Source organism: Rhizobium sp. BK181 (assembly GCF_014193305.1).
GTDB lineage: Bacteria > Pseudomonadota > Alphaproteobacteria > Rhizobiales > Rhizobiaceae > Rhizobium.
Map to the genome: position 1 here is coordinate 396,007 of NZ_JACHZA010000001.1, position 54,352 is coordinate 450,358.

Genomic DNA, 54,352 nt, shown 5'->3' on the forward strand with positions numbered 1-54,352 from the left:
CGCGGATCTTCGATAGACATAACAAAACAACCCCAATGAGAAACTGGGGCCAATCAATTACGCAGAAGAGCCAAAATCAATACTTGCAGCCGCTTAAGACATAGCCGGTTATGCATCCACCCAAAAATGTTTTAGGAAGAGTTAACGGTCGAGCCCCGAATATCGCTGGAACCGCTAAAATTCTAATAAAATTAATGAAATACAAACGCCCGGTCGGCGCTAACGCAGAATGTTCCAGCCTTCGATTCGACGCCTTATCTGCCTCCGTCACCTTCCGGCAGCGTACTTGGAGGCACCAAATGCGGCTCAGGGCGAGCCGATGTCGGTCGGCTCGCCCTGAGATCAAAAGCGGCATTGAACGCGCCTATCGGGCGGGCGCAACGAGGCAGAAGAATGCGCCCTGCGGATCAATCGCCTGGATGATCCAGCTGCCGCCGGGTACTTCCATCGGGCCGTTCACCACCGTTCCCCCACCTGCCTTGACGCGCTCTATGGCCGTATCGATGGCCGGCACGTTAAAGTAATACGCCCATGCCGGCATGGGGACATTCGGCGGCTTGGTCATCATTCCGCCGATCGGCGTGCCGCGTTCAGCGAAGATGGTGTAGGCGCCCATTTCGCCCATATCCATGTCGTGGTCTTTCGTCCAGCCGAACAGCTTCGAGTAGAAGGCGAAGGCTTCCGCACCGTTGCCGGCATAGAGTTCGTGCCAGCCGATATGGCCGGGTGTGCCCATCGGTGCCGGTGGAGGCTGATTGTCCATCGGCAGCGGCGTCATGATGCAGATCACCGCGCCATGCAGATCGGCGACGACGGCAAACCGTCCGACCGTCGGAATATCCTCCGGTTCACGACGGATCGAGCCACCATTGGCGGCAAAGTCCTTGGCGGACTTGTCGACGTCGTCGACCGCGACATAGCCTGTCCAATTCGGCGGAATACCCTTGCCTTCCAACTCTGCCGGAAAATCCATGAGGCCGGCAACGCCAGCGCCGTTGGCTTCGAAGACTGTATAAGGCGGCAGGTTCTCGATCTTCATGTCGTTTGTCGTCCAGCCGACGACCTTGCCGTAGAAATTGGCGGCCGCCTTGGGATCCGGCGTCATCAATTCGCACCAGATGAATTTTCCATGGGTGTCGGACATCGGGTTCTCCATTTGCGATGCTTCCGTTCGGTTGGGAACGGCCTCGTATCAAACGATGCCGTTCGATCCACCCGCAACTAAGGCTTGCGGATATAGTGCGCTTCCATGAATTGCTTCCAGGAGCCGTCTGGCTGCCTAGCGGCGGAGTTGAACGTGCGGTGGTCGCGATCATGGAAGATGATCTGCTCGCGGTAATCGGCGAGCTTGTTTGCGTCCGTGAAATCGGGACCCGTCGTGTATAGATTCAGGATCTTGCCGTCGTCGGAGACCTCACCCTCGTAAACCCAAATGTGGTCCATCATGGTGCCGATCCAGGTGCCAACGTATTTTCCCTTCTCGGCGCTATAGCCCAGGGTGAGCACCGTCGTTGCCGCGCCACCGCCGGGCATCTGGCCGGCGCCCTCGGCGACGAACCAAATGCCGTGAAGCGAGCGCACGATCTCGGTCCACGGCTCCTGCCCCGTCATCTCGGGCGCCGTCACCTCCCAGACACCGACGAGGTCTTCCAGGAACTCGTGCTCCTCCAGAACTTTCGCTTGCTGCATCGTCCTTCTCCCTTGGAGGATGGTTGCAGATCTCAGTGACAGCTGGATGGCGCAGTCTTCGCCGGTTCGTATTCGTCGTGACGCTTGACGAAATCCATCGTGCTGTCTTCGTTGCGGCCTTTCGGCGCGCGATCGAGGATCATCAAGGTGCCGACTGCTTCCTCAAGACCACGGGCATAGGTGGAATACGTATGGAAGATCTCACCGCTTTCGCTTTTGTAGAACGCGCTGAGACCGGGCAGCTCGTCATGGGCGTTGGCCGGATCGATTGCCTCGAAATTGTAGAAAACCTTGTCCTTCGCCAGATCTTCCGGGCTGAAGGAGACGTGGTAGTCAAAGTTGAAGCTGTTTTCGAAAGATGAAACCCAGGGGAATTTCCACCCCATGCGCTTCTTGTAAGCCTCTATCTTGGCAAGCGGCGCCCGCGAAACCGCGACCCAAGTGACATCGTGGTTGTTCAGATGCGGCAGTGTTCCATCGACATGATCGGATAGGAACGAGCATCCAGGGCAGCCGGCCTGCCAATCCGGGCCAAGCATGAAATGATAGATTAAAAGCTGGCTGCGGCCATCGAAGAGTTCGGCAAGGCTTTTCTTTCCCTGCAGCGTATCGAAGACGTAATTCTTATCAACCTTCACCCAGGGCAAGGCCATGCGTTCGGCATTGACCTTATCCCTCAGATGCGTTGCTTCCTTCTCCTTGAGAAGCAGCGAGCGGCGGGCTTCCAGCCATTCTTCACGGGAAACGACTTGGTTCTGCATCACGTGCGCCCTCCTCCGGCGCGATCGGACGTTGCGTTCCATGCTCCTTTTCCTTGACTAATTACATTGATATCAATAGAAATTGGGCATGTCAAACGCGGTAGAGATTCCTTTTTCAACGACGCTTCTGGTGCGCGACACGTGCCTCTGCCTGCATGTGCAACGGGCAGCGCGCGCACTGGCGCGGCTATTCGACGATGCCCTTCGCCCTGTCGGGCTCACCAACGGCCAGTTCTCGCTGATGATGTCGCTGAACCGCCCGGAGCCGCCGCCGATGGGACCGGTCGCGACCCTGCTCGCAATGGATCAGACGACATTGACGGCGGCGCTGAAACCATTGCAGCGCCGTGGTTGGGTAAATGTAACCCAGAACGCGAAAGACAAGCGCCGACGCCTGTTAAGCCTGACGCCGGAGGGAAAGGCGGTGCTTGCGGCCGCAGTGCCGATCTGGGAAAGCACTCATGCGAGCCTTGAAGATGCGCTCCCGGATGGCGACATGGGGCGGCTGCGACGCGACCTGCAGGCGCTCGCATGAAGAAATAGTTGGCGTCAGTCGCGCGCCATTCGCGGATCGCCGGCGAAATCCTCCATCGAGAATCCAACTCTGACTTTCGGGAAATCACAAAGCGCCTGGACGCCAATACCCGAAAGCCGGATCCTCCATGTCTGGCGCTCGACCGGCTCGCGAGCGACAAATGCCGCTGCCGTCAGAAGCGCGATGTTGCGGCCACGCTGCGGGTCGCGCACGGATTCATAGAGAATTGCCTGGCAACCGGCCTCGCGCGCAGCGTCGGCGAGAGCCTGGCACGGGCCATAATTCTGAGGATCCGTCCATATCGAACGATCGGCGTCGAGCGGCGGCCGCATGAGGTCGATGGCGGATGGCGTGGCTATCGCGGCGGCAAAGGCAGTGTATTCGGCGGCATTGGCGGGAAACTGCGTCGCCGGTGATTCAGAATAGAACAGCAGCCGATAGAAGGCCATTTCCGCAAGCGCGGTTTCCACCCGCTCAGACGCATAGAAGACACCAGCCGTGCGCCCTGCCCGGCGGAAACGCGATCCATGCGGGTAGACGGCACCATAACGGAAGGGCGTTGCAAGCAGGTAGTCGAGGCCGATGCATTCCGGCGGCAGCGCCGGTTTGCTTTCCTCGAGCAAGGTTTCGAGCAACGCCTGCTCGTCGAGCGTGTCGACGAGCTTCAGCGTCGAAATCTGGTGCTGCGCCTCGACCAGACGCCAGAACCTGCCCGAGATCGGCTGCGCCTCAGACGAGAGCGCGGCGGGCGTCCAGATAAGCAATGACATCGGTCAATCCGGAAATGCTGACGATCTTTTCGAGTGGCGTCGCGCCGAGCGCCGCGTTGGCGTTGCGCAGCCATTGCCGGGCAACGACTTCATCGCCGCCGACAATCGCGTCGAGCGAGCGAAACAAACGAACAAGCAGGATAGCGAGTTCAAAAGACTTTGAGCCGCGCTCGAGCAGATAGTCCTGCCGTTTCATGCGCGAGATGGTCGCCTCGGACACACCAAGCACAGCCGAAAGGGTTCGGGCGTTGAGGCCGAGATGGTCGGCTGCGTTGACGGCCGCTTTGGTGATGACGGCAGCCTCCGGAGACCTAATACCGGGGATGGTCTGTGCTATAGCCATGCCATATTCCTTTCACTGGAAAGAATATAGCATTTTATTTTCACACGAAAAGAGCGCCGCAAGGCACGGCGCTCTTTTTCGTCCTTGATCAGGCAACGGTAACCGGAACTTCGGTCGACGTGCGCATCGCGTGGCTATAGGGGCACACGATATGGGCCGCAGCAGCCAGCTTCTCAGCGGTCGGCTTGTCGAGGCCAGGAATGTTGACCGTCAGGGCGACTTCGATGCCGAAGCCGGTGCCATCCTCGCGCGGGCCGATGCCGACCTTGGCGCTGACCGTGGTGTCTTCCGGAATCTTGACCTTTTCCTTGCCGGCGACAAATTTCAAAGCGCCGAGGAAGCAGGCCGAATAGCCCGCAGCAAACAGCTGCTCAGGGTTGGTGCCGGTCGCGCCGTCGCCGCCGAGTTCCTTCGGAACGGTCAGCGTCACATCGAGGACGCCGTTGTCGGAAACGGCGCGGCCTGCGCGGCCACCGGTGGCGGAAGCCTTGGTCGTGTAGAGGATGGGCATGTCAGTCTCCTTTGCGTTGGGGTTGGATTTTGTATATCGCGCAATTAAATTGTACGCAAGTGAATTTTGCAAATTGCATTTAGAATTCGAAAAGAGGAGAATTGCCCCTTGGAAAGGACGACGATGAAAGCGCATTTGGCAAAGACGATGGAAATTCCGGAAGAGGAAAAGCGGCTGGAGAACCAGCTTTGTTTTGCGGTGTACTCGACAGCCCACGCCTTCACCCGCGCCTACAAGCCGATTCTCGACAAGGTCGGCCTCACCTACCCGCAATATCTCGTCATGCTGGCGCTGTGGGAAAAATCCGAGCAGGCGGTCAAGGCGATCGGCGAACAGCTCGATCTCGATTCGGGCACATTGTCGCCGTTGCTCAAACGGCTCGAACAAAATGGCCTGATCAAACGCACCCGCGATTCCCGCGACGAACGCCAGGTCATCGTTTCACTGACCGACAAAGGTCTGGCGATGCGGAGCGAGATCGACACGATCATGACCGCGATCGGTCAGGCGGCGGGCTGCACACTCGAAGAAATGAGGACGATCCGGGGCCTGTTGCGAGGCCTGCGTTCAAACCTTACGGCCGCGGTATAGCGGTTGCGGCCCGGCAATGGGATCGCCAGCACCTTACCGATCCCATAGCGCAGCTTGGTCGGCGTGGTTGCGCGGCAGGTCGAATTCTCTTTGGTTTTCGATGACGGCAGCGGCGCGGTTTTGCGGCAGAAGCTCGCTCTTCAGCCGCTCGACAACCGCCGCTGTTATTTCGTCCTGAACCGCGAAGATCTGCCCGAAATGACGATCGAAGCGGTCCGCCCAGACAATCCCACCGGTTTGCGCATCGACAAGCTCGGTCGTCAGACGCAATTCATGGCCGCTCACGCGAACACTTCCGCTGAGGACGTAGTGCACACCCAGCGCCCTGACCACATCCGGCAGACGGCCGGCCTTGTCGCGATAGGCGAAGCTCAAACTCTTCGACGTGACAAAGAGAGCGGGAATCTTCGCCAAGGCAGTGATGATGTCTTCGACAATGCCGTCGGCGATCCATGTGTGCCGCCCCCCGGGCACCGCGACGGTGAACGGAAGCACCGCGATCGAGAGCCGCCCCGACGGACCGAACGCTGCTGGCGCCAGCAGAGCCTCGCTGCGCCGCACAAGCTTCTCGTCCAACGCATAGCCGCGGCATGGAACAGTGCGGATGAGCTTTGCTGCGCCCTCACCCAAGGTCCTGCGGATGTCCGTCACGCACTGGCTGAGCGAGCCGTCCGTGACGGCCACATTGGGCCAGACGGCTGAAACCAATTCATCCTTAGTGACGACGCGTCCCGAATTTTCAAGCAGATAAGTCAGCAACGCCAATGATTTGGGGCGCAAACGGACATCCTGCCCGCCCTTGCGCAGCCGGCCCTGTTGCATATCGAGTTGGTGTCCCGCGAATTCGAACATCGACATTGGATGCTCCGAATGTTGGCGCGCAATCTAGCAAACGCTTCCCACCACGACAACGAACCGTATCCAAACGCGACATCGAAACGAAAGAATTTCAGAGAAATTTCAAAAGCGCTTCAGCGGGACTTCACGACAACCACACGGGTAAATGGGAGGCTTTGCCGGTGCAACTGCAACTTGGGGGGCCACCATGACGTTCCTGCACCTACATGGCGTGCGCAGTTTTTCGCCGACAGCCGCGTTTTCGGGAACATGGCACGCGCTCGCGCATCTGATCCCGCATGGGGAACACCATTCGCCAACAGATCACGCTGCGTGCCGGGCGCTGGATCAGCTTGACGACGAGCAGTTGGCCGATATCGGCATCGTCAGACACGACGAGTTTGCCGGTTGGCATGAGTCCGCGAGAGGCTCCGATCCTGACCCGATCGTGTCCCACAGCTATTCATGGCGTTAAATTTCGGCCGGCCAAATATGGGGTGGAGAGACAGCGCTGTCTCCCCCGGGGCGACGCTATTCCCGTGGAAAGATGCTGTCTCCCAGTGAAGGGAGACAGGGAAAACGCAAATCGATCACTGCAGAACAACGACCGGCGCCTTGTTCGGCACGCGGTCATAGAGGTCGATGATGTCCTGGTTCAGCAGGCGCACGCAGCCTGACGACACTGCCTTGCCGATCGAACGCCAATCCGGATTGCCGTGCAGGCGGTAGAGCGTGTCCTCGCCATTCGAGAAAATGTAGAGCGCACGTGCGCCGAGCGGGTTCTTCAGACCCGGCTCCATGCCGCCGTTTTCGATCGAATACTTGGCGAGTTCGGGCTGGCGCGCGACCATCTCGTTCGGCGGCTTCCAGCGCGGCCACCTTTGACGCCATTGGATGACGCCGGAGCCCTGCCAAGCGAAGCCTTCGCGGCCGATACCAACGCCGTAGCGCATCGCCGTGCCGCCGGGCTGGACGAGATAGAGGAAACGCGAGGGCGTATCGACGACGATCGTGCCGGGCGCCTGGCCGGTCGGATCGACGACCTGCTGACGATAGAAGCGCGGATCGATCTGCTGATACGGCACTGCGGGAATGAGGAAGCCACCATCCTCGATCGGGCCGTACATGACCGCCAATTCGGCGTCACCCGGCGTCTGCGGCGCCTGGACTGGACTGCGCATGACGACCGGCTGAGCCGTGGAATAAGGCGGCGGTCCAGCCGTGGATGCACACCCGGTCAGCGCCGAAGCTGCGGTCATTGCCGAAAAGGAAAGGAAGCTGCGGCGGGAAAGGGGTTTTTCGAAGCTCATACGCGGGTCTGGTTTCCTGTTGCGCTGGAAGGACGAACGCCCTTCGCGGAAGGTGGCTCAACGCCGGTGACAAGACAAGAAATCTATCGCCATACGTTAAATAAACCACCACCTCACGAAGTCGTGTCCGCCTACCGCGAGACGATATCACCAGTGCTGTTGCGCGACTACATCACGACGATTTCGGTCTTTGCCGGAACGCGGTCATAAAGGTCGACCACATCCTGATTCAGCATGCGGACGCAGCCCGACGATGTGGACTTTCCGACCGACTGCCAGTCCGGCGTTCCGTGGATGCGGTAGAGCGTATCCTGCCCGTCCTTGAAGATATAAAGCGCACGCGCGCCGAGCGGGTTTCCGAGGCCGGGATTCATGCCGCCGTTTTCCGCGGAGAAGGCCCGAACATCCGGCTGGCGCGCGACCATTTCGTCGGGCGGCGTCCAGCGCGGCCACTTCTGCTTCCACTGAATGACGCCGCGGCCAGACCATGCATAGCCTTCACGGCCGATGCCGACACCGTAGCGCATTGCCTTGCCGCCCGGTTCAATGAAGTAGAGGTGCTTGGTCTTCGTATCGACGACGATCGTACCGGGCTTTTCGTTGCTCGGATAATCGACCTCCTGCCGCAGATATTGCGGGTCGATGCGGCTGACCGGTATGGCCGGCAAAGTGAAATCCGTGTCGCGGACCTGGCCGTACATGGCGCTATTCACCGGATTGGTGACCGGCAGGCCGTAGGTCCGGCTAAAGTTCGCGCCCGGAATGCCATAGGTCTGGTTATAGATCGTCGGCGACACACCCGGCCGCTGCGGGACCGGCGTATCGATCGGCTTGACCCGCATGGGATCGACACCGGGCGGATTATAGAAGACGGGCGATGTTTCCTGCACGAAGCGGGCGGGATCGGTGGCACCGGTATCCGGAATGAGGATATTGCAGCCGCTCAGGCAAAGAGCAGCGGCCGCAAGCCCGGCAAATGGCGACACCCGGCTGAGAACAGTCATAAAACACCCTCATCGACAACAGCGAGACGTATAGCTGCGGCAAGGATGGCACTTGCGGCTGGCGCGAGGCTGGTCACCGAGCCAGCCTAATATTTGCCGGACGCCGGACCGCTATCAGGCCGCCACGCCGTGGAAGAACTTTATGCTCTGCTCGATCTCCGCCGGCAGCGCCGAAGTGTGGTTGCCGGTCACCGTATCCGTTTCGATGCGGACACCGCCTGAGCGTGCGCGACTTGCAAGCAGCCCGGCGCGGTCGTTGAAATGCGCCTCTTCCGTGCCGTGGACGACCCGGACGGGGCATTTGAAGCTCTTGGCATAGCAGAGCGCGCTACGGACCTCGAATTCGTGGGCATTGCTGTCGTCGAAACGAATGTCCTGCGGGTAGCGATTGAAGAAACGGAATGCGTCCGGATTGCCTGATATCGGCGCTGCAGCGCGGAACTTGTGGGTGCTCATTGCCGCCAGCATCGTCAGCGTACCACCGATGCTGTGGCCGGCGACGAACAGGCGGTCGCCATCGACGCCCGGAAGATGCTGCAGCCGGTCGGCGGCCGAAAGTACATCGTCGACCTCGTCGTAAAAGCCCGAGAAGTTGCCCATCTGGCCGTTCTCGCCGCGCAAAGACGGCATCATGACCACGAAGCCAGCGTCGACATAGGCCTTGAGCAGAACCCAGTGGCCAAGGCCCATGGCGTTTCCGCCGTGCAAAAACATAACGCCCGGCTTCGGCTTGCTGCCACGCTTGTACTTGGAAACCCAGGCGACCAGCTCCAATTCGCCGCCGTAACCCGAGCGATAAAAAATCTTGTCGCCTTCCGGCGGAGCGTCGAGCGGCTCGTACTTGTCGGGAGCTGGTCCCTTCTGCAGGAGCTTGGTATGGAAGCGCTTGCGGGCCTTGGCATAATCGTGATCGATCAGCCGCGGCACCTCCGGAACCTCGAATGCACTTGCCATGCGCGGGAGCAGGAGGGCTCCAGCCAGGCCTGCAAGAACCGTGCGGCGCTGGCGGAGAAAAGAATTACCTTCGTCTGACGTCATTTCACACTTCCATGGTTCCCGGCGATTCGAGAATTGCACCGGAAGCGTGCGGCAGCCAACACACGTTGTGTTGAAAACGGTGGCCCTGCGGCGTTTTGCGCCAGAAAAACCTACCGTTCTCCCTTCGCATCGATCATGGCGACCAGCGTCTGGAGGCGATCCGCCTCATAGGACGGTTTGTCGGGGCGCAGCCGGGAAATCCGCGGAAAGCGCATCGCCACCCCCGACTTGTGGCGGGTCGAGCGATTGATGCCTTCGAAGGCGACTTCCACGACGAAGCCGAAATCCTTGTCCGCCCTGACTGCCCGCACCGGACCGAAGCGCTCGGTCGTGTTGTTGCGCACGAACTTGTCCAGCAGTTCCAGCTCGGCATCGGTGAAGCCGAAATAGGCCTTGCCAACTGGCACCAGCTGTTCTCCCTCCGGCGCCTCGGTCCAGACGCCGAAGGTGAAATCCGAATAATAGCTGGAGCGCTTGCCGTGGCCGCGCTGCGCATACATCAGCACGGCATCGACATTGTACGGATTGCGCTTCCATTTGAACCACGGACCCTTCAAACGCCCGGCCTGATAGATGCTGTCACGGCGCTTGATCATCACGCCTTCGATGACAGGATCCGGCGGTGACGACCGCAAGCCATCCAGTTCGTCCCACGAAGAGAACTCAACCAGCGGGGAGAGATCGAAGCGGTCGTGTGGGGCTCGGTCGATGACCTCCGCAAGACGCGCACGGCGATCGACATAGGATTGGCCGCGCACGTCCTCCTCGCGATCGAACAAGAGATCGTAGGCACGGATGAAGGCCGGATATTCGTCGAGCATCTTCGTCGTCACCGTCTTGCGGTTTAGCCGTTGCTGCAGATCGGAGAAGGTGCGCGTCGGACTGTTCGAACGGGTGGTCCCACCAACGAGCAGCTCGCCGTCCATCACGCCGTCAAAGCTGATCGATTCGACGATATCCGGGAACGCGCCCGATATATCGTCGCCGGAACGCGAATAGATCTTGCGCGTATCGCCGGAGCGCGACAGCTGCACGCGAATGCCGTCCCACTTCCACTCGGCGGCATAGTCGGCGGGATCAAGCTGATCGAGATCCCCCTCCTCGACCGGATTGGCGAGCATGACGGAATGGAAGATTGCCGGCGTTGCCAGCACCGGCTTGTCGCCATGCCCTTCCAGCCAGTGAAACAACGGCTCGTAGGGCGGCTGCAGGCCATGCCACAGCGTCTCGATTTCGGTCACGTCGCGGCCGCCCATGTCGGCAAGCGCCTGTTTCGCCAATCGCGAGGACACACCGATGCGAAGCGCCCCGGTCGCGAGCTTGATGAAGGCGAAGCGCCCCGACGTGTCCAGCCGATCGAGCAGGTCGCGCACGAAACTGCGGACTTCGGTGCGCCCGAGCGCGTTCATTTGCCTGACGACATCTCCAAGTCGCGGCTGGGCAAGTGCCGACCGCTCGATGTCCTTCTCGGCGTCCCAGACCAGCGAGATCGTTTCCGCGAGGTCGCCGACATAATCGTAGGAATAGCGGAAGAGCACCTCGTCCATCCGTTCCAGCGCCAGTTCGCGCAGCATGGCCGGCTTGACGTTGCGCACTTCGAGCGTGCCGGCGATGGCGGCAAGGCCATAGCCACGATCCGGGTCCGGGGCGTTTCGGAAGTAGTCGGTGAGCAGTTTCAGCTTGCCGTTGCGGCTGGGGGTAAGCACGAGGCGATCAAGAAGGTCGGCGAATGCTTTCATCAGTCGGCCTCGTCTTCATAGCCGACCAGATGGAGGGGTCGGGCCTTGATGCCCTGCAACTGACACCAGCGAACCAGCGCCTCCTCGCGACCATGCGTAACCCACACTTCCTCGGGGCGCAGGTCGCTGATCGTTTCGGTCAGTTCCGGCCAGTCGCAATGATCGGAGATGACCAGGGGCAGTTCGACACCCTGCTGCTTGGCGCGCTGCCGCACCATCATCCAGCCCGACGCAAATGCCGGCAAAGGCTCGTTGAAGCGTCGCGCCCAACGGTCGGCGAAGGCGGAGGACGGGCCGACGACAATGGCTCCCTTGAAGACAGACTTGTCGCGGCTCTCAATGGTCGCCGGGCGCAGCTCACCAAGCTCGATGCCTTGCTCCATGTAGTAGTCGCAGAGCCTTTCCATCGCGCCGTGGATATAGATCGGCTGGTCGTAGCCGGTATCGCGCAGCAGGCGGATGACGCGCTGCGCCTTGCCGAGTGCATAGGCGCCGATCAGATGCGTCCGCTCCGGAAACTGCCGCAGCGAGGCGCAGAGCTTGCCCATTTCATCGACGGGATCGGGATGATGGAAAACCGGCAGTCCGAAAGTCGCCTCGGTGATGAAGACATCGCAGGGGACCGGCACGTAGGCCGCGCAGGTGGGGTCCGCGCGCCGCTTGTAGTCGCCCGAGACGACAATGCGGGTGCCGTTCTTCTCGATGGCGATCTGCGCCGAGCCAAGCACATGTCCGGCCGGATGAAAGCTGACCTTGACACCGTTGATCAGGATCTCCTCGCCGAAGGCCGCAGCCTGCTCGCTTGCGCAAAAGCCGTCGCCATAGCGGATCTGCATGATGTCGAGCGTCTGGCGCGTCGCCAGTACGTTTACGTGGCCGGGCCGCGCATGATCGGAATGGCCGTGGGTGACCAGGGCTCGCTCGACCGGCCGCACGGGATCCACATAGAATCCTCCCTCGGGACAATAGAGCCCTTCGGGGGCGGGATAGAGCAAGGCATCAGGTCTCATGCCTGCAAAGATAGCGGGAAAGAACGGAAGGGCCAGTGGGCGACAGGAAGATGCGGATCCGTACCAAAATGAAACAGGCGCGCTGGCACGTTTCCTGCAGCACGGCGGAAATGAAGCAAAGTCCGTTAACCTCCCGTCGTGACCTGTTCCGCCTTGCCGGAGCATCCGCCTTTGCGCTGGTGGCATCACGCAGCTTCGCGACGACGCGCGACGGCGACCTGCGCGGCGCGATCGACGCAGTCCGCTACAAGACGATGCCTGATGCCGCCGACCGCAAGAGCGCCAGCCTGCAGAAGATGATCGATCGGGCCGCGGCGGAGAACGTGCCGGTTTTCCTGCCACCCGGCACCTACGCAGCTTCGAATCTGGTGCCGCGCGAGAATACGCGCATCACCGGTGTTCCCGGCGCATCGCGCATCGTCTACACCGGCGGTGGCAAGCTTTTCAGCGCCGAGAACGTCAAGCGCGTCGAACTCTCGAACATCATTTTCGACGGGCAGAATCGCTCGCTCGGCGACGATGCCGAAGGGCTACTGCAATTCTCCGGCGTCGCCGAGGTAGCGATCGACAATTGCGAGATCGCCGGCAGCCGCAAACATGCCGTTCGGCTGGAGCGATGTGGCGGCCGGATCGAGCGCAGCCGCATACAGGGCGCCGGCCAATCCGGCATCTACGCCGTCGAATCCGACCGGCTTTCGATCACCGGGAACGAGGTCTTCGACTGCGGCAATGGCGGCATTCTGGTGCATCGCTGGACGAAGGCGGCTGACAACAGCGTCGTCAACGGCAACCGCATCTACCGGATCAGGGCCAATGACGGCGGCACCGGCCAGAACGGCAACGGCATCAATATCTTCCGCGCCGACAACGTGATGGTTGCAAACAACCACGTGTCCGATTGCGCCTTTACAGCCATCCGCGCCAATTCGGCCTCCGACATCCAGATCACCGGCAACCAGTGCCAGCGTTCCGGTGAGACGGCGATCTATGTCGAATTCGAGTTTGTCGGTGCCATCGTGTCCAACAACATGGTGGACGGCGCGGCAAACGGCATCTCGATTGCCAATTTCGACCATGGCGGCAGGCTGGCGAGCGTGACCGGCAACGTCGTGCGCAACCTGACGCTCAAAGGCCCCTATCAGCACGAGGTCGGGTTCGGCATCGGCATTGCGGCCGAGGCAGACACACTGGTCTCCGGTAACATCATCGAAGGTGCTCCACGCTGGGGGATGCAGCTCGGCTGGGGACCGTATCTGCGCAACCTCGTCGTGACCGGAAACATTATCCGCCAGGCGCCGGTCGGTTGTGCTGTCTCGGTAGCGGAGGGCGCCGGAACCGCCGTCATCACCGACAACGTGTTTCAGGAAACACCCGGCGGCGCCGTCCTCGGTTTCGAATGGGACAGGAAGGTGTCGGGAGAACTGGCGACCACCGGGTCCTCGCGCTTTGCGCAACTGACCGTCGAGCGCAACCGCATCTCCTGAGAAGCATCAAAAGCTTTCATCGATTCATAAGGTTTGGCCGCTTCCGCTGGGGCGCTTCGCCTCCTACCCTGCAGCAACAGAACATGGGGAGCATCGACATGCTGACGATCTATGGAGTCTATCGCTCGCGCGCCTCGCGCGTTTACTGGATGGCCGGGGAGCTAGGGCTGGAATTCGAGTCCGTGCGTGTCATTCAGGCGCGGCGCCTTGCCAACCCGCTTGCCGCCGATGCACCTATCAATACGCTGTCGCCGGATTTCCTGGCGGTCAATCCAATGGCGCTGATCCCGAGCATCAGGGATGGCGACCTTGTGATGCATGAGTCGCTTGCCATTACCCTTTACCTTGCGCGCAAGCACGGCGGACCACTGGCCGCTCAAACCGTCGCGGAAGACGGTTTGATGACGATGTGGACCATCTGGGCGGCAACCGAGGTTGAGCCGCATACGGTGAAGATCGTCTATGTCTACGACGACGAGAAGCAGAACAGCGACGAGGGCAAGGCGACGATCAGTGTTGCTGTGCGTTCGCTGAAGAAGGCGTTCGCGACGCTGGAGAAGCATCTGGCAACCAACGAATACGTCGTCGGCAACCGCTTCACGGCAGCAGATCTCAATATTGCGGAAGTGCTTCGCTACGCCCAGACGGAACAGGCGCTGTTCGAGGCCCATCCCCATATCAGCGCCTGGATCAAGCGCTGCCAGTCGCGGCCGGCCTATATCGCGATGCAGGCGACGCGATCGCAGGAACCTATCTGATCAGGGAAAGAGCTTGAGGGTCTCGGCCATTTCCTCACGGATCCAGGCCTTGAAATCCTTCACCTTCTTGGGTTCTCGCGAGCCTGCGGCGGTTACGAAATAGTGACCGAAACCGGTTTTCGCGCGAATGCCGAAGGGCGCGACCAACTGCCCCTGCTGCAGGGCAAAGCCCGCAAGCGTCTGCCAGGCGAGCATGACGCCCTGCCCTGCGATAGCCGCATCGAGGCAGAGCGACGCGTCGTTGAAGACGTGCCGCGTCTCAAGCGTTGCGCCCGACAACCCGGCCTCATGCATCCATACTTCCCAGCTGAACATGGCGCGGCCATCGATCACCGCCGGCACCGACAGGATGTCGGCGGGCTCGTGCAGACGCGCCGCCATCGCAGGTGAACAGACCGGAAAGACCTCCTGCTGCAGCAGCAGTTCCGCCTTCACGTCCGACCACTGACCGTTGCCGACCCGGATGCCGACATCGACATCGCAGAGCGCCGGATTAACGAGCCGCGTCGTCGCATCCATTCGCAGGCTGATTTCAGGGTGCCTTTCGGCAAAACGATCCAGCCGATAGACGAGCCAGCGCGCGGCGAAGACCGGCGCCACCGAGATCGTCAGGATGCTGTCGTCGCGTTGCTGTGTCGCCGCGACGGCCTGTGACAGCGCGTTGAACCCCTCGGTCAGGCCGGCCAGCAGGCGCGCGCCGGCCTCCGTCGCGACCATGCCCTTTGGCGTGCGCTCGAAGATCAGGTGATCGAGCTGCGCCTCTGCCTTGATGACCTGCTGGCTGACCGCGCCGATCGAAACGCCCAGTTCCTCTGCAGCTGCCTGCAACGAGCCGAGCCGCCCCACAGCCTCGAGCGCGCGCAATCCATTCAAGTGAACCGAGTTCAGGTTTCTCATATAGTTTTTCTATACTGCGACATTGGTAATCTCAATTGAAACCTGCCTAACCGACCGCGATAATCCCTCCGTGTTGATGAGATGCTCCGTTCTGCTCCGTACAAGGAAGCGAGGCACGCCATGCAATTCCTAAAGTTTTTCTTGAGCGTCGAAACGCTCGATCCTCCCTACAGCGCGGATACCAGACAAGATCCGTTGAACCACCCGGATCTCACGCGCATGTCGTTGACGGCGCTCGCCGATCTGCCGCTCGGTCCGGAACCCCGTAAGCCGCAACCCCAAAGGCCGCAGCTTGCAAGGTGCGCTTGAGAATGAGAGATCTGTTAGTCTGTGGGAGCTTCAGTCCGAGCAAGCCCAATGACCGACAGTGTCGACACGATCTTTGCGCGCCTCAAGCGTCTCTCTGATGAGGCCAACCTTCCTGGCGTCGAGGAGAGCACGTCCTATGGCAACCCGGCACTGAAGGTCGGCGGCAAATCCTTCGCTGCGGTCAAGAACAACGAGACCATCGTGCTCTGCATCTCGATCGACGACAAGGAACGGCTGATCGAGATGGCGCCCGAGGTCTATTATCAAACACCTCACTATGTCGGCTGGCCCTATATGCCCCTGCACGCAGCCATGATCAGCGATGCCGAACTGAAGGAACGGCTGATTGGCGCATGGCGGTTCCGTGCGCCAAAGAAGCTTGCCGCGAGCTTTCAGGGCTGAGCGCACGCCTGGCGAATTGCCTCCGGCGCTGCTCAGGATCTGGCACGCCTGCTAGGCCTGTTCGCGCTCCAACGCCCGTTGCACGGCCGGGCGTTCCATCATCTGAGCATAGTGCGCCGTTGCTTTCCTGAAGCGAGCCGGATCGACGCCGTCGGACCGCAGCCAGCCGGTCATGACGAAAAGGTAGGGATCGGCGACCGAGTAATATTCGCCCATCACCCACGGCCCTTCCAGCATCCGCGCGTCGATGAGGTCGAAGCATTCGGTCATGGTCTGCGGGACCTTTGCCTTCATCGCCTCATGAGCAGCCGGATCATCCGCCCATCGGCTACCGCGTCGGGCGTGTGCGTGGTTCACATGCACCGTCGAGCAGATGTAATTGTTGAAAGCCTGCATGCGGGCGAACTCGAATGGATCGAGCGGCGCCAACTGTGCGGAGGGTGCGACCTGCGCGATAAATGCGAGGATTGCCGGCGTTTCGGTGAGGATGCCGTGGTCGGTCACGAGCGCGGGAACCCGACCCTTGGGATTGATTTCGAGATATTCAGGCGAACGCTGCTCCGCTTCAGCAAAATTCAGCTTCTTCGTCTTGAACGGCAGGCCGGACTCTTCCAGCGCAATCAGGCTTGCGAGCGCGCAGGTGTGCGGGGCAAAGTACAGTGTCAGCATGATCGACTCCCTTCGATCCTGACCTTATAGCGCGGCCGCCCGCAAACGCACAGATCGAGGCCGGCAAGCCGGCCCCTTAAACCAACCCGCCTTAAGCGCAACCCGGCACATCCTCGAGCCGGTACCAGACAGGAATGCCGCGTTCGCGCGCAATGCGGACATCGTTGTCGGCGCCCTTCGATTCTCCTTCGAGCCGAAGCACGCCGTCGCAAAGCTGCAGCAGACGGCCAGCGACGGGGTGAAATATCTCTTCGTAGAGATCATCGCCGACAGCTTTGCCGCCGGCGGCGTTCCATATTGGGAGCGCCACCCATTCTCCGATCATCGGTACATGACCGGCCTTGAATAGCCTATGCGATGGCTGCTCCAGGCGCTGCAAATTGGCGGCCATTTTCACAGGCTCGTCGCCGGTTCCGGACCTGTAGGGCCCAGCAATCAAAATCAACATGATCAAGCTCCATTTTCCTCGGCCTCATGCACGAGACGGCAGATAACTGCACGATATTTCTTGAATGTCGAATCATTTCGTGCAATTCCATGCTAATTCGTGCAACCGCAGGATCGAGGCCATGCTCACCAGTCAGCGCAAATCATTGATCCTCGACGTTCTTCGGCGGGACGGCCAGGTTGTCGCCAAGCGCGTCGCCGAAGACTTTTCGCTGTCGGAGGACACGATCCGCCGCGACCTCCGCGAGATGGCGGCGGAAGGTTTGCTAAAACGGGTACACGGCGGGGCGATGCCTGTTGCACCCGAACTTCCCGACTTCTCGACGCGCAAGGGCGTTTCATCTGAGATCAAGGAGCGGCTCGGGAAAAAGTCGGCCTCGCTCGTGCGATCCGGCCAGTTGATCTTTCTCGATGGTGGCACGACGACGGCGGAAATTGCCCGCCAGCTGCCGCGCGAATTTGCCTTTACGGTAGCAACGCACAGCCCGACCATCGCCGCCGAACTGGAACATCACCCGACGGCGAGTGTGATCCTCATCGGCGGCAAGCTCTACAAGCACTCGATGGTATCCGTCGGCTCCGCTGCCATGACCGCGATTTCGCAGCTTCGGCCGGACATCTTCTTTCTCGGGGTGACGGCCGCCCATCCGGTGCAGGGGCTATCGACCGGTGATTTTGAAGAAGCGGCCATCAAGCGTCACATCGCCTCCTGTGCCTCGGCGACCTACGTGCCACTGACGGACGAGAAATTGGACCGCGTCTCGCCTTGCCTCATCCTGCCGATCGCCGGCGTCTCGGGGCTGATCGTTACAGCCGACAGCGCCGCGGCTGCCATCGAGCCCTATCGCAACCTCACTGCCGAGATCCTCGAAGCGTGAACGGTTGGGCAAAACGCGCCTTCAGTTCCGCCAGGTTCTGCGGCAACAGGCTAGCGGCAAGACCGGCGACGAAGACTGCAAAGACGACATAGGCGAAGGTATCGCGCCCGCGTCCGAGTGTCAGAAGATCGTTCAGTCCGGGCTGCAGCGCCGCAATCGATGCCGAGAGCCGCATGTCGCCCAACAGTCGGCCGGGGATGGTGGCAAAGGCTGGCGCCTCCGACAGCGCAAGCAAGGCGCCGTAGACCGCCGAGAAGCGAATGATCATACGCAGCGCCCGCCATGCTCCGAGCGGCCGCGCGCCGCTGTCTTCGAACGCCCAGCCGATATAGGCGCAGAAGACGACGAGGAACAGGAACGCCACCGGCAGCCCGTCCAACACAGTCTCCGGCTTCAACTGGCCAGTCCAGCCACTGGCGAGCAGCAGCGGGAACGGCGCCGATGCCACGAACCAGATTGCGACGACGACGCCCCAGGCCCAGTTCATCGACAGATAGTGGACGCGGGCAAGCGTAACGACGAGGATGATGGCACCCGCGAGATAGACGCCCGACGGCTTCATCGATCCGGTCATGGTGACGATGATCGGGCCACAGGAGCCGGCGACATGGGCGCAGCCCGAGGAAACGACCGTCAGCCAGGTGACGTAGTCGAAACACATTGTGAAAAAGAGGAAGATCGCGATGGCGATCAACATCCACCAAAGATAGCGGCCCGCAAACATATCCTGCCCTCATGGCGTTCGATGTACTGGGCAAAGGGTAACTCACCCCTCAAAAACCGCATCCGTTCTCGTGGGCTGTAGTTTCACATACATTAGCGAATTCTATTCTTGCGGCGCGACTGTTCCGTTCCGGAACGGCTTAAGCGGTCAGCGCAGCCGCCGCGCGAATGTCGCCAACGTGAATACCGTTCCAATTGTGCATCTGGACGGTCGCCATCGCGGCCAAATTCGCGCGAATCGGATCGTCCTTGCCGAAGAAGCGGCTGAGCGCTGCCGCGACCATCGCTTCTGAGGCACGCGAATGGCCATCGTCGCACTTGATGGCGATCGCGATCCCCTGCTCGGGGATCGCTGCGCAGAAGACACCTTCAGCCCCCGTCTTGGCGAAGATGCGGCCCGGTGCGGCCTCCATCAGCGCAGTGCAGGCACGGCCGGTGCCGGCCACATAGAAGGGCTCGGCCATGCAGGCATCAAACAGCCGCCGGGAGGCCTTGGCGCGAAGCGGCTCGAGGCCATTGCCGGTTGCCATCTTGGCAAAGCCATGCGCCAGGCCGCGCAAGGGAACCGCATAGGTCGGGATGGAGCAACCATCCGTGCCGCAGTTGTCATGGCCGAGCGCTGCACCCGTCAGGCTTTCCATGACGCCTCGAATTTCGGCCTGCAGCGGATGGTCGTAGCCTACATATCCCTTCGGATCGATGTCCTGATGGCAGCAGGCGCAGATGAAGCCGGCATGCTTGCCGGAGCAGTTGTTATGCAATGCCGTCGGCCTCTCCATGGCACGCGCCTGGTGGATCAGTACCTTTTGGCTCGAGGACCAATGCGCGCCGCATTCCAGCGTTTCGACATCGCGACCGGCTTTCGCCAGCATGGAGGCGGCAAGCGAGACATGCTCGTCCTCGCCATTGTGCGAAGAGCAGGCGAGCGCCAATTCCTTGTCGCCGAAGCCATAGGCATCCGCCGCACCACTTTCCATCAGCGGCAGCGCCTGCATCGCCTTGCAGGCCGAACGCGGGAAGGTCGGCGCGTCGACGTCGCCGATCGAGAACACGATCTTTCCATCGCCATCCACAGCGACGATGGCGCCGCGATGCCGGCTTTCGACGAGCGAGCCTCGGGTGACTTCGACTGTGACGGGATTGGTCATGGCATAGTCCTGATCATTAGCGCGAATGCGTCACGCATAACGAGTCGCGTCGATAATGCAATTGCCTTTCGGCGCTCCTGCGGCTCGCTACCGCGGTTAGAGTGGCGTGATGCGATAGGCACAGCGGCGGGCGCCAAGCAGGATGTGCTCCTGGCGCTCGACCTTGGCGCCGAGCACGGATCTAAACGTATCCAGTTCAGAGCGACAGAAGCCGGCACAAACGCTTGCGGCGGCGCAGATCGGGCAATGGTTTTCGACCAGCAGCAGCGAGCCGTCCGCTTCCTGCCAGCTATCGGCCATATATCCTTCGCTGGTACGTATGGCAGCGAGCTGCCGCACGCGGGATTGAAGGTCCGGTGCATCCACCTGCTCGCGATATCGCTTGAGGGTGTCGGCCTCACGAGCGGAAATGACGGCATCCAGGGCCGGCGTCCCCAGCTGCGCAACCAGCGTGGTCAGGATCGAGGCGGTGAGTTCTGCATGCCCATCGGGAAAGGTCTGGTTGCCAGCGGGCGTGAGGCTCCACAGTTGCCGCGGCCTGCCCCTGCCGACCGTGGCTTCGCTGACCGCTTCGACCAACCCCTCCTCCGCCATCTTCGTCAATTGCTGGCGGGCAGCCTCCGAGGAAATGGCGAGCTTGGTCCCAACCGTCGCGGCAAGTTGCGGCCCTTCCGTCTTGATCAGCAGCAGGATTCGGTTGGCCGGCGATTGCTTCATCTATTTTTCCAAGTTGACGCTTGCTTTAATAGCATGCCGGTGTATTTTTCCAAAGAATAACTTGCAAAAAAATAATGCATATCCCCGGAAGCACGCAAGGCATGAACACTGATGACCGACATTGACGAGATTTCTGCAGACAAGCCCTCCGTCTTCCATCTGTTTTCCGCGCCGCTGCTGCCGGCGACGCTGATGCTCGGTGGTGGTGTCACCCTCTACGCCGTAGAGACCTACATCACCGCGACAATTGCGCCGTCGATCGTTCGCGACATCGGCGGGCTCGAACTGCTGTCGTGGATGACGACTCTCTTTGTTGCCGCTGCGGTCCTTGGATCGATCTTCGTCGCAACGCGCCCGCGAGGCATCGGTCTGCGCAGCGTCTACGTCGCAGGCGCACTCATATTCGGTGTCGGCAGCCTGGTCTGCGCGCTCGCTCCGGCGATGCCATTGGTGCTGGTCGGGCGCACAGTACAGGGTTTCGGGGCCGGCATTCTTGCCGGGCTTGCCTATGCTTTCATTCGCTACGCCTACCCCGAGCCGCTGTGGCAGAAGGCGTCGACGCTCTATGCAGCCATCTGGGGCGTTTCGACCTTGCTCGGTCCCAGTCTGGGAGGCCTGTTTTCCGAGGGCAGCGCGTGGCGCCACGCCTTCATGCTGCTCGTTCCGCTCTGCGTGCTGATGGCGTCGCTTGCACCGTGGTTGCTGCCGCGCGCAGAGGACGATCGCGCCCACGGCAAGACGCCGATCCTACAGATTGCCTTGCTGCTTGCGGCCGTACTGGTGGTCAGCATCGCCGGAACGATCGACGAAACCAACTTCAAGGCGTTGCTGATTGCAGCGTCAATCGTCATGATCGTTTCGATGCTGACTGTCGAGCGGCGCGGCAGGAACCGTCTGCTGCCGACAGGCGCCGTAACGCTCGCAAAGCCGGTGGCGCGCGTCTATCTGACGATGTTCGTGCTGCTGCTGGTGCTGACAAGCGACATCTATATTCCGTATTTCCTGCAGGTGCTGCACGCCGTAACGCCGCTGGTGTCGGGCTATTTGACTGCGCTTGTCGCCCTCGGTTGGACCTTTGCGGCCTTCTTCAGCGGAACACTCTCGGGACGCCGGGCCAACACCGCCATCGTCGCCGGTTGCGTGATCGAGATGGTTGCGGTCGCGTCCCTGACCCTTTTCCTCGCTGCGGACAACCAATCCGGCAACCTTGCCATTCTCGGCCCTGCCGTCATCGGCATGTTCCTGATGGGCTTTGGTGTAGGCCTTGGCTGGGCGCATCTGGTGACCAAGATCCTGAGCCTTGTCGACAACTCCGAACAGGACAAGGCCTCAGCCGCGATTTCGACAGTGCAGTCTCTCGGCAGTGCCTTCGGCGCCGCGGTTGCCGGCGTGATCGTCAACAGCACCGGACTGGTGAACCCCGGCGGGGTCGCCGGCAGCGTCTCGGCTGCCCATTGGCTCTATGTCCTGATGGCCCTTCCCGGCCTGATTGCCGTCGCCACGTCTCTAACCCTCTCGTCGCCCACCGAACGGCAGGCCCGGTGAGCAACGTGCGAGCGGTCACAAACGCAGCATGATCTTGCCGATGTGACCGCTCGTTTCCATCAGCCTATGCGCGTCGGCGACGTCTTCGAAAGCAACGACGGTATCGATAACGGGCGCAAGCTTGCCTTGATCGAGAAGCGGCCAGACCTGGGAAAGGAGATCGTCGCGGATCGCGCGCTTTTCCTCAGGCGTGCGCGGGCGCAGCGTCGAGCCGGTGATCGTCAGCCGTTTGACCATGATCGGCGCCAGATTGACCTTTTCCGCGACAGCGCCGCCGAGAAAGGCGATGATCGAGAGGCAGCCGTCCTTTGCAAGCGACGCCACGTTCCGTTCAAAGTAGGCAGCGCCGATCATGTCGAGGATGATATCGACCCCATGACCGGTCTCGGCCTTGATGACCTCCGCAAAATCCTCGGTCTTGTAGTTGATGGCCCGCTTCGCGCCGAGCTCGACGCAGGCATCGCATTTCTCCTGCGAACCGGCCGTTGCGTAGACCTCGGCGCCGAAGGCCCGCGCGAGCTGGATGGCGGTCGTTCCGATACCGCTCGAGCCGCCATGCACGAGAACCGTTTCTCCTTCCGTGAGCCCGGCCATCTGGAACATATTGGCCCAGACCGTGAAGTAGTTTTCCGGAAGAGCGGCCGCCTTGATGGCATCGTAACCCTTTGGGAACCGCAGCGCCTGGCCGGCGGGCAGCAGGCAATATTCGGCGTAGGCGCCGCCGTTGGCCAGGCCGCAGACTTTGTCGCCGACGGCAAAATCCCTGACACCAGCACCGATGGCGACGATCTCGCCTGCCAACTCAAGTCCCAGAATGGGGCTGGCATCCTTTGGCGGCGGATAAATGCCCTGACGCTGAGCGACGTCGGGCCGATTGACGCCGATCGCCTCGGTGCGAACAAGAAGCTGCCCCTCCGACGGGATCGGCAAGGATCCGGAGGCAATCCGCATCACTTCAGGCGCGCCGAAGCTCGGCAGGTCGATGAAGCGCATCTGCGTGGGCAAAGACATGGTCCGGTCTCCTCGTTCCGAAAGCAGTGAGATAGTTCAGCGCTTCGGACTTGAGAAGGCAGGAAGAGCGGGTGGCGTCAATTCGTCTCGCCCAGAAGATGGAAGACAAGCCCCTCGTCGCTTTCCTTCGCCTCGGCCTTGATGTGGGCGATTTCGGCGCTGACGCGATTGATGTCGTCGATGACCAGACCTTCCGGCAATTCGAGCACACCGATCGAGCAACGCATCAGCGGGAACAGCGCCTCAACACCGGCGCGGTCATGGCCGCGAATGCGGCCAGCGGCGCGATCGGTGTCGGAGTAGAGGCCGAGCACATCGTCGTGAAAATCGCTGATCAGCCGGTCGAGAATCTCGGTCAGTTCGTCCTTGGTCCAGCCGCGGACGCCGATGAAGAAATCGTCACCGCCAACATGCCCGAGGAAATGACGCTCGGCGAAGAAATAGCGGCGCATCAGCGCTGCAAAGAGCGAAATCGCGTGGTCGCCGAGGTGGAAGCCATAGGCATCGTTGAACGGCTTGAAATTGTCGAAGTCGCAATAGCAGAAGTGACGCTTCTCGTCGCCGTCGAGGCTCGCTTCGCGCATGAAGTCGCGGATCGCCCTGTTGCCCGGCAACCCGGTCAGCGGGTTCTGGTCCTGGGCCGTCTTCAGCTTCTTCTCGTTCATCACCTTGATGAGCGAGGCGGCCGAGACGACGCCCGCATAGCGCATGTTGTCGGTCAAGAGCAGGCAGTTCGTGCCCTCCATGTTGGCGAAGATCGCCATCAGCTGCTCGGTATCGGAATCAAGGCCGACGATCGGCGCCATCTCGACGAAGTGAGAGATGGTGCGCTCGTAGACCTTATTCTTCAGGAGGTCGCGACCGAAGGGCTGGTAGATGTATTCCTTCAAGTGCCGCTCGTGCAGGATGCCACGCGGCTCGCCGTTCGCGTTCAGCACCGGGAAAAACGCCTGCTGCGGATTGCGACGGAAAAGCTCGAAGACGCTGTCGATCGTGTCGTTCTCGTAGACCGTCGGCAGCATCTCGATCTGCTTGCGGATCAGGATCTCGTCGAGCGATTGCGGATTTCGCTTGCTCTTGCCGAGATCCAGAAGGTGCGGAAACGCGGGCTGCAATTCAGTGACATGGGTTGTCGGGCGGGAGATGAACCAGCCCTGGACAAGGTCGACGCCGAACTCGCGGCATGCGACGAACTCCGCCTCGGTCTCGATACCCTCGGCGATGACCCGGGTGCCAAGGACGTGGGCAATGTGGACGATGTTCTTCAGGAGGTGGCGCTTGCGCGGGCTGCTGTCGATGTCGGCGATGAAATGCCGGTCGATCTTCAAGTAGTCGACCGGGTGGTCGCAGAGCAGCTTCATCTCGCCGTGGCCGACGCCGAAATCGTCGATCGCCAGCTTGAAGCCGGCCCTGCGCAACAGCGATACGAGCGCTGCAAACTCGGGCACGCTGGTATTGTCGAAGCGCTCGGAGAACTCAAAACAGATCGAGGACGGCGGAATATTGGCGAGCTTCAGATGCTGCAGCAAGCCTTCCACCAACCGCTCGCCATGCGGGATCAGCCGGACATCGAGATTGAGGAACAGCGTCGAACTGGAGAAGTGCGGGAGCGTGGCGAACTTCGCAAGCGCACGACTGGCCACCATCTGCTCGAGTTGCAGAAGCTGCTGGTTCTTGTGAGCCTCGTCGAGGATTTCGACCGGAGAGTTGAAACCAATGCGCTCCTGTCCTCGCATCAGGGATTCATAGCCAAATACGACACCCGTCCCTGCCTCCACGATGGGCTGGAACGCATTCTCGATAACGAGTTTCGCAAGGGTCACGATCTGATCGCTGGCGTAACGACGAACAAGCGCCGGATCGACGGTGGCAGCCAAAGACATGCCAATCTCCACTGTGTCTTATTGTTTTGCGCAGGGACACTGGCGGAGAAGGATCAACGAACCCTTTCCCGAATGTGAAACTTTTGTGAAAGCCGGCCGTTTAGATCGAATTTTATCGATCAATCAACGACTTGGTCAGGCAGTGCGCCGGTGCTCGGCCTCGTGATCGGCAAACATGTCGGCCACACACCGGCCGCCACGCGGAGCCCTGCTCTGATCGAACATCTCTTCGTGGTATCCGCCGAGTTTGCGGGCGGCGTCCCACATGCGAAGGGCCTCGCGCACGACTTCGCTGCTCGATGCGTAGCTGCCGTCGTCAACGGCGGCCCGGATATCGGCAGCCTGCAACGGTGAGATGGATACGGTGACCATCGGCATGAGATTCCTCCCTTTACCTCGTGGGCACGTATGCCCGGTCGGGGGACGGTTGTCCCGTCCACGGCATTACCGACGCGCGCCGCCGCCTCGGGCCGCCTCTTGATGGGGAAATTTTAGCCCTCCCTCACATACTTGTCAAAAAAGAAACAGTCCGTGATGGGAGCCTGTGAATTGCGGGCATAACTCAGCTGCGGACGGCAAGACCGAAAGCAAGCATGGACCAGCCCTGAATGAGAAGGTCGCAAGCGAGGAAGAGGCCGAGGATCCAGAGGCTGTTGACAGGCCATCCGGTGGCAATCACGACCCCGGCCAGCGCGGTAATGATCCCGCTGACAAGAACCCAGCCCCAACCCTTGACCGGACGCATGCGCAAGCCGACCCAGGTCCGGAACACCCCGGCGATCAGCAAGGCGATCGCAAGAAACAGCGTCAACACCGCCGATGCCAGAAGGGGATTCTCGAAGGCAAAAAAGCCGGCCAGCACATAGAGAACGCCGCTCAGCGCCCAAACCAGCACCTGTCCCCAGGTCCTCACCTGAAACGCATGGACCAGATAGACGATCCCACCGATCAGCATCAGCACGCCGACATAATAGACGGACACAACGGTCGCGAGCATGACATTTGCCAATGCGATGATGCCGCAGGCGATCAGAAGCATGCCCAGCGCGACGAACCAGCCCCATTTCGATTGCAGCGACGAAAAGCTCAGTCGATCAGACATATCTGCCATGGCACACCTCCTGGTTGGTAACCGAGTATGCCGCAAAAACACGGAATTGGAAGGGGTTAGCCTTTTCAGATTTTTATTGATTGATCAGTCAATCAAAATTATGATGGTGCATCTTCATGGAGTGATGCGATGCCCAAGGTCGGAATGGAGCCGGTTCGCCGCAAGGCGCTCGTCGATGCCGCGCTGCGCGTGATTGGCGATCACGGCTCGCTGACCGTCACCATGTCGGAAATTGCCCGACGGGCCGGTGTATCGCCGGCACTGGCGCATCATTACTTCGGCAGCAAGGAACAGCTGCTGATCGAAACTGTCCGCTCTCTCCTAAAGCAGTTGCACGACGACGCGGTGACGGCATTGAAAGCGGCGGATGCGCCGCGCGCGAAGATTTCCGCTGTCATCCGTGTCAGCTTCCAGGCCGACCAGTTCGCGCCGGCAACGATCGCCGCCTGGCTCGCCTTCTATGCCGAGGCTCAGCGCTCCGAAGAGACGCGGCGCTTCCTCGTCATTTACGCCCGCCGTCTGCGGTCGAACCTCGTCGCCAACCTGAAAGCGCTCTGCCCCGGCGATGCCGCAGAACGCATTGCCGAAGGCGCGGCTGCGATGATCGACGGGCTCTATATCCGCCAAAGTCTGAGGTCTGCGCCTGTCAGCATCGAGGCATCGATCTCGCTTACCGAAGACTACATCAATTCACAGCTTGCCGCCCTTGCGAAAGGACAGATCCAGTGACCCTCAGAGCCCAGCCGAAAGCCTCCCATTTCATCGACGGCGAATTCGTCGAGGATGAAGCCGGCAGCGTCATCGAAAGCATCTATCCGGCGACCGGCGAGGTCATAGCCCGGCTGCACGCGGCAACGCCCGCCATCGTCGAAAAGGCAATCGCATCGGCCAAGCGCGCCCAGCCGGAATGGGCGGCGATGAGCCCGACCGCACGCGGTCGCATCCTCAAGCGCGCCGCCGACCTCATTCGCGAGCGCAACCGCGAGCTGTCTGAACTGGAAACGCTCGATACCGGCAAACCGATCCAGGAAACGATCATCGCCGATCCGACATCGGGGGCCGACAGCTTCGAGTTCTTCGGCGGCATCGCAGCTGCCGGCCTCAACGGCTCCTACATCCCGCTCGGCGGCGATTTCGCTTACACCAAGCGCGTGCCGCTTGGTGTCTGCGTCGGCATCGGCGCCTGGAACTATCCGCAGCAGATCGCCTGCTGGAAGGGCGCACCGGCGCTTGCCGCCGGCAACGCCATGGTCTTCAAGCCATCGGAAAACACGCCGCTCGGCGCGCTTGCCATTGCTGAAATCCTGCACGAAGCCGGCCTGCCGAAGGGGCTCTACAATGTGATCCAGGGGGATCGCGAAACGGGACCGCTGTTGGTCAACCACCCTGATGTCGCGAAGGTGTCGCTGACGGGCTCGGTGCCGACCGGCCGCAAGGTCGCGGCGGCGGCTGCCGGCAGCCTCAAGCACGTCACCATGGAGCTCGGCGGCAAGTCGCCGCTGATCGTTTTCGAAGACGCGGATATCGACAGCGCCGTCGGCGGCGCCATGCTCGGCAACTTCTATTCGACCGGCCAGGTCTGCTCGAACGGCACGCGCGTCTTCGTGCAGCGGAAGATCAAGGCTGAGTTCCTGAAGCGGCTGAAAGCCCGCACCGAGGCGATCGCGATCGGCGATCCGATGGACGAGGCGACGCAACTCGGGCCGATGGTATCCTGGGCGCAGCGCGACAAGGTTCTCTCCTACATCGCGAAGGGCAAGGCCGAGGGTGCGACACTCGTGACCGGCGGCGGCATCCCAAACAACGTCTCCGGCGAAGGCTATTACGTGCAGCCGACCGTGTTTGCCGACGTCACCGACGAGATGACGATTGCTCGCGAGGAGATCTTCGGACCTGTCATGTGCGTGCTCGATTTCGACGACGAGGCCGAGGTGATCGCACGCGGCAATGCCACTGAATTCGGCCTCTCCGCCGGCGTCTTCACATCAGACCTGACGCGCGGCCATCGCGTCGTCGACCAGCTCGAGGCCGGCACGCTGTGGATAAACACCTACAATCTCTGCCCTGTCGAAATCCCGTTCGGCGGCTCCAAACAGTCAGGCTTCGGACGTGAGAATTCGCTGGCCGCGCTGGAGCACTATTCGGAACTGAAGACGGTTTATGTCGGCATGGGGCCGGTGCAGGCGCCTTATTGAGACCGCGAGCGGACAGTCCCGGCAGGTAGCATTCAATTTCGCTTTGTCCTCTTCGGCTCTCCAGCCGATCGCAGGATGAGGCGGGGAATCGGAAAAGAAGCACATCATGCAGCAGGCAGATTTCGTCATCATCGGCTCCGGATCGGCGGGCTCCGCACTTGCCTACCGGCTTTCGGAAGACGGCAAGAACACCGTCATCGTCATCGAGGCGGGCGGTTCGGATTTCGGGCCGTTCATCCAGATGCCGGCGGCGCTTGCCTGGCCGATGAGCATGAAGCGCTACAACTGGGGCTATCTCTCGGAGCCCGAGCCGAACCTAAACAACCGGCGCATCACTGCGCCGCGCGGCAAGGTGATCGGCGGCTCCTCCTCGATCAATGGCATGGTCTATGTGCGCGGCCACGCCGAGGACTATAACCGCTGGGAAGAGCTTGGCGCGCAGGGCTGGGGCTATGCTGACGTTCTGCCTTACTTCAAGCGGATGGAGCACAGCCACGGCGGCGAGGAAGGCTGGCGCGGCACCAACGGGCCGCTGCACGTCCAGCGCGGCGTCTTCCGCAACCCGCTGTTCCGTGCCTTCGTCGACGCCGGCAAGCAGGCGGGCTTCGAGGCAACGGACGACTACAACGGCTCGAAGCAGGAAGGCTTCGGGCTGATGGAGCAGACGATCTTCGGCGGCCGTCGCTGGTCGGCCGCGTCTGCCTATTTGAAGCCGGCGCTGAAGCGACCGAACGTCGAGGTCGTCTACGGCCACGCCCAGAAGGTGGTGATCGAGAACGGCCGGGCAGTCGGTGTCGAGATCGAGCGCGGCGGTAAGATCGAGGTCATCAAGGCCAACCGCGAAGTGATCGTTTCGGCGTCGTCTTTCAATTCGCCGAAGCTTTTGATGCTATCGGGCATCGGCCCCGGCGCGCACCTGCAGGACATGGGCATCGAGGTGAAGGCGAACCGGCCGGGCGTCGGCGCCAATCTGCAGGACCACATGGAATTCTATTTCCAGCAGGTCAGCACCAAGCCGGTTTCGCTCTATTCATGGCTGCCGTGGTTCTGGCAGGGGGTCGCCGGCGCGCAATGGATGTTCACCAAATCTGGCCTTGGCACCTCGAACCAGTTTGAGGCGTGCGCCTTCCTGCGCTCGGCGCCCGGCGTCAAGCAACCCGACATCCAATACCATTTCCTGCCGGTGGCGATCAGCTATGACGGCAAGGCGGCAGCCAAGAGCCACGGTTTCCAGGTGCATGTCGGCTACAATTTGTCGAAGTCGCGCGGCAACGTCACGCTGGCTTCGTCGGACCCGAAGGCGGACCCCGTCATTCGGTTTAACTACATGAGCCATCCTGAGGACTGGGAGAAATTCCGCCATTGCGTGCGGCTCACCCGCGAGCTCTTCGGCCAAAAGGCTTTCGACCAGTATCGCGGACCGGAGATCCAGCCGGGCGAGAAAGTGCAGACCGACGAGGAGATCGACGCCTTCCTGCGCGAGCACCTCGAAAGCGCCTATCACCCCTGCGGCACCTGCAGGATGGGCGCGACGACCGACCCGATGGCCGTCGTCGATCCCGAGACGCGCGTCATCGGCGTCGACGGTCTGCGGGTCGCCGACTCGTCGATTTTCCCGCACGTCACCTACGGCAACCTCAATGGGCCCTCGATCATGACCGGAGAGAAGGCGGCCGATCATATCCTCGGCAAGCAGCCTCTGCCGCGCTCCAACCAGGAGCCCTGGATCAACCCGCGCTGGGAAGTGAGCGATCGGTAGAACTGCCGACCGCTATCAGACGAAGCCGATCCAGCGACCGGCAAGCAACGCGGACGTCCACACCGCTGCGGAGAGGCCCGCCTGAAGGCGCAAGCTGAAGGCGGGCGAAGAGCCCGACACGGCCCGTCGCCAGGCTGCTTGCGCATGGACGACGGCCGCGTTCAAAATGCCGAGGACCAACACCCCCAGCTTCGCCAGGAAGGCCGGATTTTCGGCGTATTCGATCGGCTTGACGCTGAAAAGAGCAAAGCCAGTGAGAACAGCTCCCACAAGCCCGACGGCCGCGGCCCGTGACAGGAACGGGCCAAGCACCGCCAGCGGCAGCGAGCCGAACAAGCCCATCAGCCGCAGATCCAGTGGCAGGATCGCCCCGATCAGCAGCCCGATCGAAAGGATATGGGCGGCGTTGACCGCCATGTAGACAAGCGCCGAGCGCCGCAGCCCTGACGACAACGGGGTTGCGGCGAGCCATTCCAGGAGCTCGATCGCCATCGCTCAGTTCGTCTGAATCCGTTCCGGATAGATGTCGAAACGCTTGTCGGCGACCGTGATCCGTACCGCCTTCATCCGCTTTTCGTCGGGCTTCTGCGAGCGGTTTCCAAGCACGACGATCGCATCGCCTTTCTTGGCCGATCCTTCGACAAAGCCCGAGCGTTCGGTCTGTCGGGGGTTGCCAAGTTCGACAAGCCAGAAACCGTCGTCGGCGGTCGCAACATCGAGGGTCGGATGCGGGCCTCCCATCGTTATCTTCGCGATGGTACCCCGCAATTCCGTCTGTTCACCCTCGGCCCACGACCAGCCGTGATGCGCGGCGGCTCCCGTCGCCAAGGTGACTACGAGGATTGCACCGACTATCATTCGTTTCGCGCCCATGACGTGCATGTTCGTTTCTCCCTACCTCTGTAAAGGAGCGAATTGGCGCAGCATCGGGCGACGGAAAGCTATCTCACCGAATTTTGAGGCAGGAGCACAATGCCAAGTGGACCGGCCCAACGGTCGATGGGACCTAGCCCTAGGCGAGCATGCGGGTTACTTGCGCGACCTTTGCCGGAGCAACGGCATCGGCAATCGTGGTTGAGAACAGCACCTTGCGGGTGGCATCGGCCACCTTGGCGAAAACGTGGCGGATCTCGCAGTTCTGCTCACCATCGCAGTCGTCGCACTTGCGATAGGCAGTGATCGACAGGCATGGAAGCGGTGCGATCGGGCCGTCGATGATGCGTAATACCTCGCCGAAGGTGATCATGTCGGCCGGCTTCAGCAGGAGATAGCCGCCCTGTTTGCCACGACGGCTGACGACGATACCTTGATGTTTCAGGTCGAGCAAAATCTGTTCGAGGAATTTCTTCGGTATCTTCTGCTGCGCCGCGATGTCGGAAATCATCACCGGCTCGCCGTCATCGGCTGCCGCCAATACTGTCAGCGCCCTTAGCGCATATTTTGCCTTCTGCGTAATCATCTTTGACCGTCGACACACACATGGCGGGCGGAATCAGGAACCCACCGCAAGCTCTGTCCTGCCTCTATGGCATGCGCCGCATGAACGGAATTTGAACAAGCAGGCGAAACCCTTGAGAGACAAGGTTTTTGGCCTTGTTTTTTCACCCTCGGCCAATAGTCGAAATTTACGCCAAAATGCGCCCTAGATGTCATCACTTCACATTTCCGATTGACAGGCAACGTGTTACTCTACTAATTCAATAGACAATTAGTTTGACCGCTGCGAACCATTGCTGGCGCGGCTGCTTTTCCGCATTGCAGCGGCCGGGGAGAGATATTTGCTCCTATCGCCGCCGCTTTCGAAATCCGTTTTTCTGTCCGATCCAAGCCTGACCTGCGATACTCCGGCCAACATCAAGGACAGGATCCCCATGACTGTTGCTGCCAATCCAAACGCTGAAGCGGAAACGCTGAACGCGAAACTCTCAGGCCTTGACCTTGCCGGGCGTCTGTCGTTCGTCGCCGGTCTCGGTGGCCGCGTCGTCTTTACTACGTCCCTCGGCATCGAAGACCAGGTCATCACTGCCGAAATCGGCAATCACCGCCTGCCGATCGACGTCGCGACGCTGCAGACGGGACGTCTGTTTCCGGAAACGCTGGCGCTGATCGACGAGACCGAGAAGCAATACGACATCCACATCAGCCGCTACGAACCGGAGCAGGCCGATATCGACGCCTATGCCGCAAAATACGGCCTGAACGGCTTCTACGAAAGCGTCGAAGCCAGACATGCCTGTTGTGGCGTGCGCAAGCTGAAGCCGCTTGCGCGCGCACTCGATGGGGCAACCATCTGGATCACCGGTCTGCGCCGCGGCCAGTCGGCCAACCGCGCGGAAACGCCGTTTGCCGAGTATGACGCCGAGCGCCACCTGTTGAAGGTCAACCCGCTCGCCGATTGGGACATCGACGTCATCAAGGCTTACGTCACCGACAACAGCGTGCCGGTCAATCCATTGCATGCCCGTGGCTACCCCTCGATCGGATGCGAACCCTGCACACGGGCGATCAAGCCCGGCGAGCCGGAACGTGCCGGCCGCTGGTGGTGGGAACAGGATGAAAAACGCGAATGCGGCCTGCACGTGGCTGAAGAAGCCTCGGCGATTGCCGCACAACAGTAACCCGTCGACTTCGGGATCGGAGCGCGGCTTCCGGCCTGCGCTCCCTGAAGTCTGAAATGCACCTCGTTCCGGATGCCTCCCTTTCTGGAATGATCGAAGTCTGGAGTTAGAAATGCCCGATAGCCGTCCGGATACGGAACTCAGCAATCCCCAGAGCGCCAAGCCGCCGCTCGACCCGCATTTGAAGGCGCTTGAAAACGAAGCGATCCACATTTTCCGGGAAGTCGCAGCCGAGTTCGAGAAGCCCGTCATGCTCTACTCGATCGGCAAGGACTCGTCGGTCCTGCTGCATCTCGCACGCAAGGCGTTCTACCCCGGTCGCGTCCCCTTCCCACTGCTGCACGTGAACACCGGCTGGAAGTTCGCGGAGATGATTACCTTCCGCGACGAGATCGTGAAGAAGTACGATCTCGACCTGATCGAGCACATCAATCCGCGCGGTGCCGCCGAAAACATTACGCCGTTCACCTATGGCTCGGCGCGCTACACCGACATCATGAAGACGGAAGCGCTGCGCAATGCGCTCGACGCCGGAAAGTTCGATGCAGCCTTCGGCGGCGCGCGCCGCGACGAGGAAGCCAGCCGCGCCAAGGAGCGCATCTATTCCTTCCGCACGCCTGACCATCGCTGGGATCCGCGCAACCAGCGCCCGGAACTCTGGAACGTCTACAACGGCCAGATCCGCAAGGGCGAAAGCGTTCGCGTCTTCCCGCTGTCGAACTGGACCGAGGTCGACATCTGGCGCTACATTCAGGCGGAGGGCATCCCGATCGTGCCGCTCTATTTCGCGGCAAAGCGCCCCTATGTGGAGCGCGACGGCATGATGATCGCTGCCTCCGATCCGCGGCTCGAACTGTTGCCCGGCGAAATGAAGCATGAAGATTCCATCCGCTTTCGCACGCTCGGCTGCTTCCCGCTGACGGGCGCGATCCGCTCAACCGCCACTACCCTTGAAGACATCATCGCGGAGCTGGAAATCGCCACGGTTTCCGAACGACAGGGCCGCGCCATCGACCGCGACCAGTCCGGTTCCATGGAAAAGAAGAAGCGTGAAGGATATTTCTGAGATGACCGCAGCCGTAACCGCCGCACACGCCCTCGCCGTGCCCGCCGCAGAACCCGCGACGGCGACCCGCGACTCGCGACCGCTGCGCCTCATCACCTGCGGCAGCGTCGATGATGGCAAGTCCACCCTGATCGGCCGCCTGCTTTGGGACACCAAGGCAGTCAAGGAAGACCAGGCCGCCACGCTGCAGCGCGATTCCACCGGCAAGCAGAACGATCTCGGTCTGCCCGACTTCGCGTTGCTGCTCGACGGCCTGCAGGCCGAGCGCGAACAGGGCATCACCATCGATGTCGCCTACCGCTACTTCTCGACCGACAAGCGTTCCTTCATCGTTGCCGACACGCCCGGCCATGAGCAGTACACCCGCAACATGGCGACCGGCGCATCCACCGCCGATCTCGCCGTGCTGCTCGTCGATGCACGCGCCGGCATTCTGGAGCAGACGCGCCGTCACGCAACGATCGCCTCTCTGCTCGGCATCAAGCAGTTCGTGCTTGCGGTCAACAAGATCGACCTGACGAACTATGATCGCGCCGGCTTCGACAAGATCACGCACGAGTTCCGCGAATTCGCGCTGTCGCTCGGCGTCAAGCAGATCACCGCGATCCCGATGTCGGCCTTGAAGGGCGAGAACGTCGTCTACTCCGGCGAAGCAGCGATGCCGTGGTATGCCGGCCCGACGCTGGTCGAGACGCTCGAGCTTGCCACCGTCCGCTCGTCGCAGGCGACCGGCTTCCGCTTCTCCGTGCAGCGCGTGTCGCGTCCGGGCGAAAGCTTCCGTGGCTACCAGGGCACGGTTGCCGGCGGTTCCGTCAAGCCGGGTGACAGCGTCATGATCCTGCCGTCGGGCATGGTCGCCAACGTCACCAAGATCGTAACCTTCGATCTCGTCCGCAACGCCGCCGTTGCCGGCGACGCGATCACGCTGGTCCTCGACCGGCAGGTGGACGTTGCCCGCGGCGACATGATCGTCTCGATCGACAGCCAGCCGCAGGTTGGCCTGTCTTTCGACGCACAGATCGTGGCGTTGCAGCCTGAGGGCATAGAAGCCGGCAAGCGCTACTGGCTGAAGAGCGGTAGCCGTCGTCAGCGCGTGCAGGTGCAGCCAGTGGCACAGCTTGAGCTGAAGACCGGCGCCTGGGCTCCAGTGGATACGCTCTACATGAACGCGATCGGCAAAGTGCGCCTCGCCTTCGACGAACAGGCGATCTTCGACCCTTATGAGCAGAACCGCGCATCCGGCTCCTTCATCCTGATCGATCCCGACACCAACAACACGGTGGCCGGCGGCATGATATCAGGAAAGCGCAGCGAACTCGGCGGCATCCATGGCGGCGACGCCCGCGTGATCCTGTCTCTGCCGGCAGATCTTGCCGACCAGATCATGGCAAGCGAACTCTTCGCCAATCGCCGCCACGAGGCGGAAGTGCGGCGCATGACGGCCGCCGAAGCATCCGACCTCTGGTCGAACGCGGCCAGCGACATCTAACGAATGTTTGCCGTGGCCCGCTCCAATCGAGCGGGCCACGATTTCTACATGCTCGCCTGCACCCGATGCAGGTTGGCATAGACCCCGTCATGGGCCATGAGATCCTCATGGGTGCCGTGCTCGACGATGCCATCGCCCGTGAGAACCAGAATGCGGTCGGCGTGGCGAACGGTCGACAGACGGTGGGCGATCACCAGCGTTGTTCTCCCTTTCGCCAAACTCAGCAGCGCACGCTGCACCGCGCGTTCACTCTCGTTGTCCAACGCGCTGGTCGCCTCATCGAAGATCAGGATCGCTGGGTCCTTGAGGAAAACGCGAGCGATCGTGAGACGCTGGCGCTGGCCGCCCGAGAGCTTAACGCCGCGTTGCCCGATATCGGTGTCGTAGCCGTCAGGTAGCGCCATGATGAAATCATGCGCGTTCGCGGCACGAGCGGCGGCCACCACTTCGGCATCCGTCGCGTCCGGCCGTCCGTAGCGCAGGTTTTCCGCTATCGTGCCGGCGAACAGATACACATCCTGCTGTACGATGCCGATATGGCGGCGCAGCGACGCCAACGTCACGCCGCGAAGGTCGGCACCATCAATGCGGATTGCCCCGGACTGGATGTCGTAGAAGCGTGGGATGAGTGCGCAAAGCGTGCTCTTGCCCACGCCTGAAGGTCCCACCAAAGCCACGAACTCGCCCGGCGCGATGGTCAGGGAAACATTGTCGAGCACGCTGGCGCCTTCGTCAGCATAGCCGAACGTGACCTCGGAGAAGGCGATTTCCCCGTGAGGAACCGACAAAGGCCGGGCTCCGGGCCGGTCCGTGATGTCAGGTGCGATCTCCAGTATCTCCATGGCCCTGACGAAACCGGTGTAGCCCTCCTGCCAAAGCCGTACGAAGTTGGCGAGCCGTCTTACAGGATCGACCAGCACAGCCACGCAAAGCAGGAACGTCAGGAGATCGGCGACGGTGAGCTCCGCCGTCAGGATGCGGATAGCCCCGACGATGATGACAAGGATGGTGATGAGCTGCGCGAAGGTCTCCGTCCCGACGGAGAACCAGGCCTCGCTGCGGTAGCCGTCAGCACGGCTGCGGAGAAAGCCCTGATTGAGATCGGCGAAGCGCTCCTTCTCCCTGGCCTCGTTGGCGAAGGACTGGACGACACGAATGCCAGCCAAGGCATCTTCGACGCGCTCGTTGACGGCGGCGATCTGTTGCTTGCTGGCGTCGAGCGCGCGGTTCATGCGTCGATTGAAATGCAACGCATAGGCGATGGCCAGCGGCGTAAGCAGAAGGATGATGCCGGCCAACGGCGGATCGATGTAGAACAGGACAACCATTGCCCCGCCATATTTGAGCACGGCGATGGAGAGGTCTTCGGGACCATGGTGGAAAAGCTCACCCAACCACAGTGAATCATTGGTGATGCGGCTCATCAGCTGACCGGTGCGCTGCGTGTCGTGGAAGCTGAACGAGAGCTTCTGGCAGTGCTCGAAGAGCTCTTGGCGAACCGCCGCCTCGATCCGGGCACCCATCACATGGCCCTGATAGTCGACAAAGAAGATGGCGACGCTCTGGAGCACGAGGATCGCGAGCATGGCGGCCCCGATAACCAGGATCTCCCCGAAGGCCTGCGGCGTATCGCTCAGCGTCAAAAGATAGCGCGTGACGTAGTTGGCGCAGAGCGGCAGCGCGATCGCCGTGCCAGCAACGAGGATTGCACAAAACAGGTCCGCCAGCAGCAAAGGCAGATGCGGCCGATAGTAGGAGAGAAATTTGCGCCAGCGCGATGGCTGGCGTTCACGGTCGGCATCGATCTGCCGGGTCCGGAAGACCCAAAGAGAGGGTTTATGGCGTGGCGTGCTTTTCCTTGCGCGCGAGAACCGAGAAATCATGAAGCGTCATGTCCTTGTGGTCGATGTTTCCTTTCTGGTTGGACAGGATCGTTTTCATGTTGGTCTCCCGAAGCTGCAGGAATTGAGACCCAAGCATCGCAGACAAGCGCGGTCTTCTCAATATCGATGCGGGCGAAAGGCGCGAGATGTCATCTGCGCGCAACAGTCGGCGCTGGCGTCGCCAGAATGCAAAACCAGCACCGGGTATGTCAGCTCATATGCCGGCGTCCTGCTTGACGGCCCCGGTTTGTCGGCCTCGCCAGCGCGCCTACCACAGCGGCATATGGCGGTTGACATCCTTATAGAGCAGGTAGCGGAAGCGGCCCGGACCGCCGGCATAGCAGGCCTGCGGGCAGAAGGCGCGCAGCCACATGAAGTCGCCGGCTTCCACCTCGACCCAATCCTTGTTGAGGCGATAGACCGCCCTGCCCTCGAGGACGTAGAGGCCGTGCTCCATCACATGCGTTTCCATGAACGGAATGACGCCGCCCGGCTCGAAGGTGACGATGGTGACGTGCATGTCGTAACGAAGATCGGCCGGATCGATGAAGCGGGTCGTTGCCCAGGCATCGTCGGTGTCGGGCATCGGCTGCGGCGGATGATTTTCCTCATGCGTGAAGATCGCCGGCGGCGGATCCTGCCCTTCGACGTCCTGGAACGCCTTGCGGATCCAGTGGAACTTCACGGGCGCCGCGCTCTTGTTCCACAGCGTCCAGCGGGAGCCGGCAGGCAGGAAGGCGAAGGAACCAGGGCGCATTGCATGCGAGGCGCCCTCGAACTCGACGGTCATCTCTCCGTCGACCACGAAGAGCACGCCTTCGGCGCGCTTCTCAGGTTCTGGCCGGTCGCTGCCGCCACCCGGCTGCACTTCCATGATGTACTGCGAAAACGTCTCGGAAAAACCGGTCAGCGGGCGGGAAATCACCCAGGCGCGCGTGCCTTCCCAGTGCGGGAAATAGCTGGTGACGATGTCCGTCATCACGCTGCGGGGGATGACCGCATAGGCTGTCGTGAACACGGCCTTGCTGGACAGGAGTTCGGTCTGCGGCGGCAGGCCGCCCATGTCGGAATAAAAGTTTGCTTTGCTCATTGATTCACTTTTCACGGGCCGGGATTGTCAATCTGCTTTAAGCGCCGCATCTATTCTAGGCAACCTTTAGATTGCCGCCACCACGCGGCAGAATGTCCACAGCGCCTGGCCGCCTGAGGAGAGATGCCATGAGTCTGGAAAAACTTCGGGAAGACTATGCTGAGAAGGTCAAGGAGTACGAGGGCAACCTCAAATCCATGACGGAGAATGATGTGAAGCACTTCCGTGCCGAGGGATCCGGCCCGCTCTCCGACATCACCGAACAGATCCGCAACGAGTATTATCGACATATCGAGAGCTATGCCGCCCTGATTGCCGAGATCGATGCCATTCTTGGGGTGTAAGGATATACGTCAAAACCGGACAATCTCGCCGCCTGTCCGCAAGGTAGGGCGACGCGGATGCGTCGAGCCAGACCGGTCTTGCACTCCGATTTCGCGATGAGCGGACGGATACTCAGGCGATCTTGGCAAGTCCAGTATCGGTGTCGTCGGCCAGTATCTCAGCCTGCGCCACCGAAACGTTCGCCGACGCCATCAACAGCAGGCATAGGCCGACCGCGCGCGGCACTTCGACTTCGCCTGAAGCCCAGCGACGCGACGTGATCTGGTCGACACCAAACAGCCTTTCGACACCCGCGGCGCCCAGTCCCGTGACGGCAACCGCAGCTCTGTACTCCGAGGCCTTCATGCACTGTTCCTCGCCCGCTCGACGCGCGCTTGTCTGATATATTTTGTGTGAAGGACGGTACTTTAGTCCTAGCTTATATTTATGAATACCGAAAAGCGACAATTAGGCGTCTGTTTGCGACGCCGACGAAGCAGGCCTTTCGGCAAAGCGGTGAGAGCAAAGGGCCGGTGCTGCCGCGCCATGACCTGGGCGGCAAGCAAAGAAAAAAGCCCGCTTTCGCGGGCTTTTCGGCTGGTCGGAGTGGAGTGATTCGAACACTCGACCCCCACGTCCCGAACGTGGAGGCCGAAGTAGCTACGCAGCCTGTTTTAGACCGTTAATAATTGATCTCATTACGCTTTTTCCGTTTTCGGGCGATTCCAAGGCAAACGGGGCAATTTGGTTTCTGTCAGTTTCTGTCAGTTCCTGTCCGATGGCTTCGCCCCATTTTACTGTGAAATCTCCCATACCGGCGAAGGCGTCGGTGACCGTCTTGAGGTCCTTCTCCTCGACCTTGGCATAGGTGTTGACCAGCGTTTCGACGGTCATTCCCAAATACCCCGCGATGGCGATGAGCGTCAGCTTGGGCTGCCTGACCAACATGGTCGCCGCTGTGTGTCGGAAGGTATGGATTACCGCATCGGTATCCTCGCCCAGTACTTCACGAAAGCATTTGCGCATCGCCCGTGCGATCTCGCCAGGCTCCTCCTTGTCGTTGCTGCTGTAGGGATACATGCACGGATAGATGATTCCCTGCTTTTTCCACTTCACGCAGAAACGAGTCAGGATCGGTGGAAGTTCGATCTTGGGTGCCTTCTTGGTATCGTACTCGATCTCGTCCTCGCCGAGCCTGTGGAGCCACGCTTTCCACTCCGTTCGCCTGGTAGCGGGGTTCAAGACCTCCTTCAGCTCGATCCAAGGCCTGTCTCCTTCGTTCCGGAAGCTAGCGAGCGATACATCCGTTTTTCGCGATCCCGTGAAAAACGCGAGCAGGATGAACCTGGCCAGATGACGCCAGATAAACACTTCTTTCTTAGGATGCCCATCGACCCAGCCCAGGCCGCGCTTGAAGTAGGCATGGAGGTAGAGCCTCGCTACCTGCTTCTCGTCGAATACCGTTGTGCGGGCCTCGTACTTGCCAGTCAGCGGGATTTTCACGTGCGCTCTCGTGAGCCGGCGCTCGTGCGCGCAGGTTAGCGCGGCATTCAAATCCTGGAGATATCGCCGCGCCGACTGTGCGGCAAACTCGACGCTACTTACGTCGAAGGTGCCGGGATTGTCGGGAAGCTTCCGCTTGATCTCCCGATAGGTGCGGCCGCTGGCGACTCGAGCGGCTTCGGCCGCATCCCATTTCTTCTTCGCCTCCAAATATGCCGCTAGCTTTTTGGCGTGAGCCTCTCGAGCGCGCTGTCGCGTCCGATCTCTCAGGAAACGGACAAAATCGTCACGAGCCCCGATGTCGAGGTCGTCCAGTGACATCTCACCGAAATACTCAACAATCGTCCGTAGGCGGCTCAGGGTCTCATGAGGTCTCGCGACCTCCTTCTTCTTGATGTCGATGCCCGGAACGAAGTTCTCGATCCTAACATCGACATACAGATTGACGACGTCGGCAACGAGGACGTCTGCCGTATCCTGGTTCTTGATTTTGACCTTCGCGTTGGCGTACTTCTCGGCGATGTACTTCGCCTTCGCCAATTCAATCTTCGTCTCATAGTCCGGGTCTTTTTTACCGAACCCCAGAGAGAACTTGACTGGCTTTCCGTCCGCGTCAATGTCCCTGATGAAATAGGTGTCTGTTTTCTCATGGTGCCATGCCCTGACACCTCCCTTGGGACGCCCCATATTATCCTCCTACTTCTTCTTCGCTTTGGTTTTGTTCATCAGGGCGTCGATCTTTGACATAGCGGTCTGCGTGGCACCGGCCTTCCGTTCTCTATCTCGGACCGCAATTGCCGCCTCAGTGCGCGGCGCTCGGGCTGATCTCGCAGGCTCAGACAAGCCCCCAAGCGCCAACCAGGCTCGTAGCGCCTCGATAGTGACGGTCCACTTGTTGGATTCCTTTCGGCCTTCCAGATGCCCGTTGCGGATAGCCCGATCTAACGTGCTGACCTTGTAGGTCGGACTGGGGAGCCGCTCTCCATTGCGCAGCACCTCGCCGCCGAGGATCGGCAGATAGATCGCATTCGACAGGGTATGTCTGAAATCCTCGTCGAACGGCCGGGTTGTCCTACCCGCAGCCTCTCCCAAAGCCAGGTCGATCGCCCCATGGAGCGTGCGGCTGACGGAGTTGCAATACAGTTCGTGCACCACAATGAGCTCGTCGATATCCGCCATGAGACGTCGGCTCATCTCAGCCTCACTCAGTCCGTCCAACTCGTCATCTTTGTCCAATTCAGATGCTCCACGTTATTTCTGTCCGGGCAGAAACACGATCTCACGGGAACATGTCAACAACTAATTTGCAACTTTTACGCGGGCGATCGGAAACGTGATGAAGTGTTGCAATCGGGTTCTTTAATTAATTTATTCAGGATGTTAGCGGTTATTAAAATTTGAAGTCTTTCATTAACTGCATATAAAGCCGCCAACTTAGAAAATTCAAGAACTCAACTATATCGAGCACCACTGCGAGTTCTTGAATTTACGACCCGCGCTGGACGGCTTTATCCACCAAGTCTTGAATTCCGTTGGTATCGACACCCAGGATTTCCGCCGCGCGTTCAACCGCGAGGCTGCCTTCGGATACCCATCGAGCGATCTGTGTTGCGGTGAAGCCCGGGGTTAACGCGTTTCGTTCGAGGACGTCGTAGAGCGCCTGATATCCAGATGCGCCTGTCAGGTGCAGCGCAATTTTCCCCGGCAGCTCGAAGCGCCTCCAGACGTCGACGACAGGCACGCCGCCTCGGATGTCGTCGGCGAGCGCTTGGGTCATGATTGCAAGCTTTACGGCTCCGTCCCGAGGCCAACGTCGTCGAGCGAACTTAGCCACGTCGACTACCTCACCACGGCGTCCGCACTCACGAACATACGCCAACGCCGCCGATCGGATTTCGGATGCCCGCCGTCGCCGCTGGTCTTCCTCGATATCCGTCATGCTAGCTCCATTTCCACGGTCAGCTCGCTAAACAATCGCGGCTGGAAGAAGACGTCGGGCATATCGACCCCGACGTCGCGAGACCGCCCTACTCCCGGAAGCTTGCCGTGTGAGTGACCGTAAAAATGGATCGCGCCATAGTGCTGGCTCGGCCACGAGCGCGCGGCATAGTGCGACAGCCAGAGATCGTGGCCAGCGTCCGTCGTCCGCAGAGCATGTTCTGGCCGTGCTGCCCAATCCAGTGACGCCAAGGTCGGGTGTACGTTGCCTCGCTTGTCGACGTCGTGGTTGCCAAGAACAAGGTATTTACGTCCCTTGAGCCGCGAGAATACGTTCCGGATACGATCGGCGTCGCGGCTCAGATTGAACGCGAAATCGCCGAGGTGATAGACAATATCCTCGTCGCCGACGACCGAGTTCCAACTCTCGATGATGTACTCGTCATGCTCCGCGATCGAAGAGAATGGGCGAGGCTGCATCAAGAGCAGCCGCTCGTGGCCGAGGTGCGTATCCGACACGTAGAATTTCTTCACGAATGTCATGTGTCGCTCCTAAACCGCAGACGAGAGCTGTTGAGGCTGCTGCCGGTAGGCGCTGACAGCTTCATGGACGTCCGCCCCATCGAGACGGCCGCGGAGCCGCAGGAGCTGGACCACCTCGTCGAATGCCGACCAGTTCTCTTCAAGGATGCCACGAGCACGCTCGACCTGCTCTTGAAGAATGTCCTCCACGCGCTGGCGCAGCCGCGGGTCGAAGTTTCGAGCCTGAACGAGCGCCACCGGATCGCGATGACCATCGGACACCAGTGTTTCGCCCATGCCCAACGACGACAGCATGTACGTCGCAACGTTAGACGCCTCGGCAAGGTCGGCGACGCAGCCTTCGGCATGAGTTCCGAAGACCATCCGCTCCGCCGCGACGCCAGCGAGCAACTGTGCGAGGCGATCCATGAACCAACCGACGTCGTGTTGGCCGTCACGTTGCTTGATGACCGCTGCTCCTGCGATCACATCGTCAATGCCACGGTCTTTTGCGATGAATACTTCCATGACTTCAAATCCGAGTGTTGCGGCGACCAACGCATGGGCCGCCTCGTGCACGGCCACGGCGTGAATGTCTTCCTTGGAGCGGCGTTCGCGCTTCGGAAGAGACTTCAGCAGGTGTTTGACATTGACGGCAACTCCCTCACGTCGGGCCAGTCGCCGAGCCTCGCGTGCAACCCGTTCCAGGTCAGCGCCCGACATGCCTGCTGAGCGATCCGGAACGACGCTCAAAGTCGGGAGCTGGACGCCCAGGTGTTGCTCCAAGATAGCCACCCGGGCCTCGGCGTTCGGAAGACCGATCTCGATGTGCCGGTCGAGGCGTCCCGAGCGGCGCAGCGCCTGATCGACACCAGAGATGTCATTCGCGGCCGCGACGACGATGACGCCTTCGCGTTCCAGCGCACCGTCCATGCACTCCAGCAGAGCATTGACGACCCCGCGCATCCACTCATCGGCTCTCGCATGTCCGATGGAACCGCGCTGGACAAAGGAATCGCACTCGTCGATGAGGATGACCGACGGCGCGCAGGCGCGGGCGGCGTCGAAAGACGCGCGCATGGCCTTGATGAGATCGCCCTGATGGGCTTCGCCGTTGGAAATCCAGGCTGCGTAGCCACCGGCAATGAAATTAGCGTCCAGAGATTTCGCCAAGGCTGCCGCGAACGTCGTCTTTCCCACGCCAGGCGGTCCGGACAAAAGGACGGCTCCGTCGACGTCGGTCCACGTGATGCGACCGGCGCGCCAGTCAGAGACATCGCGCATGAGTTCAAGACCCCAATCTTTAGCCGCACCGTAGCCCGAAAGCTCTTCGAGCGGAGTGACGTCAGGGATAGAACGCGGAGGTTCCTTTCCTTTCGCTTCCTTTGCCGCTGCCTCGGACTCTGCTTCCGAGACTGCCATGTGCAGCCGATAGGTCTCTTCGATCGGTCGCGGCGACAGAAGCGCGAAACGACGACGACGCCACGGGAGCCCGACCAACGTTTGCGCTTCGGCATGGCTGATCACACGCCCAAATCGTGCTGCCGCCTCGACAACAAGGTCGGTCGCGAACTCAACTTCAATGATGCCGTCGGCAAGCGTCACTGTCGGGTGCTTGGCATCACTGCCGTTTGCGAAAATGAGAAACGCCGCGGGCGGTGTCGAGCTGAGGCCGACGTCAATTCCGTATCCCGGCTTGAGTTTCGAGACGCTGATCAAGACGTCGTCGTCGGTGTCGTCAACGAAGTCTTGGACGTCAAGTTTGCGCGCGGATGCCAAGTCGCGCAGCGCGAGATAACCTTCGTCTTCCCAGATTGCTGCGTCGGTCGTCTCTGGCACGATAACAAGATGAACGCCGCGTGGTGCCAAGCCCAGCCCAGCAACAATGCGGTCAATATGAAGACGAGCGAGAACGCGCTCATAGTCCGGACGGCTTTTATAAGCCATGGGGCCTCCTGCAAAAACCAATAGCTGGCATCCGGGATGGATGCGCGACAGGGCTAATGGCGTATTCGCAGGGTCTTCATTTCAGTTGGCTCCAGTTCGAGTTGCGCAACCATGCCGGGCACGAATCTCATTGTCAACGCGGGAAAAAATGCTTCCGCTCTCATTTTGAGAATCGAGAGTATCGCGTCATGAAAGCGCGATCTCTACGTGGACGATCATCATGGGCGAGATAGGCGGCCGCCGTCGTTGGAGCTTCCGTCTCTTCGTAGTGTCTGAAGGGATTTCCGGCACCCTGTGCGATTTCGCATAGGAGTTCGTTGGCCAGCTGCTTCCAGGATTTCACCCCGCCATGTCGCACCGATTTCCAGAACCGCCGCAGTTCGAATGGCTTCTGATACGGGTGTTTTCCCAGCTCCATGATGACTTCCGTCAGCCTCCCGTCGAGTACCTTGTCGACTTCGGCAAGATAGGGATAACGTTCCGCGAACTCGGCAACGAGTTTCTCGGAACATGTCTTCAGGTCGTCTCGGCAGAACCCGAAGAAGGGCCATCGATCATAGATTTCTCCGAGTTTCTTTGCCTCCGCCAGCGCCTCCTCGCACGCAAAGAACCGAAGCGAGAGCGGAAGACAGTTGGGGTCGGGGATCGCGATGTCCGAGGCTTTTGCGGCGGCTCCTTCTCCGTCGTTGCGGCGCAGTGGTTTGCCTGTTGCCCTTTTTCTATCTTTCTTCGGAAACTGGCGAGCTTTGTAGCTGAACGAGGACACCGTCATGTGCTTGTCGACACCCTCGATCGCCAGGATGAGGCCGTTGAGGAAATCCCGATCCGCCGGTGCGAAGAACGGTTGAAGGTCAAAGATTTCTCGGTCCTGGAGATCGGTAAAACGAACCCAGACGGGCAGCAATTCACCGGCATCCAAAGCAGATTTGAGATAATCGGTGACCGCGCCGGTGACTTTCGCACCATCCGGCACAGTCATCCTCGCCTCTGCCGTCAGAACGATAGCACGGTGCGATTTGTCGTAGAGCCTGTGATCTTCGGGGATTTTGCTTGTCATCTCAGGCGGCCTTCTTTTCTACGATCGTGTACCTGATGGGTTCGGCGATCCAATTGTCGATCTTCTTCAACTCGTAAATCAGTTCGTCCTCGTCGGCTGGGTCGACGGTGAACAGATAGTGCTGTCTGACGTTTTGACCGGGGACTGTGAAATATGCCCGCAGCTGGATGCGCCGTCCGCCGTTCCAACAACGGGTGTCCAGGTGCTGGTAGATGACGTCGTCGAGATCACACAGGGTCGCAGCCTCGTCGATTTCCAGGTCGATGTGGGTGCATGTCTCGAATGTCGGATGCAGTTCGTCGTGAGCCTTCGGGGGTTCTACCGAGGTCTTCGCAATGGTTTCCGGACCGGCGGAAACGACGATCTGCGCCTTCTTTTTCGACCTGCCCTTTTTCTTGTTTTCGGTGAGCCGCTTGATACGGTTACGCTCGGCAAGACCAAGCTTCTTCGCAACGTGGATCGAATTGCAGATGTCCGATCCCAGTTCCGACTCTTCAGTGAAGAAACACCATGCGGCCGCCTCGGGGCCGTTGGCGTCGATTGCTCCCAGCAGCTCCTTTCCGCGATAACGGCGCTTCGAGTACGCAGTCGTCAATGGGGTTTGCTCGAGAGCCTCGTCCAGGGCGACCTGCCAGGCCCAGTGCGCCGAGAAGTGCGTCAGCCCGAGAGTCTGGAACTTCTTAACGACCGATAGCCAGAAAACCGAGTTTATGCGGTACCTGGCAACGTCTGGTTTCCCGATCTTGTGACCCATCGCCTGGAGAGGCCGCGTGTCGCTTCTCACCGTGTGATGCGAGTCCGGGTAGACCTTGATGTGGAATTGGATCAGTGACGTCGTCTTTCCCTGTCCACGAGCCGGCGCGCCCAGACCGTCGTACGTAATGTCAAATTCGAACTTCCGGACGTTGAGGAAATCCGACGGGAACTTCGAGATGACGCGCTCCTGAAGCTTGGAGAAGAAACCCTTGACCGGCGCTTTGAACCCGACGATCTCCGCGAGTTCGGCGGGCGTGAATTCGAGAGTGAAGGAGTTGGCGCTTCCATCTTGCCATGGTCGATGGCTGACTTCGTGCGCCAGGCGCTTGTAGAGCATTTGGGAATATTTCGACCGCATGGAGCCCTGACCGATTGCCGCCAGCTCGACATAGCCGTACTTGGGCATGGAGCGCATCAGCTGTCTGATCGGATCGGGAAACTGGTATCCAACCGCGACGCTATCTCCCGCGATCGCGGTCCACGACGTCAGCATCTGCACGTCTCGGAATGATCTTCCCGTTTCTCCTGAGAACGACAGCCGGACGGTTTCCATCCGTCTGAGAGACGCAGTGACGTCCTCCTTCCGAGCATCGGCCCAGAGGAACTTGAGGCACTCTGCCATCGGAATCTCGTATGACGTCGCCTCCATGGATCGATCCGACTCGTATGCTTTCGTAATCATGAGATCGTGCAGCGCGAGATCGGTAGACGTCAGGTCCGCGGCCCCGCTGGTGAAGCTGACACCAGCGAGCATTTCAGATGGCCTCGGCGACTGTGGAGCGATGATCGACAGAGACTTCCTGGTCTCGAGCGCAGCCGAAACCGCGCCACGGTTCGCCGGCTGAAATGGAGCTGACGGTCTTTCGTACATGACATCCTCTACTTTTGTTGTCTAAGTAGAATTCCATCGGCGAGACAATAGTCAATGTTAAATCCATCTATTCTTTAGATCGAGGATTTTAAACAAGAAATCAAATTGTTTATTTAAGTATTAAACTTGCAGTCCAATGTTTTTATTGAAGGAATTTAAAGTCCGTCGATACAGGTATTGCAAGATATAAACAATGAAATCCCAAGCACTCTACAATGGTGGATTTTAAGGTCATTTTCCGGGGTTTATGGGATTTTAAAAATTCGGCGGTGCGCATAGGTCCGGGGTTTATGGGATTTTAAGCAGTTGACAACAAGCCTGATTTTAGGGGTTTTGCTGTCGTTTTTTTTGGGTTTTTTCGACGATTCTAAGTATGTCTGCGCTTGGCGCGCAGGAACTAGGCTGGACGCGGATTGTTTCGGAAGAACGTGTCGCTTCGCTCTTTTTTGCTGCTTTGACCTGAGCGCGGAGATAGGCCGAGCAAAGCAACGGGCGGAGTAAAATTCCACACCGTGAGCGTTTTACATGAAATACACTTGCGCCGAGAAAAGCCGGCACACACGATAGTGACATTCCTCGTGCAAGGTGCCAGCGGCCGATGACGAACCTTACCGTGCAACTCCTCGCCGAGATGATCGACGAACCGTACCGCCCGACCCCGATCCGGCAACTGCCATCGAAGAAGCGCAGGCAATACCAGGCCGATGCCGTGCGCTCGACACGGGCGAAGGTGGGAGCGGCGCTCGAAGGCGGCACAGTCTTGGCGACACGCCAGCACATCCGTGACGCACTCTCCGACGCCGCGCTTCACATCCTTCGTTCCGGCAGCGACGACGCCGAGGTCGTGCGCCAGGTCCTCTGTTCCGTGTTCGGAGCCGAAGCCGACGTCGCTGCCGAGAAGATCAAAGCAGGGAAGATCGAGCCGAAGTTCTTCAAATCGACGTAATTCGAGGATGGGACATCCTCGTCCCATGCGTAAATTGAAAAGCCTCGTCGGCCGCCGTGGGGCTTTTGTTTCTTGCGAGGCCGTCGCCGATGATCGTCGCGTAGTGAAGTCGTAGTGATGAGGGAACGGGCTATGCCGAGAGCGAGGAATCCAGGGAACGAGGCGCAGCGGTCCTCTCAGGAGCGGTATCGTGAACGTCTGCGCGTCCAGCAGCGCCCTGAGGCGGACGCTGTCGACACCTCTCTGGCGGCGGCGCTTGCCGTGTATCGGCACACCGCGGAGCAGCGTGGCTCCGAGAAAGACGTCCGCCGCTCCGACGGCCTGGAGCTCATGGCGATCAATTTCCTTGTCTCCCGCGGCTACGCACCGAAGATGGCCGAGCGCCAGGTTCGTCGACGTGTTCGACGTCTGGATGTCGAGGACCTCGTTCCTCTGGTCTCCGGGACTTCCCAACCGGCCGCCCCCATCTTCCCACACAAGCCGTCTTGAACCTGTCGGATTTTGGCTGTCTTCTCCGCATTACTTCCTTTTTTAGAATCGACGGACGGCAAAATCGCGTAGTGATGTAGTGACTTGCATCGCCGGTGGCCACGATCCCCTCAACAACAGTCTGAGGGGACGAACGATGACAAAAATATCCGGCATACACGAAAGCATGGACACCAGGCTCAAGAAGTCGGTCAGGGCGCGCGGCCTGCACGTCGACAAGGCTGCCGCCCGCGTTCTCGGCGACGTCATTCTCTCGGTGTGGCACTACGGCATGGGGCCGGCTCCAATCGTCCTCAAAGGCGGATCGCTCTTCCCGCAGACGATGCGCGAGACCGACGACGTCGATATCCTGACGATCCGCCGCTACAGCAACCTCGAGGTCCAAAACGGCTTCAAGGTCATAGCGCCGTTGCTCGATGCTCGGGGCATTACGCTCGAGTTCGTGTCGCCCGAGGCACAGGAAATCGACGTCGGACACGGCGATCCCGTCACCCGTTACAAAATCCGCGGCAAGGTCGGCGGCGTCCGCGCGAACACGGGAATCGACATGACGCTCGCCCGGGGCCGTCACGCGCTTCCGCCGAAGCTGATCGATTCATGCCTGCCCTCGTTCGTCGACGGCGTCGAGCCACTGCGCATCAAGACCGTGCCGCTTGTCACGGTTGCGGCTGAAAAATGGCTTGCCGTTCTCACGCAGCCGGCGACGGATTACAGGGTCAAGCACTTTGCCGACCTGGTTCTCCTCGCCGACGTCGCCACTCTCGACCTTTCCTGCGTGGCTCAGGAAATAGAACGCGTCTCACAATACCGCGGCATGACGCTTTCGTGCTGCACACTATCACCGGAAGCATTGAGATGGCCGTCGCTGGCACTGCGCGAGCAGGCCTGGGACAAGCTGCCGGATAGCCGGAGATGTGGACGCACTCTGTTTCAAGCGTTCGTCGACATCAATGCGCATTGGTCAGAACTGCATGCGCAGCTCGTCGCAAAGGTCGTCCGCGACACGCGCAACGGCGATTACGAACAGATGCACCTTGATCGCGTTCTCGGTGATCGTCGCTACGAGCCACGTCTGAAGCCTGCGGGAGCGGCGTGATGGCAAAACGCCATAGACACCCGGAATATCGCGCTGCAGAGCGCGCGCTTGTTGCTGAACTCGATCTCGGAGACAGAGTCATGATTCCGATCCGCAGCCTCGTCGAGTGCAGCCTAGTCCGTATCTTTTGGAACGATTTCCGCCGGTCAGATGCGAATGACCCGAAGTGGATAGCGACGCCCGGTGATCACGAAGACCCCGCTGTCCACCGCATCGACGGGTGGCCGGAACATGGCGTCGGACTTGAGGATCGCAAGTGGTCGCAACGAGCAAGATTGTGGATGTCTTGGTACTCATTAGACGCCTGGCATGTAGCTGATTGGCTGGTCAACGCCGTGTCGGATAGCGAACCGTGGCTCTGGAACCTCGATGACGACGGTCACCCCAAGAAACTCATGAAATGCGGATCGCTCGACCGCTTGGTTGTCGAAGCCACGAAGGGCCTGCGGGATCGCAACGCCCGGATGGCGCGCGAGCTGGTCCTCGGTCCGCAGGACGAGCATTTCGTATTCGATCTTGGCGTCGGCCACACGCTCGTTGCACTTCGCTCGCGGCTGGCCCTTCGCAAGGAAGGTAGCCTGATGCACCACTGCATTGGCAAAGGCAGCTACGACGATCTTCTCGACGACCCGGACATCGAGTTTCTTTCCGTACGCGATCCAGAGGGCGAGCCACTGGCTACCATGGAAATCCGGAACGGCTTCATCCGCCAATTTCGGGCACTCGCGAACGCTGAGCCATCGCCAGAGATCAAAGACCTCGTCGCTGGCGCTGCCGACGCCTTCGGGTGGCGTGACTGGCGCGACCGACCCGGTTCCCATGCCGACGATCCGGACTACGGACCCGAGGCCGCGGTGATCCTTCGCGACTTGCCGCCGGCTCGCCGGCGCGACTGACTTGGCCTCATTGCGCCGGCGGACACAATATCGTTCTGGTCGAGGAGACCATGAGAGAGAGACGTCAATGCAGCTGTTTCGATCTATTCACGACGCCTTGGAGCGCCACCTTCCGGAGATCGTCGACGAGTCGGACAGACAGGAAGCGCTCCGATATCTACGCGGCCTCAAATCCGTCCTGGCGTCGACGGTCCACACCTCGACGTCGTCGAACGTCATACAGTTCGAAGACCGTCTCATTCGCCGGCGGATTGAAAGATCGATCGCCCAGAGCCATCGTAGACAGCTATCAGACGCTCGCCGAGTACATCTGCGGGTCGTCGACGAGTTCGGTTGGGATATCTACGATGACATCGACTGATCAGCCCGGCACCGAGGACTGGGGCGAATGGTGGCCTGAGGCATGGGCTCAGCGCGAACTCGACAACGCGTCATCCGAGGCTCCGTCGGGCGTTCCAAGCGAGTGGTGGTCAGCACCACGGCTGCCGCCGTCCCGTCCACGTCCTCGCAAGCCCTTCGGATACCAGGATATCGCCGAGGCTGTGGCCGTCGCGGACGAGAACTCGTAGCTTACGCCCGTACTTGTCTTCATCACGCCCGGGCCATGCCTTGAGTTCGAACGGACCTTCGTTGACCAGCTCGACGAGGCGAGCGGTCGCTTTGTTGCCCAGCGCCAGTTCCGACGGGCAGCGCGGTTCGGAAACTTCGGGCGTGTCTATATCGGCGACGCGGATTTTCTGCCCACCGATCCAAAGTGTGTCTCCATCGACAACGCAGTGGTATCTCACGCTTCCGGAACAGACGCCGTAAGCGGTCAGTGGCTTGGTTATCGTCGCGGCCGCCGTGGCGAGCGGGATATCGCCGAGCAGGTAGTAGCCGGCAGCCCCGCTACCGAACGCAATGACAACAGCTGCGATCAACGTCCTGACGAAGCCATCGGACGACTTCGCGTGCTGCACAACTGGCTTTTGGAATTTTACGACGTCGCCCATGACCATCCCTATCCCAGAGGCCCAGCATACCCGGAAGGGTTGAATTCCAAGTTCATTAGTTTGGTTGCATTTTAGACTTCAGGGGCAGCCACCACATCGGGATCACTTTTTTGTCCCCATCCCAGAGACAAACAAAAAATGCTTCAAAGGAAAGCGGCCAGAAGGTCGACGGTCTTTTTCTTCAAGATGGATAAAATTTTAACGTCATCCGCAAGGTTTGATTCCGAAACGCTTGATACGAGGCGGGCTCATATTTCGGAGAAGTCCAATGTCGACGTCGATCCTCATCCACGGCCTCATACGTAGCGAGTCTTCTTCTCGCTATTCGGCTAGCGGATGCCGGTCAAAAAATCCGTCGAGAGGACTACCGCATGACTCCTGGCTCTTCGGCACCGACGCCACAGCCACAGGCGACTAATCTCAAAACCGCAACCGCGCTGCTGCAGCTTGCCCTGCAGTTGCATCACCTGCGCTCCACGGCTGACGTACTCGACGGACGCAGCCTGACGCTCGACGACGACGGCTACATGCTGACGCCGAATTCAGTCCACGAACCTGGACCGTGCGCAGTGTCTGTCGCATTTCCGGACGGCGTCGGCATTGGTGCCGTGTTCGAGACGCTCGGCTTCCCGTTCCAACATCCCAGCCTGGAGCACGCCGTGACAATCGTCGCAAAGGCCAAGATGGAATTGGAGACCGCTCGCGCGGAAGCGCAGCGTCTCCTTGATGCCTTCGTCGGTGAGTTCGCGACAGCGGCATGATCTTCGACGGCCTCTGCGGCTTCTGAACGACATGCCGTAGAGGTTCGTAAATTCCCGAAATTCGACAGACAGATAAAATGCCGGTCAATCGAGGAATGAGTTGTTTAGGCGCTGCCGTTAGATCGGAAATCAGAGACAAAGAGAAAGAGAAGCTACCCAAGGCTACGACAGAGCTCCGATCGCAAAGAAAGAGCGGCAATAACTCTCATTGTGACAACATCCGTTTCAATGCGGGCTCCGGCTTACCGTTCTGCCGGTTGTGGAGGAGCTCGACGATGTCGATGCCTTACTGCCAGCGCCCGGCCGGTCCGGCGCTTCCGTCCCCTCGCCCCGAAGTCGTTCGTCGTCCCGACGGATACTGGCCTGGCGAGGAGCAGTATCACGTCTGGCGTACCGCCGGTCCTGATTCCATCGATCGCCATCGCGGCGTAATCCGCGAATACGAGGTCTTTGGTCTGCTCGACTGGCATTCCGGTCCACGCGCGGCGCAGCTCAAGCTGTCTCGCAACTGGACGCTCCGCCTTCTTCTCGTCGACGACAAGGTGACGGCGGAGGCGCAAGTGCTTCTCTATCCTCGTGCTGCGAAGCTCGTGGGTTCCGAGGAGCCCGAACGCGGTGTGGTGGTCACGTTCGCGATCTCGACGGCCGACGAGGACGCCGAGGTTCGCAAACTGAAGCGCTACGTGCTGCGCTTGGCACCGTGGGCGAGCAAGCGCCTCGGTTCTGCTTTCGAGAACTATCTCGAAGAACAGGGTCTCTAAGTCTCTGCAAGCCCCCGGCGTCTAACCACGCCGGGGGCTTTTCTTGACAGCGGCAACCCGTCGACGGATAACACTCAGACGGATGCAGCTCATCTGAGCATGTATTCTTTCCTGAGAGGCGCACGGGGGTTCCAAGCTTAACCGTGCGCCTTTTCTCGTTCAGAAGTATTTTTGACGCGATACTTCGTTTTTATCCTTGTTCCATTTCCGCCGGCACTACAGATGTTGGGGAACGGCTGTGGCACGTAAGAACAAAAACAAGAAGGTCGTAAAACGGCCTGATATTGATCTCGGCACACCCGAAACGGGTGACGGCCGATCCACTGCTCTCCGCAAACATCGAGAATCATCGTCGTCAGTCTGCGCTCGCGATCCGTGCTGCGCTCGAAGACGGCCTTGGCGCTCGTGCGCTTGACATGGTTCGCATCGGAATGGGTGGCGGCGCTTCCTCCGGGGAACGCGACTTCATCCCTACGACGCCGCACAACATTGAACACCGCACTTGCCTGGACCGCTGGCGTCTCGCCTGCAAGGCTTCCGACATCGAAAACTACATCATCGAACTCTGGGCGACAGGCGTGTCGATCCGTCAATCGCCGCACACGTTCATCTCCGACGCACACGCTGCGCCGAGATCGTCGACCAGGGCCTCGATCTCTACGCCGACATGCGCGGCTACCGGCGCAGCCCCCGCCTTGGGGCGAGGATGGCCGTCTGGGAAGCCCCTGCCGACGTCAATCCTAATCCCGATCAAGAGACCCCGATCTTCGCAATGCCCGCGAAGGCCGCTCTCCGGAGCGGCTCCGTCAAGCTGACCGACGCCGACCTCGTCGAGTGCCATGGCCGATCTGCGCTCCACGTGCTGTCCGAAGAACGTTTCAGGAAGGCGCTGGACGAACTGAATGCCGTCGGCCGTCGTCTCGATCTCCGGGCGAAATCTGGTTTTCAGAAGACGGTGGAGGCGCTGTCCGATGTCATGGGACCGAGGGTGTCCGCATGAGAATCACTCTCCGACGTCCAAGCTCCGATAGCTACCAAGAAGGCGGCTGCGACGGATATGACGGCGGTTGCTATGTCTGCGCCGAGCGTTACCTCAACGACCTGCGCACTTACCGCGCCGAATTTGTCGGCCGCCGTGACGCCGTCGGCCCCGTGCGTTTCGACTTTGACGCAGCCTACGGGGCCGAGTTCGAAATCCAGTGGACAGATCGCGAGATTGCCGCAGCAAGTTCTGCGGCCGCCAACTTTGGTTCGGTCTCCGAGCGCCACAATT

At 60.4% G+C, this 54,352-nt stretch carries 61 protein-coding genes (2 of these 61 running past the window's edge); 24 read left to right on the forward strand and 37 right to left on the reverse strand.

The genetic code is table 11. From position 1 onward, the window contains the following. The 4 genes from FHT77_RS01940 to FHT77_RS01955 all read right to left on the reverse strand — a co-directional run. Nucleotides 1–20 carry the beginning of a VCBS domain-containing protein gene (locus tag FHT77_RS01940; protein WP_183752036.1) on the reverse strand. It extends 15,562 nt beyond the left edge of the window, so 20 of the gene's 15,582 nt are visible here — the first part of the coding sequence; its start codon is at nt 18–20; its stop codon lies beyond the left edge, outside the window. Nucleotides 21–364: 344 nt separating this feature from the next. Beyond that, nucleotides 365–1,144, reverse strand: a complete 780-nt coding sequence (locus FHT77_RS01945; protein WP_183752038.1) for a VOC family protein — start codon at nt 1,142–1,144, stop codon at nt 365–367. A 77-nt stretch (nt 1,145–1,221) separates the two neighbouring features. Continuing rightward, on the reverse strand, nt 1,222–1,689 hold the full coding sequence (locus FHT77_RS01950) for a DUF1579 domain-containing protein (RefSeq protein ID WP_183752040.1): 468 nt from the start codon (nt 1,687–1,689) through the stop codon (nt 1,222–1,224). Nucleotides 1,690–1,721: 32 nt separating this feature from the next. Continuing rightward, complete coding sequence (locus tag FHT77_RS01955) at nt 1,722–2,450, reverse strand: thioredoxin family protein (protein WP_183753837.1); 729 nt, start codon at nt 2,448–2,450, stop codon at nt 1,722–1,724. An 88-nt stretch (nt 2,451–2,538) separates the two neighbouring features. Between FHT77_RS01955 and FHT77_RS01960 the strand changes: the two genes are divergently transcribed. Beyond that, on the forward strand, nt 2,539–2,985 hold the full coding sequence (locus FHT77_RS01960) for a MarR family winged helix-turn-helix transcriptional regulator (RefSeq protein WP_183752042.1): 447 nt from the start codon (nt 2,539–2,541) through the stop codon (nt 2,983–2,985). Between the two features lie 14 nt (nt 2,986–2,999). Here the strand turns inward: FHT77_RS01960 and FHT77_RS01965 are convergent, their stop codons facing one another. The 3 genes from FHT77_RS01965 to FHT77_RS01975 form a co-directional block, all read right to left on the reverse strand. Beyond that, nucleotides 3,000–3,755 carry an RES family NAD+ phosphorylase gene (locus tag FHT77_RS01965; protein WP_183752044.1) on the reverse strand — a complete coding sequence of 252 codons (756 nt, stop codon included), beginning with the start codon at nt 3,753–3,755 and terminating at the stop codon, nt 3,000–3,002. Continuing rightward, a complete protein-coding gene (locus tag FHT77_RS01970; protein WP_183752046.1) occupies nt 3,715–4,098 on the reverse strand; it encodes an antitoxin Xre-like helix-turn-helix domain-containing protein in 384 nt (127 codons plus the stop codon). Before FHT77_RS01970 ends, FHT77_RS01965 begins: the two co-directional genes overlap by 41 nt. 88 nt (nt 4,099–4,186) lie before the next feature. Beyond that, entirely contained in the window at nt 4,187–4,609 is a 423-nt protein-coding gene (locus FHT77_RS01975; protein ID WP_016553156.1) for an organic hydroperoxide resistance protein, read from the reverse strand. A gap of 123 nt (nt 4,610–4,732) precedes the next feature. On the opposite strand from FHT77_RS01975, the gene FHT77_RS01980 reads away from it, so the two are divergent. Further along, the gene (locus tag FHT77_RS01980) at nt 4,733–5,200 is read left to right on the forward strand and encodes a MarR family winged helix-turn-helix transcriptional regulator (RefSeq protein ID WP_183752048.1); all 468 of its coding nucleotides are present in this window, start codon (nt 4,733–4,735) and stop codon (nt 5,198–5,200) included. A gap of 33 nt (nt 5,201–5,233) precedes the next feature. Here the strand turns inward: FHT77_RS01980 and FHT77_RS01985 are convergent, their stop codons facing one another. Further along, nucleotides 5,234–6,058: a winged helix-turn-helix domain-containing protein gene (locus FHT77_RS01985; RefSeq protein ID WP_183752050.1), complete on the reverse strand. Its 825-nt coding sequence runs from the start codon at nt 6,056–6,058 to the stop codon at nt 5,234–5,236. Between the two features lie 187 nt (nt 6,059–6,245). Between FHT77_RS01985 and FHT77_RS01990 the strand changes: the two genes are divergently transcribed. Next, nucleotides 6,246–6,512 (forward strand): DUF1127 domain-containing protein, encoded by a 267-nt coding sequence (locus FHT77_RS01990; protein WP_183752052.1) that lies wholly within the window; start codon nt 6,246–6,248, stop codon nt 6,510–6,512. Between the two features lie 115 nt (nt 6,513–6,627). Here FHT77_RS01990 and FHT77_RS01995 read toward each other — a convergent pair whose 3' ends face one another. From FHT77_RS01995 to FHT77_RS02015, 5 genes are all read right to left on the reverse strand, one after another. Further along, a complete protein-coding gene (locus tag FHT77_RS01995; RefSeq protein WP_114711925.1) occupies nt 6,628–7,347 on the reverse strand; it encodes a L,D-transpeptidase in 720 nt (239 codons plus the stop codon). Between the two features lie 167 nt (nt 7,348–7,514). Then, complete coding sequence (locus tag FHT77_RS02000) at nt 7,515–8,351, reverse strand: L,D-transpeptidase (protein ID WP_183752054.1); 837 nt, start codon at nt 8,349–8,351, stop codon at nt 7,515–7,517. Between the two features lie 114 nt (nt 8,352–8,465). Then, a complete protein-coding gene (locus FHT77_RS02005; RefSeq protein WP_183752056.1) occupies nt 8,466–9,389 on the reverse strand; it encodes a S9 family peptidase in 924 nt (307 codons plus the stop codon). 110 nt (nt 9,390–9,499) lie between these two features. Further along, nucleotides 9,500–11,128, reverse strand: a complete 1,629-nt coding sequence (locus FHT77_RS02010) for a cisplatin damage response ATP-dependent DNA ligase (RefSeq protein ID WP_183752058.1) — start codon at nt 11,126–11,128, stop codon at nt 9,500–9,502. Further along, on the reverse strand, nt 11,128–12,138 hold the full coding sequence (locus FHT77_RS02015) for a ligase-associated DNA damage response exonuclease (RefSeq protein WP_183752059.1): 1,011 nt from the start codon (nt 12,136–12,138) through the stop codon (nt 11,128–11,130). Before FHT77_RS02015 ends, FHT77_RS02010 begins: the two co-directional genes overlap by 1 nt. A gap of 110 nt (nt 12,139–12,248) precedes the next feature. Here FHT77_RS02015 and FHT77_RS02020 point away from each other — a divergent pair, with 110 nt between their 5' ends. After that, nucleotides 12,249–13,622, forward strand: a complete 1,374-nt coding sequence (locus FHT77_RS02020; protein WP_183753839.1) for a TIGR03808 family TAT-translocated repetitive protein — start codon at nt 12,249–12,251, stop codon at nt 13,620–13,622. Nucleotides 13,623–13,720: 98 nt separating this feature from the next. Next, nucleotides 13,721–14,380 carry a glutathione S-transferase family protein gene (locus FHT77_RS02025; protein WP_183752061.1) on the forward strand — a complete coding sequence of 220 codons (660 nt, stop codon included), beginning with the start codon at nt 13,721–13,723 and terminating at the stop codon, nt 14,378–14,380. Here the strand turns inward: FHT77_RS02025 and FHT77_RS02030 are convergent, their stop codons facing one another. Continuing rightward, nucleotides 14,381–15,277 (reverse strand): LysR substrate-binding domain-containing protein, encoded by an 897-nt coding sequence (locus FHT77_RS02030; protein WP_183752063.1) that lies wholly within the window; start codon nt 15,275–15,277, stop codon nt 14,381–14,383. Nucleotides 15,278–15,634: 357 nt separating this feature from the next. On the opposite strand from FHT77_RS02030, the gene FHT77_RS02035 reads away from it, so the two are divergent. After that, on the forward strand, nt 15,635–15,988 hold the full coding sequence (locus FHT77_RS02035) for an MmcQ/YjbR family DNA-binding protein (RefSeq protein ID WP_183752064.1): 354 nt from the start codon (nt 15,635–15,637) through the stop codon (nt 15,986–15,988). A 51-nt stretch (nt 15,989–16,039) separates the two neighbouring features. Here FHT77_RS02035 and FHT77_RS02040 read toward each other — a convergent pair whose 3' ends face one another. Both FHT77_RS02040 and FHT77_RS02045 read right to left on the reverse strand, forming a co-directional pair. Further along, a complete protein-coding gene (locus FHT77_RS02040; protein WP_183752066.1) occupies nt 16,040–16,657 on the reverse strand; it encodes a glutathione S-transferase family protein in 618 nt (205 codons plus the stop codon). Between the two features lie 91 nt (nt 16,658–16,748). Further along, nucleotides 16,749–17,105, reverse strand: coding sequence for a DUF4406 domain-containing protein (locus FHT77_RS02045; protein ID WP_183752068.1), 357 nt, complete (start codon nt 17,103–17,105; stop codon nt 16,749–16,751). A gap of 121 nt (nt 17,106–17,226) precedes the next feature. On the opposite strand from FHT77_RS02045, the gene FHT77_RS02050 reads away from it, so the two are divergent. After that, nucleotides 17,227–17,982 carry a DeoR/GlpR family DNA-binding transcription regulator gene (locus FHT77_RS02050; RefSeq protein WP_183752070.1) on the forward strand — a complete coding sequence of 252 codons (756 nt, stop codon included), beginning with the start codon at nt 17,227–17,229 and terminating at the stop codon, nt 17,980–17,982. Here FHT77_RS02050 and FHT77_RS02055 read toward each other — a convergent pair. The 3 genes from FHT77_RS02055 to FHT77_RS02065 all read right to left on the reverse strand — a co-directional run bounded on the left by FHT77_RS02055 (nt 17,957) and on the right by FHT77_RS02065 (nt 20,570). After that, nucleotides 17,957–18,706, reverse strand: a complete 750-nt coding sequence (locus FHT77_RS02055; protein ID WP_183752072.1) for a hypothetical protein — start codon at nt 18,704–18,706, stop codon at nt 17,957–17,959. The two genes, FHT77_RS02050 and FHT77_RS02055, sit on opposite strands and share 26 nt — an antisense overlap. 139 nt (nt 18,707–18,845) lie before the next feature. Next, the gene (locus FHT77_RS02060; RefSeq protein WP_183752074.1) at nt 18,846–19,853 is read right to left on the reverse strand and encodes an asparaginase; all 1,008 of its coding nucleotides are present in this window, start codon (nt 19,851–19,853) and stop codon (nt 18,846–18,848) included. A gap of 96 nt (nt 19,854–19,949) precedes the next feature. Next, nucleotides 19,950–20,570 carry a helix-turn-helix transcriptional regulator gene (locus FHT77_RS02065; protein WP_183752076.1) on the reverse strand — a complete coding sequence of 207 codons (621 nt, stop codon included), beginning with the start codon at nt 20,568–20,570 and terminating at the stop codon, nt 19,950–19,952. 111 nt (nt 20,571–20,681) lie between these two features. On the opposite strand from FHT77_RS02065, the gene FHT77_RS02070 reads away from it, so the two are divergent. Next, entirely contained in the window at nt 20,682–22,115 is a 1,434-nt protein-coding gene (locus FHT77_RS02070; protein WP_183752078.1) for an MFS transporter, read from the forward strand. A 15-nt stretch (nt 22,116–22,130) separates the two neighbouring features. Here the strand turns inward: FHT77_RS02070 and FHT77_RS02075 are convergent, their stop codons facing one another. From FHT77_RS02075 to FHT77_RS02090, 4 genes are all read right to left on the reverse strand, one after another. Continuing rightward, nucleotides 22,131–23,126, reverse strand: coding sequence for an NAD(P)H-quinone oxidoreductase (locus FHT77_RS02075; protein WP_183752080.1), 996 nt, complete (start codon nt 23,124–23,126; stop codon nt 22,131–22,133). Between the two features lie 77 nt (nt 23,127–23,203). Further along, nucleotides 23,204–25,009: a GGDEF domain-containing protein gene (locus FHT77_RS02080; RefSeq protein WP_183752082.1), complete on the reverse strand. Its 1,806-nt coding sequence runs from the start codon at nt 25,007–25,009 to the stop codon at nt 23,204–23,206. A 135-nt stretch (nt 25,010–25,144) separates the two neighbouring features. Continuing rightward, entirely contained in the window at nt 25,145–25,387 is a 243-nt protein-coding gene (locus FHT77_RS02085) for a type II toxin-antitoxin system ParD family antitoxin (RefSeq protein ID WP_183752084.1), read from the reverse strand. A gap of 184 nt (nt 25,388–25,571) precedes the next feature. After that, entirely contained in the window at nt 25,572–26,120 is a 549-nt protein-coding gene (locus FHT77_RS02090; protein ID WP_183752085.1) for an HdeD family acid-resistance protein, read from the reverse strand. Nucleotides 26,121–26,249: 129 nt separating this feature from the next. On the opposite strand from FHT77_RS02090, the gene betI reads away from it, so the two are divergent. The 3 genes from betI (at nt 26,250) to betA (ending at nt 30,074) form a co-directional block, all read left to right on the forward strand. Beyond that, the gene (betI, locus tag FHT77_RS02095) at nt 26,250–26,849 is read left to right on the forward strand and encodes a transcriptional regulator BetI (RefSeq protein ID WP_183752087.1); all 600 of its coding nucleotides are present in this window, start codon (nt 26,250–26,252) and stop codon (nt 26,847–26,849) included. Continuing rightward, nucleotides 26,846–28,315 (forward strand): betaine-aldehyde dehydrogenase, encoded by a 1,470-nt coding sequence (gene betB, locus FHT77_RS02100; RefSeq protein ID WP_183752089.1) that lies wholly within the window; start codon nt 26,846–26,848, stop codon nt 28,313–28,315. The genes betI and betB overlap by 4 nt, the downstream gene beginning before the upstream one ends. Before the next feature lie 106 nt (nt 28,316–28,421). Beyond that, on the forward strand, nt 28,422–30,074 hold the full coding sequence (betA, locus tag FHT77_RS02105; RefSeq protein ID WP_183752091.1) for a choline dehydrogenase: 1,653 nt from the start codon (nt 28,422–28,424) through the stop codon (nt 30,072–30,074). A gap of 15 nt (nt 30,075–30,089) precedes the next feature. Here betA and FHT77_RS02110 read toward each other — a convergent pair whose 3' ends face one another. The 3 genes from FHT77_RS02110 to FHT77_RS02120 form a co-directional block, all read right to left on the reverse strand. Next, complete coding sequence (locus tag FHT77_RS02110; RefSeq protein ID WP_183752093.1) at nt 30,090–30,566, reverse strand: DUF6644 family protein; 477 nt, start codon at nt 30,564–30,566, stop codon at nt 30,090–30,092. A gap of 3 nt (nt 30,567–30,569) precedes the next feature. Further along, a complete protein-coding gene (locus FHT77_RS02115; RefSeq protein ID WP_183752095.1) occupies nt 30,570–30,956 on the reverse strand; it encodes a DUF6152 family protein in 387 nt (128 codons plus the stop codon). A 130-nt stretch (nt 30,957–31,086) separates the two neighbouring features. Further along, a complete protein-coding gene (locus FHT77_RS02120; RefSeq protein ID WP_183752097.1) occupies nt 31,087–31,533 on the reverse strand; it encodes an RrF2 family transcriptional regulator in 447 nt (148 codons plus the stop codon). Between the two features lie 412 nt (nt 31,534–31,945). Between FHT77_RS02120 and FHT77_RS02125 the strand changes: the two genes are divergently transcribed. The 3 genes from FHT77_RS02125 to cysN all read left to right on the forward strand — a co-directional run bounded on the left by FHT77_RS02125 (nt 31,946) and on the right by cysN (nt 35,247). Then, nucleotides 31,946–32,692: a phosphoadenylyl-sulfate reductase gene (locus tag FHT77_RS02125; protein WP_183752099.1), complete on the forward strand. Its 747-nt coding sequence runs from the start codon at nt 31,946–31,948 to the stop codon at nt 32,690–32,692. Nucleotides 32,693–32,804: 112 nt separating this feature from the next. Beyond that, on the forward strand, nt 32,805–33,758 hold the full coding sequence (gene cysD / locus FHT77_RS02130) for a sulfate adenylyltransferase subunit CysD (protein WP_183752101.1): 954 nt from the start codon (nt 32,805–32,807) through the stop codon (nt 33,756–33,758). A 1-nt stretch (nt 33,759) separates the two neighbouring features. After that, nucleotides 33,760–35,247, forward strand: coding sequence for a sulfate adenylyltransferase subunit CysN (gene cysN / locus FHT77_RS02135; protein WP_183752103.1), 1,488 nt, complete (start codon nt 33,760–33,762; stop codon nt 35,245–35,247). A 44-nt stretch (nt 35,248–35,291) separates the two neighbouring features. Here cysN and FHT77_RS02140 read toward each other — a convergent pair whose 3' ends face one another. Both FHT77_RS02140 and FHT77_RS02145 read right to left on the reverse strand, forming a co-directional pair. Then, nucleotides 35,292–37,130, reverse strand: a complete 1,839-nt coding sequence (locus FHT77_RS02140) for an ABC transporter ATP-binding protein (protein WP_183752105.1) — start codon at nt 37,128–37,130, stop codon at nt 35,292–35,294. A 268-nt stretch (nt 37,131–37,398) separates the two neighbouring features. Beyond that, nucleotides 37,399–38,220, reverse strand: a complete 822-nt coding sequence (locus FHT77_RS02145) for a bifunctional allantoicase/(S)-ureidoglycine aminohydrolase (RefSeq protein ID WP_183752106.1) — start codon at nt 38,218–38,220, stop codon at nt 37,399–37,401. A gap of 128 nt (nt 38,221–38,348) precedes the next feature. Here FHT77_RS02145 and FHT77_RS02150 point away from each other — a divergent pair, with 128 nt between their 5' ends. Then, complete coding sequence (locus FHT77_RS02150) at nt 38,349–38,564, forward strand: hypothetical protein (protein WP_016553119.1); 216 nt, start codon at nt 38,349–38,351, stop codon at nt 38,562–38,564. 112 nt (nt 38,565–38,676) lie between these two features. Here FHT77_RS02150 and FHT77_RS02155 read toward each other — a convergent pair whose 3' ends face one another. From FHT77_RS02155 to FHT77_RS02190, 8 genes are all read right to left on the reverse strand, one after another. Beyond that, nucleotides 38,677–38,910, reverse strand: coding sequence for a hypothetical protein (locus FHT77_RS02155; protein ID WP_183752108.1), 234 nt, complete (start codon nt 38,908–38,910; stop codon nt 38,677–38,679). Nucleotides 38,911–39,204: 294 nt separating this feature from the next. Next, complete coding sequence (locus FHT77_RS02160; RefSeq protein ID WP_183752110.1) at nt 39,205–40,734, reverse strand: hypothetical protein; 1,530 nt, start codon at nt 40,732–40,734, stop codon at nt 39,205–39,207. Between the two features lie 9 nt (nt 40,735–40,743). Further along, nucleotides 40,744–41,226, reverse strand: a complete 483-nt coding sequence (locus FHT77_RS02165) for a hypothetical protein (protein WP_183752112.1) — start codon at nt 41,224–41,226, stop codon at nt 40,744–40,746. Nucleotides 41,227–41,533: 307 nt separating this feature from the next. Further along, nucleotides 41,534–41,986 carry a hypothetical protein gene (locus tag FHT77_RS02170; protein ID WP_183752114.1) on the reverse strand — a complete coding sequence of 151 codons (453 nt, stop codon included), beginning with the start codon at nt 41,984–41,986 and terminating at the stop codon, nt 41,534–41,536. Then, nucleotides 41,983–42,528, reverse strand: coding sequence for a metallophosphoesterase family protein (locus tag FHT77_RS02175; RefSeq protein ID WP_183752116.1), 546 nt, complete (start codon nt 42,526–42,528; stop codon nt 41,983–41,985). The genes FHT77_RS02170 and FHT77_RS02175 overlap by 4 nt, the downstream gene beginning before the upstream one ends. 9 nt (nt 42,529–42,537) lie before the next feature. Further along, the gene (locus tag FHT77_RS02180; RefSeq protein WP_183752117.1) at nt 42,538–44,454 is read right to left on the reverse strand and encodes an AAA family ATPase; all 1,917 of its coding nucleotides are present in this window, start codon (nt 44,452–44,454) and stop codon (nt 42,538–42,540) included. Between the two features lie 160 nt (nt 44,455–44,614). Next, on the reverse strand, nt 44,615–45,511 hold the full coding sequence (locus tag FHT77_RS02185) for a hypothetical protein (RefSeq protein ID WP_183752119.1): 897 nt from the start codon (nt 45,509–45,511) through the stop codon (nt 44,615–44,617). Between the two features lies 1 nt (nt 45,512). Beyond that, entirely contained in the window at nt 45,513–47,138 is a 1,626-nt protein-coding gene (locus FHT77_RS02190; protein ID WP_183752121.1) for a RepB family plasmid replication initiator protein, read from the reverse strand. A gap of 598 nt (nt 47,139–47,736) precedes the next feature. Here FHT77_RS02190 and FHT77_RS02195 point away from each other — a divergent pair. The 5 genes from FHT77_RS02195 to FHT77_RS02215 all read left to right on the forward strand — a co-directional run bounded on the left by FHT77_RS02195 (nt 47,737) and on the right by FHT77_RS02215 (nt 50,926). Further along, a complete protein-coding gene (locus FHT77_RS02195) occupies nt 47,737–48,084 on the forward strand; it encodes a hypothetical protein (RefSeq protein WP_183752123.1) in 348 nt (115 codons plus the stop codon). Nucleotides 48,085–48,216: 132 nt separating this feature from the next. Then, entirely contained in the window at nt 48,217–48,573 is a 357-nt protein-coding gene (locus tag FHT77_RS02200) for a hypothetical protein (RefSeq protein ID WP_183752124.1), read from the forward strand. 136 nt (nt 48,574–48,709) lie between these two features. Next, on the forward strand, nt 48,710–49,669 hold the full coding sequence (locus FHT77_RS02205) for a nucleotidyl transferase AbiEii/AbiGii toxin family protein (protein WP_183752126.1): 960 nt from the start codon (nt 48,710–48,712) through the stop codon (nt 49,667–49,669). Continuing rightward, the gene (locus tag FHT77_RS02210) at nt 49,669–50,565 is read left to right on the forward strand and encodes a PcfJ domain-containing protein (protein ID WP_246719628.1); all 897 of its coding nucleotides are present in this window, start codon (nt 49,669–49,671) and stop codon (nt 50,563–50,565) included. The genes FHT77_RS02205 and FHT77_RS02210 overlap by 1 nt, the downstream gene beginning before the upstream one ends. 67 nt (nt 50,566–50,632) lie before the next feature. Then, a complete protein-coding gene (locus FHT77_RS02215) occupies nt 50,633–50,926 on the forward strand; it encodes a hypothetical protein (RefSeq protein WP_183752128.1) in 294 nt (97 codons plus the stop codon). 109 nt (nt 50,927–51,035) lie between these two features. Here the strand turns inward: FHT77_RS02215 and FHT77_RS02220 are convergent, their stop codons facing one another. Further along, a complete protein-coding gene (locus FHT77_RS02220) occupies nt 51,036–51,557 on the reverse strand; it encodes a thermonuclease family protein (RefSeq protein WP_210280757.1) in 522 nt (173 codons plus the stop codon). 371 nt (nt 51,558–51,928) lie between these two features. Between FHT77_RS02220 and FHT77_RS02225 the strand changes: the two genes are divergently transcribed. The 4 genes from FHT77_RS02225 to FHT77_RS02245 all read left to right on the forward strand — a co-directional run. Continuing rightward, nucleotides 51,929–52,318 (forward strand): hypothetical protein, encoded by a 390-nt coding sequence (locus FHT77_RS02225; RefSeq protein WP_183752130.1) that lies wholly within the window; start codon nt 51,929–51,931, stop codon nt 52,316–52,318. Between the two features lie 275 nt (nt 52,319–52,593). Continuing rightward, complete coding sequence (locus FHT77_RS02230) at nt 52,594–53,079, forward strand: hypothetical protein (protein ID WP_183752132.1); 486 nt, start codon at nt 52,594–52,596, stop codon at nt 53,077–53,079. A 502-nt stretch (nt 53,080–53,581) separates the two neighbouring features. Beyond that, nucleotides 53,582–54,079 (forward strand): hypothetical protein, encoded by a 498-nt coding sequence (locus FHT77_RS02240; protein ID WP_183752136.1) that lies wholly within the window; start codon nt 53,582–53,584, stop codon nt 54,077–54,079. Beyond that, nucleotides 54,076–54,352: the 5' portion of a hypothetical protein gene (locus tag FHT77_RS02245; RefSeq protein ID WP_183752138.1), read on the forward strand. Its footprint extends 140 nt past the window's final position; only the first 277 of its 417 coding nucleotides appear in the window; the start codon lies at nt 54,076–54,078; its stop codon lies off the right edge, out of view. Before FHT77_RS02240 ends, FHT77_RS02245 begins: the two co-directional genes overlap by 4 nt.

Coding starts and splice junctions, on each gene's coding strand:
- FHT77_RS02125 (WP_183752099.1), top strand. CDS start 31,946: ATGACTGTTGCTGCCAATCCAAACGCTGAAGCGGAAACGCTGAACGCG.
- FHT77_RS02150 (WP_016553119.1), top strand. CDS start 38,349: ATGAGTCTGGAAAAACTTCGGGAAGACTATGCTGAGAAGGTCAAGGAG.
- FHT77_RS02120 (WP_183752097.1), bottom strand. CDS start 31,533: ATGATTACGCAGAAGGCAAAATATGCGCTAAGGGCGCTGACAGTATTG.
- FHT77_RS02140 (WP_183752105.1), bottom strand. CDS start 37,130: ATGATTTCTCGGTTCTCGCGCGCAAGGAAAAGCACGCCACGCCATAAA.
- FHT77_RS02070 (WP_183752078.1), top strand. CDS start 20,682: ATGACCGACATTGACGAGATTTCTGCAGACAAGCCCTCCGTCTTCCAT.
- FHT77_RS02010 (WP_183752058.1), bottom strand. CDS start 11,128: ATGAAAGCATTCGCCGACCTTCTTGATCGCCTCGTGCTTACCCCCAGC.
- FHT77_RS02170 (WP_183752114.1), bottom strand. CDS start 41,986: ATGACGGATATCGAGGAAGACCAGCGGCGACGGCGGGCATCCGAAATC.
- FHT77_RS02180 (WP_183752117.1), bottom strand. CDS start 44,454: ATGGCTTATAAAAGCCGTCCGGACTATGAGCGCGTTCTCGCTCGTCTT.
- FHT77_RS02000 (WP_183752054.1), bottom strand. CDS start 8,351: ATGACTGTTCTCAGCCGGGTGTCGCCATTTGCCGGGCTTGCGGCCGCT.
- FHT77_RS02210 (WP_246719628.1), top strand. CDS start 49,669: ATGGCAAAACGCCATAGACACCCGGAATATCGCGCTGCAGAGCGCGCG.
- FHT77_RS01945 (WP_183752038.1), bottom strand. CDS start 1,144: ATGTCCGACACCCATGGAAAATTCATCTGGTGCGAATTGATGACGCCG.
- FHT77_RS02020 (WP_183753839.1), top strand. CDS start 12,249: ATGAAGCAAAGTCCGTTAACCTCCCGTCGTGACCTGTTCCGCCTTGCC.
- FHT77_RS02155 (WP_183752108.1), bottom strand. CDS start 38,910: ATGAAGGCCTCGGAGTACAGAGCTGCGGTTGCCGTCACGGGACTGGGC.
- FHT77_RS02035 (WP_183752064.1), top strand. CDS start 15,635: ATGACCGACAGTGTCGACACGATCTTTGCGCGCCTCAAGCGTCTCTCT.
- FHT77_RS02015 (WP_183752059.1), bottom strand. CDS start 12,138: ATGAGACCTGATGCCTTGCTCTATCCCGCCCCCGAAGGGCTCTATTGT.
- FHT77_RS02045 (WP_183752068.1), bottom strand. CDS start 17,105: ATGTTGATTTTGATTGCTGGGCCCTACAGGTCCGGAACCGGCGACGAG.
- FHT77_RS02030 (WP_183752063.1), bottom strand. CDS start 15,277: ATGAGAAACCTGAACTCGGTTCACTTGAATGGATTGCGCGCGCTCGAG.
- FHT77_RS02005 (WP_183752056.1), bottom strand. CDS start 9,389: ATGACGTCAGACGAAGGTAATTCTTTTCTCCGCCAGCGCCGCACGGTT.
- FHT77_RS02185 (WP_183752119.1), bottom strand. CDS start 45,511: ATGACAAGCAAAATCCCCGAAGATCACAGGCTCTACGACAAATCGCAC.
- FHT77_RS01990 (WP_183752052.1), top strand. CDS start 6,246: ATGACGTTCCTGCACCTACATGGCGTGCGCAGTTTTTCGCCGACAGCC.
- betI (WP_183752087.1), top strand. CDS start 26,250: ATGCCCAAGGTCGGAATGGAGCCGGTTCGCCGCAAGGCGCTCGTCGAT.
- FHT77_RS02160 (WP_183752110.1), bottom strand. CDS start 40,734: ATGGGGCGTCCCAAGGGAGGTGTCAGGGCATGGCACCATGAGAAAACA.
- FHT77_RS01955 (WP_183753837.1), bottom strand. CDS start 2,450: ATGCAGAACCAAGTCGTTTCCCGTGAAGAATGGCTGGAAGCCCGCCGC.
- FHT77_RS01960 (WP_183752042.1), top strand. CDS start 2,539: ATGTCAAACGCGGTAGAGATTCCTTTTTCAACGACGCTTCTGGTGCGC.
- FHT77_RS02190 (WP_183752121.1), bottom strand. CDS start 47,138: ATGTACGAAAGACCGTCAGCTCCATTTCAGCCGGCGAACCGTGGCGCG.
- FHT77_RS02195 (WP_183752123.1), top strand. CDS start 47,737: ATGACGAACCTTACCGTGCAACTCCTCGCCGAGATGATCGACGAACCG.
- FHT77_RS01950 (WP_183752040.1), bottom strand. CDS start 1,689: ATGCAGCAAGCGAAAGTTCTGGAGGAGCACGAGTTCCTGGAAGACCTC.
- FHT77_RS01965 (WP_183752044.1), bottom strand. CDS start 3,755: ATGTCATTGCTTATCTGGACGCCCGCCGCGCTCTCGTCTGAGGCGCAG.
- FHT77_RS01995 (WP_114711925.1), bottom strand. CDS start 7,347: ATGAGCTTCGAAAAACCCCTTTCCCGCCGCAGCTTCCTTTCCTTTTCG.
- FHT77_RS02200 (WP_183752124.1), top strand. CDS start 48,217: ATGCCGAGAGCGAGGAATCCAGGGAACGAGGCGCAGCGGTCCTCTCAG.
- FHT77_RS02165 (WP_183752112.1), bottom strand. CDS start 41,226: ATGGCGGATATCGACGAGCTCATTGTGGTGCACGAACTGTATTGCAAC.
- FHT77_RS02060 (WP_183752074.1), bottom strand. CDS start 19,853: ATGACCAATCCCGTCACAGTCGAAGTCACCCGAGGCTCGCTCGTCGAA.
- FHT77_RS02065 (WP_183752076.1), bottom strand. CDS start 20,570: ATGAAGCAATCGCCGGCCAACCGAATCCTGCTGCTGATCAAGACGGAA.
- cysD (WP_183752101.1), top strand. CDS start 32,805: ATGCCCGATAGCCGTCCGGATACGGAACTCAGCAATCCCCAGAGCGCC.
- cysN (WP_183752103.1), top strand. CDS start 33,760: ATGACCGCAGCCGTAACCGCCGCACACGCCCTCGCCGTGCCCGCCGCA.
- FHT77_RS01980 (WP_183752048.1), top strand. CDS start 4,733: ATGAAAGCGCATTTGGCAAAGACGATGGAAATTCCGGAAGAGGAAAAG.
- FHT77_RS01970 (WP_183752046.1), bottom strand. CDS start 4,098: ATGGCTATAGCACAGACCATCCCCGGTATTAGGTCTCCGGAGGCTGCC.
- FHT77_RS02085 (WP_183752084.1), bottom strand. CDS start 25,387: ATGCCGATGGTCACCGTATCCATCTCACCGTTGCAGGCTGCCGATATC.
- FHT77_RS02050 (WP_183752070.1), top strand. CDS start 17,227: ATGCTCACCAGTCAGCGCAAATCATTGATCCTCGACGTTCTTCGGCGG.
- FHT77_RS02115 (WP_183752095.1), bottom strand. CDS start 30,956: ATGCACGTCATGGGCGCGAAACGAATGATAGTCGGTGCAATCCTCGTA.
- FHT77_RS02075 (WP_183752080.1), bottom strand. CDS start 23,126: ATGTCTTTGCCCACGCAGATGCGCTTCATCGACCTGCCGAGCTTCGGC.
- FHT77_RS02215 (WP_183752128.1), top strand. CDS start 50,633: ATGCAGCTGTTTCGATCTATTCACGACGCCTTGGAGCGCCACCTTCCG.
- FHT77_RS02080 (WP_183752082.1), bottom strand. CDS start 25,009: ATGTCTTTGGCTGCCACCGTCGATCCGGCGCTTGTTCGTCGTTACGCC.
- FHT77_RS01975 (WP_016553156.1), bottom strand. CDS start 4,609: ATGCCCATCCTCTACACGACCAAGGCTTCCGCCACCGGTGGCCGCGCA.
- FHT77_RS01985 (WP_183752050.1), bottom strand. CDS start 6,058: ATGTCGATGTTCGAATTCGCGGGACACCAACTCGATATGCAACAGGGC.
- FHT77_RS02230 (WP_183752132.1), top strand. CDS start 52,594: ATGTCGATGCCTTACTGCCAGCGCCCGGCCGGTCCGGCGCTTCCGTCC.
- FHT77_RS02145 (WP_183752106.1), bottom strand. CDS start 38,220: ATGAGCAAAGCAAACTTTTATTCCGACATGGGCGGCCTGCCGCCGCAG.
- FHT77_RS02025 (WP_183752061.1), top strand. CDS start 13,721: ATGCTGACGATCTATGGAGTCTATCGCTCGCGCGCCTCGCGCGTTTAC.
- FHT77_RS02220 (WP_210280757.1), bottom strand. CDS start 51,557: ATGGGCGACGTCGTAAAATTCCAAAAGCCAGTTGTGCAGCACGCGAAG.
- FHT77_RS02225 (WP_183752130.1), top strand. CDS start 51,929: ATGACTCCTGGCTCTTCGGCACCGACGCCACAGCCACAGGCGACTAAT.
- FHT77_RS02205 (WP_183752126.1), top strand. CDS start 48,710: ATGACAAAAATATCCGGCATACACGAAAGCATGGACACCAGGCTCAAG.
- FHT77_RS02110 (WP_183752093.1), bottom strand. CDS start 30,566: ATGGCGATCGAGCTCCTGGAATGGCTCGCCGCAACCCCGTTGTCGTCA.
- betA (WP_183752091.1), top strand. CDS start 28,422: ATGCAGCAGGCAGATTTCGTCATCATCGGCTCCGGATCGGCGGGCTCC.
- FHT77_RS02055 (WP_183752072.1), bottom strand. CDS start 18,706: ATGTTTGCGGGCCGCTATCTTTGGTGGATGTTGATCGCCATCGCGATC.
- FHT77_RS02175 (WP_183752116.1), bottom strand. CDS start 42,528: ATGACATTCGTGAAGAAATTCTACGTGTCGGATACGCACCTCGGCCAC.
- FHT77_RS02090 (WP_183752085.1), bottom strand. CDS start 26,120: ATGGCAGATATGTCTGATCGACTGAGCTTTTCGTCGCTGCAATCGAAA.
- FHT77_RS02040 (WP_183752066.1), bottom strand. CDS start 16,657: ATGCTGACACTGTACTTTGCCCCGCACACCTGCGCGCTCGCAAGCCTG.